A 40,857-nucleotide genomic window follows, 5' to 3' on the forward strand; every position below is an offset into this window, starting at 1 on the left:
GTTGAGGTGTAGACGATAGGTGTAGGCGTAGACGATGGTGTAGGTGTGGACGATGGTATAGATGTAGATGTATGTTTAGGCGTAGATGTAGGCGTAGGTGTTGATGTAGATGACGGTTTTATTGTGTTAGTTGGGGTAGAGGAAGCTGACTGGGTGAAAATCGGTGTAGTTTCCTTAGATTCAGGAGTATGTATGATAACAGGCGCAGTTGCATATGAAGGCGATGGACTCCTTCGTACTGTCGGAATATGTGCTGTAAAGCTTGTAGCTGTCGGTAAAGAATCTGATATATCTACAGGTTTTGTTGGTGTTATTTCCGGTGTAGGAGTATAATTAATCGCAAGGCTTGGCGTAGCTCAGCTATAACCGAAACCGTAGGCACAATGTCAGAGTCTTCCGGTATATTAGAGACAGCGAAATTGACAAGGTCCAATTTGCTAAGGATCTCAGAAACACTTAAATTTCTGGCATCTTCCAAATCAAGATTAATACCTTCTTCCGCAGCTTTCGTATATATGGCATATCTTCCCATTGAGAGACTCTGCTCCAAAGCTCTTTGTCTGTCTTCTTCGGTAGACGGTATAATTTGAAATGTCACTCCGGCGTCTTCCGCAGCATCTTTAAGAGTAGATATTATTTCCTGAATGCCCTTATCTCTTTCGGAGGCATTGTCCTCATTGGAGCTTATTGAAGCAGAGAACAGGACGATATTATTGTCAGAATTTATATATCCCTTTTTCTTTGAAATATCCAGTATTTTCGATAAAGCATCGTATAATAACATATCTTTGGGGTCTGCTTCATCGAGAATTGATTTTGCATCATTATTTAAGGCTTTTGCGTTTATGATTGTTTCTTTTTTGTTAATTACAAGCTCTAAGCTTGGATTTATATCAAGATCTATATAGGCGTATTCCTGTGAAATAGAAGCAAATCTCAGGCTGAAAAAGATGACAAGGAAAACCGCAGCAGCAGCCGCCAATGCAGAAAAAGGCCTGATGATGTTTTTATATTTCGTAATGAAACCGGCTGAATATAAGTCGGTTTCGTCGAAAATAACATGCTGACCGCGTTGCATGCCGGGCTTGAGTTTGAGTTCCATAAAATCAAACCCGTCAGTCAATACGATTGCCCTATCACTTTCAAGCTTTAAAATGACTCCGGTGTAATATAACATATTATTTTGTGCTTCGTTCAATGTTGTCACCTCCTGGCACTGAGATGTCTAGAAAGTCATTGAGTAAGTTGAAATCATTTCCGAAGATCAAAGCAGCAGCTATAATGAATGTACGATTTCTCTCAATTGTCTTTTTATTTATTTTAAGTAATTTCAACAATTCTGTTTTCGGTATGTTTCGAGTTCTTTCAAATTTGCTGAAAAGCTCTTTGTTGTCGGCAATTGCTTTGGCAATCCTTATACATAGGTATTTTGAGTCCTTGTGCTTTGGCGCGGATTTAGCCAGATGCTCAAGGCTGATTCCAAAATCCCGAAGCTTTTGTTCGTATAGTTCGATTTCTCTTCTTATTTCGTATGTACTTTGTAAGTCAATTTCGCTTTTCAAGTGTATTTGCTCAAAATAATTATTGTTTTTATCTTCAAAATACGTAAAAGGATACACATGGCAATGCTTTTTATTGTGACGAGCATAATCGGTAAGCCTTCTTTTTATTACCAATGTTGCGAATTTAAAGAAAAATATGTTTTTTTCTTCATCGAAGCTGTCAATGGCTTCATTAAAAGCAGAAAGCCCAACACTAAACTCATCACTGTTTTCAATGTCAATATATTTGCCGGTCAAATTAGAGACAGTTCTAATGACATAAGGTGTGTAACTACGGATGAACTCTTCTCTTAATAATTTGTCTCCAGTCTTTATTCTATTTATAGTAAGGACAATATCGTCCTCAAAAGTTTTATCTTTGTTAGTGTCTTTTTTTCCCTTAGGGGAAAAGAAATCAATCAAGTAATTCACCCCTTGACCACAACATGTGGTTTAAGAATCATCTATAGTGACAGCTGCAAAGAATTGAACTGTGTAATTAAATTATATAGATGATTATAACATACTAAACTGCTATAAAAAAGGGGCTTAAAAAACATAATGTTTTTTATCTGTTTTATCTAATAAGTTATTTCGTAAGAGGAACAAATTTTAGGGGGATATCAATAAAAAATCTTAAATTTAATAAAAAATAATGAAATTTATAGAATATTACCCTACTAAATACGGATGTAAATTCGCAATAATTTTAGGGAAGTAGATTAAGTATATATAAAAACTTAAAAATTTATTTTATATCCTTTAAATATGTCAACATAATAGGATAAATATGATATAATTGATGTAAAGAACTAACAATATAGCAATAGTGTTGATAATGATTTTTTATTTTAAATAAAATTATATTAAATTTAAAAGGAGGAAATAATGTGAAAAATGTTAAAAAAAGAGTAGGCATAGTTTTACTGATTCTCGCAGTATTAGGGGTTTTTGTATTGTCTGTGCCTATGGACAAAGCATCAGCTGCAGGTGTACCTTTTAACACAAAGTACGCGTATGGTGTTACTTCCATTGCCGACAATCAGGCAGAAGCAAATGCTATGCTCAGAGCGGAATGGGAAGACTGGAAAAGCAAGAGGGTTACTTCCAACGGTGCCGGAGGATATAAAAGGATACAGCGTGATGCTTCCACAAATTATGATACGGTATCCGAAGGACTGGGATATGGATTGCTTTTAGCAGTTTGCTTTGATGACCGTGCTGTGTTTGACGATTTATACCGCTATGTAAAATCTCATTTTAACGGAAACGGACTTATGCACTGGCATATTGATGCCAACAACAATGTTACAACTCATGACGGCGGTAATGGTGCAGCAACCGATGCCGACGAGGATATTGCGCTGGCACTTATATTTGCCGATAAATTGTGGGGTTCTTCCGGTTCAATAAACTATGGACAGGAAGCAAGAACTTTGATAAACAATCTTTACAACCACTGTGTAGAGCATGGTTCCAATGTATTAAAGCCAGGTGACATGTGGGGAGGTTCATCAGTAACAAACCCATCATATTTTGCACCTGCATGGTATAAAGTATATGCTCAGTATACCGGTGACACTAGATGGAATCAGGTGGCGGACAAGTGCTACCAAATTGTTGAGGAAATTAAGAAATACAACAACGGAACCGGTCTTGTTCCTGACTGGTGTACTGCAAGCGGAACTCAGGCCAGCGGTCAGGGCTACGACTACAAATATGATGCTACACGTTATGGTTGGAGAACTGCTATAGACTATTCATGGTTTGGCGATGCTAGAGCAAAAGCAAACTGTGATGCATTGACTAAATTCTTCGCCAGAGATGGTGCAAAAGGAATTGGTGACGGATATACAATTCAAGGTTCGAAGTTTAGCAACAACCATAACGCATCCTTTGTTGGACCTGTCGCAGCAGCAAGCATGACAGGATATGATATGAACTTTGCTAAGGAGCTTTATAAAGAGACTGTTGCTGTAAAGGATGATGAATATTACGGATATTATGGAAATAGTTTAAGATTGCTTACTTTATTGTACATAACAGGAAACTTCCCGAATCCTTTGGAAGGTTTTAATCCTATTACACCATCGCCAACACCGACGCAACAAAGCAACAGAATACTCCTACTCCTACACCGACTCAAAAGCAGATTCTTTATGGAGATGTAAATGGCGATTTAAATGTTAATTCTACCGACTTGTCTTTGTTGAAGAGATATCTGTTGAAACAGGTTGATTATATAGATAAAGATTCTGCAGATGTTAATCTGGATGGTGTGGTTAACTCGACAGACTGGTCGATATTGAAGAGATATATAATAAGGTCAATATCCCACCTACCTTATTTTTAGTATGATGGGTTTTTAATATGATTCGCAAAAATGAGTTACTGCAAAACTGATTGCATTGGTGGGCAGTAACTCATTTTGTTTAACCTCTTTTGGTGAAACGAAATAGGCAAAAGCGAAGAGGGCTCGATGTCCCGAGCTTTTGCCTACAGGCCTTTTAAGAATTTGATATTGCAAGATGATTTTGTGGCATTTTGCATTTTGAGGAGGTTCTTTATGAGAAAAACATTGGCTCTGTTGACCCTGTCCATAATTGCATTATTTTCCTTGTATCCGGGGGTATCGTATGCAGAAGATGTTTCCCTTCCGTCAAAGAGAATTGTAGGCTATTTTGCAGAATGGAATATATATATTGAGAATAATTATTATGAAGTTTCAGATATCCCATGGGATAAGATAACACATATAAATTATGCTTTTGCAAAAATTGAAAACGGAAGGATAGCAATTATTGACAAATGGGCTGCGATTCAAAAGCCTTTTGGCGACGATACTTGGGATACGCCGTTGAAAGGTCATTTCGGACAGTTGATAAAGTTCAAAAAACAGTATCCTCATGTAAAAACTCTGATTTCAGTAGGAGGGTGGACTGAATCGAAATATTTTTCGGATGTTGCGCTGACGGAAGAGTCCAGAAATATATTTGCAGACAGCTGTGTTGAATTTATTCGCACCTATCAGTTTGACGGAGTGGATATTGATTGGGAGTATCCCGTTAGCGGTGGAATGCCTGAAAATATAAGGAGACCTGAGGACAAGCAGAATTTTACTCTTTTATTGAAATGCCTTAGGGAGAAGCTTGATGCCGCAGGGGCTGAAGATGGAAAGCACTACCTTCTTACAATAGCTGCACCAGCTGGAAGCTACAATATTAAGAATACTGACCCTGAGTCATATCACCAATATTTAGATTTTATCAATATTATGACCTATGATTACAGCGGTTCGTGGGAAAATGTAGCAAATCATTTGGCACCGTTGTATATGAATCCAAACGACCCGTCCTATTCTGAGAGAAAAGAAAAATTCAATGCAGATTGGACAATAAAGGAGTACTTGAGGCTTGGTGTTCCTGCAGATAAAATAAATATGGGTGTACCGTATTATGCAGCAGGCTGGCAAGAAATTAACGGAGGCATAAACGGACTTTTTGGAACTTCGTCGAAACCGCTCAGCAGTACGCAGTTTCACATCATTAATAGCTTGATTGAATCACCGGACTCGGGTTTTATAAGGTACTGGGATGAATATGCAATGGCTCCGTATCTGTGGAATCCTGCGACTGCAACATTCTACACCTATGATGACGAGATCTCCCTTAAGACCAAATGCGATTATGTGATCGATAACAATCTTGGAGGCATCATGATTTGGGAGTTGAGTGGGGACTACCCTGCGGAAGGAGGTAATACATTGACATCTGTCATATATAAAAGTTTTGTTGAAACTCAAAATGAAATGTACGGTGACCTTAATGGCGACGGAAAAGTGAATTCAACCGACCTTGCAATTCTAAGAAGATACATGCTTAAGGAAATAAGTGATTTTCCATCTCCTCAAGGAAAAAAACTGGCTGATTTGAACGGGGATATGAATATTAATTCTACCGATTATTCGATTCTTAAAAGATACATACTGAAAGCTATTGACACTATACCTATAAAGTGACAGTATATTGTGCTGAAATGGGAATATCCAATACATACGGTTTTTAATGAGCTCTATGCAGTAAATGCCCGGTTTATTTGAGATTTGATGCCTTCCTTGGACTTGAGTATTTGCTGATAAGATAGTATAATAGTTGTATTGTTTTTCCATATTTTTTTAAGGAGGTTGGAGTTGTATATAGGGGAGTGCGGTGTTGAACAGCGTATCCCTATAGTTACATAACTTAGCTATGAAATGGTATTATAAGTCAAGAGTAAAAAGACAGGTTATAAAAACTTTAATATTTCTGCCCATTATTATGGTATTGGCTTCTTTGATGCTTTATATGTTTTTGGCAAATAACAGGGTGAGACCGGGAGACGCTGACAGTTTTCCTTCGGAAAGTCCTTCCGTTGTTATAAGGACTTCTCCGGACATACCTGATGCTACTGCATCTGCGGCACTTATGACTGCAGATGGAATTTTGCCGGAACATACAAATACACCAATCCCTACAGTTAGCGTTATGCCAACACCTGAACCTACTCTTGAACAGACATCCGAACCGACTGCTACGCCAACGTCCACGCCGACATCTGCACTAACATCAAAGCCTACAGTGAATCCAAAGCCTAAGCCGACTGCTACGCCGACACGAAAACCGACACCTACACCAACACCTACACCAACACCTACACAAAAGGCACCTAATAAAAGCAGCAATATAACTGTCCAGTACAAAAACGGAGATGCTACATCTTCGGTAAGTGTCATTTGTCCAATATTTAAAATAACGAATAACGGAAACACGAGTGTCAAACTTTCTGATATTGTTATCAGATACTATTACACAAAAGAGGGAAATGAGAGCGAGACTTTTTGGTGTAATGATTTTACAAGAGACAGTTCCCAGGTATACGGCAGTTTTGTAAAGCTAAACAACCCGACTGACAAAGCTGATCACTACCTTAAGATTGGTTTTTATGATAAAGCAGGTTCCCTTAATCCGGGAGAAAGCGTGGAATTGGAAGTGGGCTTTGCGAAAAACGGATGGTCAAAATACAATCAGTTTAATGACTATTCTTATAACAAGGCGAATAACAGGTTTATTAACTGGGATTGCATTACTGTTTATGTAGCCGGAAAACTGGTATATGGGAAGGAACCTTAAAAGAACTTATACTTTAAGTGTGGGGAGCTTTATTCCCACACTTAAAAGTAAGAAAACAGAAGATTTTTTAAAATAATGATTTAAAAAAGTTGCTTATGCTTCTAAAAATTATGCCAAAAAATCCAAGACGTTCCGCACCTTCTGCGGTAGACATGGTTGATGTTGCAATTGTTTTACCGTCAAGCTGGACTTCAAGAGTGCCTGCCTGAATATCGGCAGATACCGGTGCGCTTAGAAACTCCGTATTTTTTGATGTTACAATCTGAAGGTCATTTTCCCGGCCAACAGGTATGACTACAGAGATATCGCTGTCCACTTTCAATGGAATAGAGGGCGTTTTACTGTTTTTGACATCAATAACGTCAACTATTTCACCTGCATTTTTCACTGTTACTTGTTTAAAGTTCTTAAATCCGTAGTTTAGTAGCTCTTGAATTGCTTTTGAGCGTTCTTTTTCACTGTTGGTTTTCAGCACAACACCTATCATTCTCTGTCCGTTTTGCTGAGCTGTTCCAACTATGCAGTATCCCGCCTCATCCGTCCAGCCGGTCTTTAAACCGTCAGCACCGGGGAAAACTCCAAGAAGAGGATTGCGGTTAAACTGTCGTATATTGTTGTAGGTATACTCTCTTGTAGATTCCAGTTCAAGAATCTTGGGATGGTTTTGAATTAGGTAACGTGCCAATGTGGAAATATCTCTTGCACTCATAACATGGCCTTCTGCCGGCAAACCGTTGGAATTTAAAAAGTTTGAGTTTGTAAGTCCCAGCTCTTTTGCACGGTTGTTCATAACTTGAACAAAGGCTTCTTCACTTCCGTATAGATGTTCTGCAAGGGCAACACATCCGTCGTTGGCTGAGACAACAGATATACCGGTCATTATCTCGCTGAATTTAACCTTGCCTCCCACAAGCAGAAACATTTTGGAACCTTCCATTCTCCAAGCTTTTTCTGAGATTATTACTTCATCATCCCATTGTACCAGTTCTTTTTCCAATGCCTCGAAGCCCAGGAGCAAGGTCATGATTTTGGTTATGCTGGCAGGCGGCATTGGTACGTCTGCATTTTTTCATACAGTACTTGACCCGTAGCGGCTTCGATTAAGATTGCCGATTCGGCAGTAGATTCAAATTGTGCAAAAGAGGTTACCTGAAACACCATTACAATAAACGTGATTGCAGCTAGAGCCGCAAGAGAACGAAAACCTTTAAAATTATACATTTGCATGACACTCCCGTATAATGGAATATAAATACATATGAGAATAACGCTATATAGTATTATGTTAACATTAATTTGCTATGCCAGACAAATGTAAAATCTAACTATGCAGGAGTATTTTATCGGGAAAGAGAAGCTCGTCTATGCAGCTTTAAACTTGTTTCTTATTAGATTTTCAAATATTTTTACCAGCTTCGGATCAAATTGCTTTCCGCATCCTGAGATGATTTCATTGAGTGCATCCTCAGGGCTAAGGGTCTTTCTATAGACTCTCCTCACTATCATTGCAGAGTAGGAATCTGCCAATTGCAGAATTCTAGCTTCCAAAGGTATGCTTTCTCCCGACAATTTATTGGGGTATCCTGTGCCATCCCAGTTTTCATGGTGATATGCTATACAATTAACAATCTCAACGGGAAGAGATAAATTATTAATTATATTAAGCCCATAGCTCACATGTTCTTTGATAAGCACATATTCCTCCGGAGTCAAAGTAGTGTTCTTTCTTATTATATCGCTGGATATGAGAATTTTACCTATATCGTGAAGCCATCCGGCAGCATAAATAAGTTCAACCTGATTGTCCGGAAGGCCGACTTCTTTTGCAAGAGCAGCAGCATAGTGAGCAGTATACCTTGAATGAACATAGGTATACATATCTTTTTCTGCCAGGACATTTAAAAGCTCAAATCCTTCCTTGGGAAGCTGAGGTTTTTGATTTTTTGTAAATATGTCCAGTCTGTGGTTCTTGCACTTGTTGAAATACATGTCTATATCGGCTTTATTCAGAAGTTTTTCTATATTAGTATCTTTGTCATAAGGAGAAGAATTGGCCTGACCTACTGAAAAAGACAGACGTATGGGATCCAATTCCTCATCAATTACGAACTGCTTTTCCCTTATTGCTTTTGAAAGATGTTCTGCTAAATTTTTTACTCTTTCGTTTTTTCCGTCATTTCTTACCACAATAATAAATTCATCGCCGCCAAGTCTTCCGATTATTCTTTCAAGACCTTCGGTTTCTGCTTTGAGAAACTCCGAAACTTTTATGAGCACTTTATTTCCTGCCACATGTCCGAAAGTGTCATTAATTTGCTTGAAGCGATCCATATCGGTAATCAGGATTGAAATACCGCCGCTTTGAATCATTTTCTCTGCAGTTTCAATTGTATGTGCAAAAGTTGCAACGCCTGTAAGGGAATCTGTAATACTCATCTTTTTGTACTTGTTGCGCTCGATAATTACCTTTCCGAATAACTGATAAATAAGGACAAGGGTAATTGTAAAGCAGATTTGGCCATTGGCTGTGCCGATTATTTTGCCAATAGGGTATAATCCTGCTCTAGATTCGGGTAACAGCATAAAGATCCTTAATGCAGGATACAGTCCGGCAATGAGAGGAAACAAAATATTATCCAGAAGAAGTACATAGCAGGCGGTAAGAATACTCCACTTGTTGATAACAATATAGTATGTATAGGGTAATGAATGCAAATCCACAAGAAAAATAAATGACAAATATGACACTATTGCAAGGGCATGCTTTACGGCATTGTGCTTAATGTAAAATTTTGCAATAAACATTATCGCTGCAAATACACACATATACAAGAAAGTTGGGAAAAAATGGCCTGTTTCGATAGACATATATATTACCAATATAATAACCAAAAATACAAATGATACATTTGAAATGTATTTGCAAAAAAAGTCTATAATCCTATTCCTTTTTTCATTATACTGCATTTTGTAAAACTCCCCGTTAAGCAATTTAAGTTAAATAAAATTAAAAATATAAAATTTATAGGTAATTATAAGCTTTTATAACCTTTTCTAATTATAAGTTTATACAAAAAAATGCAAACTATCAATATGTAAAATTTGCTTTCAGTATTAATAAGCATCTAAAGGCAACAGAATAATTGAATATTAAATAAAAGCTCGGGACATCGAGTCTTTTCGATTTGGCCTCTTTCATTTCATTCCAAGAGGCCAAATCAAAAAACAGCCTCTTATGTTTTGAGGCTGTTTTTGCTAAATAAATCTACATTATAATATTTTACTTTATAATATTTCCGTAAATATCATATTTAACAGGGAATTCGGTAATGGAGCGAAGGACATATCTTTTCAGCAATGACATGTCACTGGAATTGATTGCACCGTCACCGTTCATGTCTGCTGCCGGTATGCGGATCCTATCGTCTTCCTGGTATGGAAGAGTGTTGATGCTGCGCAGGATATATCTTCTCATATACGAAAGGTCTATTGAGTTTACTGAGCCGTCAGCATTTAAATCTCCAACATCACACCATATTAAAGGCGTTGTGGAGGGAGTTGGCAGTGGTGAAGTTGGAGTCGGAGTCGGTATTATGATATTACCTGAGAATTTTTCCATAGCTGCAAGAGCACCCACAAAAGCTGCGTTATAATCAAGAGCTACTTCTGTATGCTGATACAGATTAACATCATCGGTAAAGCCGTCGGACAAATTTGGACCGCCGACCAAAGCACCTAAAAGAAGATTCTTGGCGGGTTTTGCATTGTCGCCGTTTGCGTAAGTATAGCCGTTGGCTGCCCTGTGGTGAGGGCATTTTGGATATTTGGAGCCGTAACCTATAACATAGGACATGTTAAGGGGATTGCTGCCAAGCATGTAATCTATTTGAGATTTTGCAAAGGATTTTAATGATTCATTTCCGGTAAGTTCATAGTATCTCATGGCAATAAAAGCTTCAGCTGCTGCATATCTTAATGCGCCCCAGCTGTCAAGATACTTAAGGCCTCCGGGAGTTGTGGTAAGGGTATTCATCCAGTAATCGAGATTGAAGTTCATTGCATCGATGTATTTTTGTTCACCTGTAAGCTCTGCAAGTTTGCAGAAAACACCCATGTACATATCATCCCAGCACATTGTCCACTTGTTGCTGAAAGGACTTTCTCCCCAGAGGGTTTTATTTGAAAGATAGCTGTCAATTTCTTTCAGATAATTTGGATCCTTTTCCACTTCATAGAGCCATGCGGCAGCAAAAGACAAATCGTCCCAATAGGAATGGGAAATGTAAAAAGCATTTTCAGCATAGTGTCCCAGATTGGTTTTTCCCATGTTGTAAAGCTCTTTTGCAGCCTTTAAGCACTTATTGGCATAGTTTGAATCTATATCTTTGTAATTCAAATACATTATAGTAAGAGCAGCGGATGTCAAGCCGCATACATCCGAAGCCGGATTTGAAGCATTGGCAACATAGGGTACAGGTCTTCGACCCGGCTGAACTTCCGGTGCGCCCCAGTATGTATGGTCTTCCTGACCGTCACCGACCTGATAGTAGAAGGTGTTGGCGTCGGGATGACACTTTAAAAGATAATCGGTAAAGTACTTGAGAGTACTAAGCATTTTTTGGGTGTTTCCTGTTGCATCAAATACATTTTTGTATTCATAAAAGGACCAACCCAGTATTGCAGCTGTATAGGCTTGGGGTAAACCGAATTTGACATGGTCACCGGCATCATGATATCCACCGGTCAAGTCCAAACCTATCTCGCTTCCGTCAGTTGTGTGACATGCTCCTCTCCAACTAAAAACATTGTCAACTGCTGCATCGGGTCCGCACTTGTTGGCATCGAAAAAGTGTATTGAATATCGCAATGCAGTAGTATAATCGTGACTTGCGGCTGCCGATGAGATTGATATTGAAAATAAGGATGTGATTAAAAATGTGAAAACAATTAGTAATACTGCTGTTTTTCTCATAGTTTTTCTCCTTTCATAAAATATTTATTGTTAAAAAATAAAAAATCAATTCCCATTAAAATCATAATATGATGCCAATTTGTCGACGTATGTGAGTAGGATATTGTTGGTGCAAAATATTACAGATATAATAGGCATTGATTTGTATTTATAATTATTGGAAGCGATTTGATTTCTAAAATTAATTATATCACAATTTTTTTGCATCTAAAGTTTTTTGGATAAATTATCAAGGGTAGAAACATAAAATTTTTTTTGAGGCAAAATATGAAAATGACTACTTGAATTAATATGGTAAAGCAGATATAATATTTTGGTAAACACGCGTTCACGGGGTTAGATTTAGAAAGCTTCCTACGGCGCTGTTTATGTGTAATGATGATATGGCATTGGCGGCCATGGAGTTTTTCTCTTGACGGTATTAGAATCCCTTAGGACATTAAAAAGCAGAGTCAAAAAATTCCATTATGAAAGTATATCTGAACAGTTAATAATAAGAGATATATGTGGCTGTACATGATGGTGCTTTTTGGCACAGTAAATAAAACACAAATAAACGAAAATTTTAAGGAGGACTAAAGATGAAATTCGGTTTTTTGATGATGTAAACAAAGAGTACGTTATTAACGTACCTACTACACCGTATCCATGGATAAACTACCTAGGTACTGAGAATTTCTTCTCACTAATTTCCAATACTGCAGGAGGTTATTGCTTTTACAGGGATGCAAGACTTAGACGTATAACAAGATACAGATACAACAATGTCCCAATTGATGTGGGCGGACGTTATTTCTACATATATGACAACGGGGATTTCTGGGCACCGGGTTGGTCACCGGTAAAGAGGGAACTGGAAAGCTATGAATGCAGACATGGATTGGGATATACAAAAATCACAGGAAAGAGAAACGGAATAAAGGCAGAAGTTACTTTCTTTGTTCCACTGAGCTACAACGGTGAAGTTCAGAAGGTTGTATTGAAAAATGAAGGACAGGACAAAAAGAAAATAACTCTCTTCTCCTTTGTTGAGTTCTGTTTGTGGAATGCATATGATGATATGACCAACTTCCAGAGAAACTTCAGCACCGGAGAAGTTGAGATAGAAGGTTCGGTTATCTATCACAAGACCGAGTACAAAGAGCGTAGAAACCATTATGCATTCTATTCTGTAAATGCAAAAATCAGCGGTTTCGATAGCGACAGAGACAGCTTTATAGGACTCTACAACGGATTTGATGCTCCTCAGGCTGTTGTAAACGGCAAGTCTAACAATTCTGTTGCTGACGGATGGGCACCGGTTGCATCCCACAGTATAGAAATTGAATTGAATCCTGGAGAGCAGAAAGAATTTGTATTTATTTTAGGTTATGTAGAGAACAAAGATGAAGAAAAATGGGAGTCAAAAGGTGTTATCAACAAGAAAAAAGCTTATGCAATGATTGAGCAGTTTGACACTGTTTCAAAAGTTGACAGTGCTTTTGAAGAACTCAAGAGCTATTGGAATTCTCTTCTTTCAAAATACTCTCTTGAAAGCCATGATGAGAAACTTAACCGCATGGTTAATATATGGAATCAGTACCAGTGTATGGTTACATTTAATATGTCAAGAAGTGCTTCATACTTTGAATCCGGTATTGGAAGAGGTATGGGCTTTAGAGATTCAAACCAAGACTTGCTCGGATTTGTACACCAGATACCCGAAAGAGCAAGGGAAAGACTTCTTGACTTGGCAGCAACCCAGCTTGAAGACGGTGGTGCATACCATCAGTATCAGCCTCTTACAAAGAAAGGTAACAATGAAATCGGAGGAAACTTCAATGATGACCCATTGTGGCTGATTCTTGCAACAGCTGCTTATATTAAGGAAACAGGAGATTATTCAATACTGAAGGAGCAAGTACCGTTCAACAATGACCCGGCCAAAGCCGACACCATGTTTGAACACTTGACTCGTTCCTTCTATCATGTAGTAAACAACCTTGGACCTCATGGGTTGCCGCTCATAGGTAGAGCAGACTGGAATGACTGCCTCAACTTAAACTGCTTCTCAACTGTTCCGGATGAGTCGTTCCAGACTACAACAAGCAAAGACGGCAAGGTTGCAGAGTCGGTTATGATAGCCGGTATGTTTGTATTCATAGGAAAGGACTATGTAAAGCTTTGTGAGTATATGGGTCTTGAAGAAGAAGCCAAAAAAGCTCAACAGCACATTGACACAATGAAGGAAACCATCATCAAACACGGTTATGACGGTGAGTGGTTCTTAAGAGCTTACGATGACTTTGGAAGAAAAATCGGAAGCAATGAAAACGAAGAAGGTAAGATTTTCATAGAGTCTCAGGGCTTCTGCGTAATGGCAGAAATCGGTCTTGAAGACGGCAAAGCATTAAAGGCTATGGATTCAGTTAAAAAATATCTTGACACTCCATACGGTCTTGTGCTTCAAAATCCTGCATTTACAAAATACTATATTGAGTATGGTGAAATTTCGACTTATCCTGCAGGATATAAAGAAAATGCAGGTATATTCTGCCACAACAATGCGTGGATAATCTGTGCCGAAACAGTTCTCGGAAGAGGAGACATGGCTTTTGAATACTATTCAAAAATAGCTCCTGCTTACACTGAGGAAATAAGCGATATACACAAGCTTGAGCCATATGTATATGCACAGATGATTGCCGGTAAAGATGCAAAGCGTCATGGAGAAGCAAAGAACTCGTGGCTCACCGGTACAGCAGCATGGAACTTTGTGGCAATTTCACAGTGGATACTGGGTGTAAAACCTGACTATGACGGATTGAGAATTGATCCATGTATTCCTAATGCGTGGGACGGATACAAGGTTACAAGATATTTCAGAGGTTCAACTTATGAAATTACAGTAAAAAATCCGAACCATGTATCAAAGGGTGTAACTAAAATTACTGTTGACGGAAATGAAATCAACGGATCTGTTCTTCCGGTATTCAATGACGGAAAGACTCACAAAGTTGAAGTTATTATGGGATAATAGATATGATATAATAATAAAGAAGTTGTCCGAAATCTTCGGGCAACTTCTTTTATAAATCTTATTGATTTTTATAATCCAGATAAATTTTAATGAAAATCTATATCTTTGGCATATTTTTACCATAGAATATTTCATACATTTCTTTTTTGAGTTTTTGCTTTATTTTCCTTTTCTCACTGGGCAAAAGCTCTTTTTTGGTTATGCCGAAAAGGTAGTTGTCAAGGTCAAAATCCTTAATAAGCATTTTGGTATGAAAAATGTGATCCTGATAAACATTTACATCAATCATATGATACAATTCCTTTGTATCGTTGGATATATAATTTTGTATTGAATTGATTTTATGGTCGATAAAGTGTTTTCGACCTTCAATATCCCTGGTAAAACCTCTAACCCTGTAATCAATGGTAATAATGTCGGAATCAAAACTGTGTATTAAATAGTTCAGCGCCTTCAGAGGCGAAATCTTACCGCAAGTAGAAACATCGATATCTGCCCTGAAAGTACTTATACCGTCATCGGGATGACTTTCAGGATAAGTATGGACTGTTATGTGACTTTTGTCTAAATGTGCAAGAACAGTCTCCGGCAGAGGTCCGGGACTTTCGGTATGTGAAGAGTCGTCCTCCAGCGAAGAGTTAATTTTTCCTTCCGAAATGAGCATGGTAACACTTGCTCCCTGAGTTCGTAATCCTGACTGGAGATGTTTAATATATTGGCTCCAATTATGGAAGAAACATTAGTTAGTATCTTGGTAAGTCTTTCGGCGTTATACTGCTCGTCTATATACTCTATATAGCCCATGCGGTGCGCTTCCGTTTTTGCGTAGCAGATATCATATATGTTAAAACTCAGGGTTTTTGTTAAGTTGTTGAATCCGTATAATTTAAGCTTCTTTAATGATTTGATTTCCATTTTCGTCTCCTTTTTTTAGCCTTTTATTTAATATGATACTATTATAATTACATAATTATATTTTGTAAATAGTGGGTGGTATTCTTCCTTTATTTTGCATTCTTTACGTATAAGTATGAAAATGATATACTACATGGTAACAAATTTTTTCTACACACTAAAAACCTTCTTTGACCTGAAGAGTTATAACGATTGTTGCGTAGGGAGAGATGAAAAATGCTAAAGATATGTATTTTAGATGCAAAAACTTTAGGGGAAGATATAGGACTGTCGGTATTTGATAGATTCGGTTCGGTTGAGATTTATGCAGAATCAAAGCCCGTTGAGGTTATTGAAAGAATTAAGGATGCTGATGTTGTTATTACAAATAAGGTTGTGCTCAAGGAAGAAACCCTTAAGCATGCCGAAAAACTTAAGCTGATTTGCGTAGCTGCAACAGGAACCAATAACATTGATCTTGATTGTGCAGCAAAGATGCAAATTGCTGTAACCAATGTTGCCGGGTATTCAACTATGAGTGTTGTTCAGCATACTTTTGCAATGCTGTTTTATCTGATGGAGAACCTTCCTTATTACGATAAATATGTGAAGACGGGGGAATATGCAAAAAGTGGTATTTTTACCCATCATGGGACCCCCTTTCATGAGCTGTCCGGCAAAACGTGGGGCATCATAGGACTGGGGGCAATTGGAAGAGCTGTAGCCAATGCAGCGGAGGCTTTCGGATGCAAAGTTGTTTACTACTCGACCTCAGGGAAAAACAATAATACGCAATATGAAAGGGTTGAACTGGATAGTTTGTTAAGAGAATCCGACATTGTATCCATTCATGCACCGCTAAACAGTAGCACAAAGGGGTTAATTGACTATAAGCGTTTGGCTGCAATGAAGAAAAGTGCCATAATATTAAACCTTGGGCGTGGAGGCATTATCAAGGAGGAAGATTTGGCAAGGGTACTGGATGAAGGTTTGATAAGGGGAGCAGCCCTTGATGTTTTGGAAAGCGAGCCTGTAAATTGTGACAATCCTCTGCTTGGTATAAAGAACAGCGAGAGATTATTTATAACTCCTCATATTGCATGGGCAAGTATTGAAGCAAGAAAAAGACTTGTTGATGAAATAGCATTAAATATCGATGCTTTTTTAAACGGAAAAGAGCGAAACAGAATATGTTGAGAGTGTTTGGTTTTGGAAAATTCTGATTTTACGAAAAGGAGCAGCTTCGGGGGTGAAGCTGCTTCTTTGGGATTTTTGGCACTATTCTTCTCTGTAGCCATAGCCATTTCCATTAAAGAACAAAAGCAAAAATACGAGTATGAAGAACAATATTTCACTATTGTCCCCGAAAAATCCAAAGCCTTTTCCTTCTGACATGATAAAAATCCTCCTTTCAGTTGCTTTGCCGATTATAAATTTGGGATTTTGTGACAAATTTACAATCTTTGTGAACCAAAATAAAGATGTAACGATAAAGTGCTTGGAGGTAGTTTTTATACTCCTCGTTTATGGGTCAATATATAATATTCATGCCTTTATCAATTTGTTACTGCTTGAAATTTAATGTGATGATTTTACTTAAGTCCATGTTTTTTATTAAAAAAAGCCGGCAGTATGGTATAATATTTCAAGTGTTTCTATTAACGGATTTTATTTAAATTGAGGCAAAATATATATAATTGAATTAGCAAACGGAGGTTTTTATATGATGCTACTGGCAGATGATTGGAAGGATTATGAACTTATAGATACAGGTGACGGAGAAAAACTTGAAAGATGGGGAAAGTATATACTAAGAAGACCCGATCCGCAGATTATATGGCCTATCAGCGATGAAAAGGGCCTTTGGAACAAAGCGGATGCCCATTATCACAGGAGTCAAAGCGGAGGCGGCAGATGGGAATTTAAAAAGAAGCTTCCGGAAAGGTGGAAAATATCCTATCATGATTTGTCGTTTTATATTGAGCCTACAGGCTTTAAACATACGGGCCTTTTTCCGGAACAGGCGGTCAACTGGAAGTGGATGATTGATAAGATACGTTCTGCATCTGGAAATATTAATGTGTTGAATCTTTTTGCCTATACTGGGGGCGCTACGGTTGCCTGTGCCTATGCCAATGCTTCGGTATGTCACGTTGATGCCGCAAAAGGTATGGTGCAGTGGGCAAAGGAAAACTTGGCCCTATCCGGACTTGCGGACAGGAGCGTAAGATTTATTACCGATGATGTAATAAAATTTGTGCAAAGGGAAAAACGGCGTGGGCGTCAGTACGATGCAATAATCATGGATCCTCCTTCCTATGGAAGAGGGCCAAGGGGAGAAATATGGAAGATAGAGGATGCACTTTACGGGTTTGTTGAGGAATGTCTAGGTGTCTTGTCTCCAAAACCTCTGTTTTTCCTCATAAATTCATATACCACAGGTTTTTCGCCTACGGTTATATGCAATATACTTAAGATGACAGTGGGGAAAAAATTCGGAGGAGTAGTTAGTTGCGGTGAAGTCGGAATACCGGTTTCTTCCTCCGGTATTGTTCTTCCTTGTGGTATTTACGGGCGTTGGGAGGCAGGGAAGAAATGAATTGCTGCGGGGATAAAGGCATAGATATAATTTTTGAGGATAATCATCTGCTGGTGGTTATAAAGCCGGTTAATATTCCGACCCAGAAAGATGAGTCCAACGACAATGACATGCTTACCCTTTTAAAAGAAGACATAAAGAAAAGATACAACAAGCCCGGCAATGTTTACCTTGGGCTTGTGCACAGGCTTGATCGTCCGGTGGGGGGAGTGATGGTTTTTGCCAAGACTTCAAAGGCAGCGTCAAGACTTTCGGATCAGGTGCGAACAAGGCAATTTAAAAAAGCATACCTGGCAGTAGTTCACGGTATTCCGGTAAAGTCTGAAGGAAGGCTCGAGGATTATTTGTTAAAGGACAGCAGAAGCAATATGGTAAGCGTAGTCAAGGAAGGCACACCGGGCAGCAAGCTGGCAGTTTTGGATTACAGGACTTTGGGAGTTTATAATGATTTCAGTCTGATAAAGGTCAATTTGCATACAGGACGCCCCCATCAGATCAGGGTCCAATTGGTCAATATCGGGCATCCTTTGTACGGCGACCAGAAGTATGGGCATAGGGTAAATAAACCCGGCCAGCAGATAGCTTTGTGGTCAAATGAGATTGCCCTTGTACACCCGGTTTTAAAAGAGGAAAAGGTTTTCTCATGTAAGCCTCCTGCAATTGAACCGTGGAGTTGGTTTGTTGAGGCGTTATAACCAGATATTCACACTATTATTTGCTTTGATTTTAAATATTTATTTGAAAACAGAGGGATAATAAAATAAAAAAAGGAGGACATTTATGAAACAATTAGCTGCCAGTGAAGTTATATTTATAAGCAAACTCCTTCAGCTTGAAGCATCGGAACTCTCTGTTTTGAAGGGAACTTTGCCGTTTGCTTCGGACAAGGATTTGAAGGAAATGATAAAGACATCCATAACAGATTCCGAGACAAGGATTAAGGGGTTGCGGCAGTTCATTAACGACAATAACGTTACGGTTGCCGGAGGTGTTCAGTAATTATGGCGTCTATACTTGAAAATATATTCGGCGGAAATGCAAACAAGCCTACGGATGAGACAATTGCGTACAGTCTCTTGGCCGGTGCGGCAGCGGCTGCTACAGCTTACCTTACTGCGACCCTTGATACCGTCACACCGGAGCTTAGGAGGCTTTTGAATGACTACACAAACCAGGTAATATTGCAGCATGGAGCATTAAGCAAGCTTGCGGTGGAAAAAAGATGGTTTTCACCTTATGAAAGTCCAATAAAGCAGTTGGAAACTTCGATTTCCAATGCTCAATCCGTAATAGAAAACAGTGCCCAATAGTTAGCGGTAATTGGGAAATAAAATACGTACGATATATGAGGCAATATGAGTAAGATATTTTTGCTTATATTGCCTTTGTTATTTTTCCTTTGGCTTTTTTACCAAATTTGCACCAGTTTTTTTGAACTAATTGACTATTATGTGTATCGTTTATCATATCGATGGATAAATATTATAATATATTTAAATAAAAAAAGAATTTTTTATGCATTACAAATTAAACTAAACTACTATTACGGGAGGAAGCTATGAAAAAAACAAAAATTCTTTTTGCGTCTTCGGAAGTAGATCCTTTTGCAAAAACAGGAGGTCTTGCGGATGTGGCGGCTTCTTTGCCGAAGGCTCTAGGCAATCTTGGGCATGACGTGAGGGTGGTAATGCCTAAATATAAGGACATACCTTTTCAGTATGTAGAGAAAATGCAAAAGATCGGAGAAATAGGTGTTTATGTATCTTGGAGACGGCAATACTGCGGTATTTTAAAGTTGGAAACGGATAATGTTACATATTATTTTATTGATAATGAATATTATTTCGGAAGAGACGGTTATTACGGGTACTATGATGAAGCCGAACGTTTTGCATTCTTTTGCAAAGCACTTCTTGAGATACTGCCTGTAGTCGGTTTCAAACCAGATATTATTCATTGCAACGACTGGCAAACCGGTGTGGTAAGTCTTTTCCTTAACGCATGGTATAAGAATTCGGATTTTTATAAGGATATAAAAACGGTATTTACAATTCACAACCTGAAATATCAGGGAGTATTTCCAAAGGAAGTTTTGAGTGAAGTTTTAGGAATCTCCTGGGAATATTTCCATGCTGACGGAATAGAGTTTTTCGATAAGGTAAATTATCTTAAAGCAGGACTTGTCTACTCGGATATAATAACAACGGTGAGTAAAACTTATGCGGAGGAAATAAAGACTGACTTTTTCGGTGAAAATTTAAACAATGTGTTGCAAAAAAGATCCAATGACCTTTATGGCATATTAAACGGTATAGACATGGAGAGAAACAATCCGGAGGTTGATGACAGGCTCTTTGCAAACTACTCAATTGACAATCTTGAAGGAAAACTGACAAACAAGCAAATGCTTCAAAAAAGCCTGGGCCTTCAGGAAAGAATTGATATTCCCCTGATAGGAGTTATATCAAGGTTGGTTGACCAAAAGGGATTTGATCTGATTGACTATGTAATGGATGAAATTTTAAGGCTGGATATTCAATTTGTTCTGCTTGGAGCAGGAGAATATCGATATGAGCAGATGTTTAAATATTATCAGGAAAAGTACCCGGGTAAAATCTCAGTAAACCTGAAATATGACGCAGTTTTGGCCCAAAGGATATATGCAGGTGCGGATATGTTTTTGATGCCGTCCCTTTTTGAGCCTTGCGGATTAAGCCAGATGTTCAGCCTAAGATACGGTACGATACCTATAGTGAGAGAAACGGGAGGACTTAAAGATACCATAATCCCATACAATGATATTACTCATGAGGGAAATGGATTTACTTTTTCAAGATATAATGCCCATGATATGCTTTATGCCATAAAAGAAGCCGTCCATTTCTACTATCACAGGGCAACATGGACGTATTTGATGAAAAAAGGCATGTCCACCGATTTCAGTTGGGAAAAGTCTGCTAAAGAATACCTCGATGTATATAAAAAATTAGTTGCGAAATAGGGATATACACAGTAATAAATGCTCGGATATTAAATAAAACAGGGCTATTGGAGTTTTCCGATAGCCCTTAAATTTATGTGGAAACCTAAAAGTCTGAATATTATCGGCTACTCGAGGATAGCTTCGATTTTTTCGAGTACTTCATCAGAAAGCGTTATTCCTGATGCTTTAACGTTTTCTTCAACCTGTTCCGGTTTGCTGGCTCCAATTAAGGCACTTGAAACATTAGGCTGTCTCAAAACCCATGCAATAGCCAACTGAGAAAGTGTGATACCGATTTCATCTGCCAACGTCTTAAGTTTTTCCACTCTCAACAGTTTATCTTCCTTGAGGAACTGGCCGATATACATGTTGGAGTTGGGGTCGGCTGCACGGCTGTCCGCAGGAATGTTGCCGCCAAGCTTGTACTTGCCGGTAAGTACTCCTTGGGCAAGAGGTGAGAAAACAACCTGGGAGATTCCGTTCTTTTCTCCGAAAGGAATAATCTCTTCTTCTATATATCTGTGAAACATATTGTATTGTGGCTGGTTTACAACTATCCTGTCTAGAAGATAACGGTCGGCAATGTGAAGAGCTTGGGCCATCTGTGTTGCTGTCCACTCGCTTACTCCGACATAAAGTATTTTGCCCTGACGCAAAAGATCATCTATAGTTCTTAGAGTTTCCTCAAGGGGCGTTTTGGGGTCATACCGGTGACAATAGAAAATATCTATGTAGTCAACGTTCAATCTTTTCAGACTGGCATGAACCTGCTCAAAAACATGCTTCCTTGAAAGTCCTTTATCGTTAGGACCCGTACCCATTGGCCAGAATGCCTTGGTTGCCAGTACATAGGATTCGCGAGGATATTTTTTTAAAGCTTCTCCCACAATGACTTCTGCTTTGCCGTTGGCATAGACATTTGCAGTGTCAAAGTAATTGACTCCGAGAGAATAGCTATGTCAATGACTTTGGATGCCGTTTCTTTATCTGTGGAATTACCGTATGTCAACCAGCTTCCTAAGCTGATTTCACTGATATTTAGTCCTGTGCGTCCCATTTTTCTGTATTTCATCTCTTGTGCCCTCCCATCGATTTCATATTATTAATAGTATACCATTCTATTTGTATATTTAACACGCTATATATTTTTTAAAGGTGATTTAATTGCTGTCTGTTTGGTTACAAAGGGTGATGCTGTTGATAAAATTGTAATGTTGATTGTAATAGGTTTGTTGCAAAGCATACCGGCAAAGTATATACTTAAGATAAATGAAAGTTGGATTACGGAGGGATCGTATGGCTACTATTAATGTCAATGAATTAATGCTTGCCTTTGATTCATTGTGTGTATATAGAAATCTTATTAATGACAGAGTGATAAAGAAATTATACGAACTTGGAGTACTGGTTTACAGGAAAGAGCCCGGGGCTGATGAATTTATAAGAAAGTATAATGAATTTTTCTTTGAGTTGGCAAACTCAAGCTCAATACAATCCTTGAAGGAGCATGTAATAAAGCTGATACTTTTTGATGAGAACCCTTTTTCAAGGCAGTCGGAGAAGTTACCATTTGATAGTATTAATGAAATACTCATTGATGCGGCTTCAAAAGACTTGGACAGGCTCTATTACATATCATGTATTACATCCGATGTGCTTAAAGAATATGCTTTGGAGAATATCTGCACATGCGAGGTTGAGAAAAGGTTTGTAAACAGTCTCCCGGCATGGGATTTTGAAAATATACGAGGGTATGAGCAAAAGAAATTGTCTCATAATTGTGAAAAAATTACTGATATTTTTACCTCAAGGAGTAATTGGGGAGAATGTGTCAAGTATCTTTCGGATTTTTATTATACCAACGGTTGCGGGATTTTTGCCCGCTATAACGCTTTTGTATGGGAGCCGGCAGAAGGAGAACCAAGCCTTAGAGGTATTGAATCTCCCGATCCGATTTGCTTATCCGATTTTATCGGATATGAGCAGGAACGCCTCGAAGTAATAGAAAACACAGAAAAGTTTGTCAGGGGATTGCCTGCAAACAATGTTCTGCTCTATGGAGACAGAGGAACAGGAAAATCTTCGACTGTAAAAGCTATTGCAAATGAATATAAGGATCAGGGGCTTAGAATTATTGAAATACCAAGAAAGTATCTTGTGGATTTTCCTGCTGTATTAAGAATGATTAAAGGAAGAAATTGTAAATTCATTGTTTTTATTGATGATTTGGCTTTTGAAGATAGTGAGGAGAGTTATACAGTTTTAAAGTCAGTACTTGAAGGAGGAGTAGAAAACAGACCGGATAATGTGCTGATATATGCCACTTCCAACAGGCGTCATCTTATAAAAGAGAAATTCAGTGACCGGGCCGGGTTGAGAACCGTTGACCATGATGATGAGGTTAGAGCTAAGGACACTCAGCAGGAAAAGCTTTCTCTATCGGAAAGATTCGGAATTACTGTTATTTTTTCATCACCGGATAAAAAACGGTTTTTACAGATTGTCGAAGGTCTTGTGGCTAAAAGAGGCATTAATATCGATAAAGATAGGCTTCAAAGAGAAGCGATGAGATGGGAACTTATGTACAACGGGCGTTCGGCAAGGACTGCAAGGCAGTTTGTTGACTGGCTGGAAGGCAGCGAAAATTTAAGAAAGTAATTTATATTAGTTTGTTTAATTCAAGCTATCACCAATTTAGGCAAAAATTCATCGATTATATTGATGTTGGTAAATTCTACCTATATTATATTAATAAGATTTGATATCAGGGTTACATAGAATAGTTATGGATAGTATTTGATAATTATAAAAGGTGATAAAAAGTGAAGAAGGTAACAGTATCAATACTTGTATTTGTTTTTTTAATTGCATCGGCAAGTTGTATTTTTGCTTTTTATGATGTGCCCGTCAAATACAATGATAATCCGGATTTATCCGGAAAAGTTGTTGGCTCATTGAAGAATGATTTTTTGTGCAGATTTCGTGCTGAAGCAGCAGAGGAAAAATTCGAAAAAATGTTTCCCGGTAAAAATGCACCGGCGTATAATGTGACTAGTTCGCAAATTAAAGTGAACAGGGTATTGTATGGCGATATTGATACAGATTCAATTGAGCTTCACCAGTTTGGTTCGGCCGGAAATGATGATGGTGAAACGAAAGTTAGAAAAGGCCGGAAAATGATATTTATTTTACGTAAACACCCGGACAAAGAAAACGTATATTCGTCTGTGGATTTTGAGGATGGTTTGTTTGAAGTCGATAATGACAACAAGCTTTTATCCCTTTCGGATAATATGCTAACAGCAAAATATGACGGGCTGGATGCTAAAATACTTGAAAAAGATATTAATAAAGTGCTGAAAAAGAGAAAAAAATAATTGATTTTTTAAGTTAAAAACTAACTCATTATTATATGCAATGAATATCATGGCAAGGCCGGACTTCCGTGATATTCATTGTTTTTTTAGGGAAATTTGAGCAAAGCGATATATTCAAATATTGTACAATATTGTCCAAAAGTACCTTGATAATAGCGTGATTTTAATTTAAAATAAATAGGAGACTTTGATAAATTAGTAACAATGATTTAAAAAACACTTAAATATTTCAAATAGAAGGAGAAGATAAGTTATGAGCAAAATTAAAATGAAAGTTCCTCTGGTCGAGATGGACGGAGACGAAATGACCCGAATTATATGGAAAATGATAAAAGAACATCTTTTGGAGCCATACATAGAGCTCAATACAGAGTACTACGATTTGGGACTTGAATACAGGGACAAGACTGAGGATCAGGTTACAATTGATGCTGCCAAAGCTATTCAGAAATACGGCGTGGGCGTTAAATGTGCTACTATTACTCCCAATGCTCAGAGGGTTGAGGAATACAACTTAAAAAAGATGTGGAAGAGTCCGAACGGTACAATCAGGGCAATTCTTGACGGTACTGTTTTCCGTTCGCCGATAGTTGTAGACAGCATAAAGCCTTTTGTCAAGGGATGGAAGAAGCCCATTTCCATCGCAAGACATGCTTACGGTGACGTATATAAGAATGTGGAATATTATGTGCCGGCAGCAGGAAAGGCTGAACTTGTATTTACATCTGAAAACGGAGAGGTTTCAAAGCAGACCATTCATGAGTTTGACGGCCCCGGTGTGATAATGGGTATGCACAACACCGACAAATCCATTAGGAGCTTTGCAAGAGCTTGCTTTAATTATGCCCTTGACATGAACCAGGATCTCTGGTTTTCAACCAAGGACACTATTTCCAAGACATATGACCACAGATTTAAAGATATATTCCAGGAAATCTATGATACCGAATACAAGGAAAAATTTGAGGCTAAAAATTTAGAGTATTTCTACACATTGATAGACGATGTGGTTGCTCGTATTATAAGGTCGGAAGGCGGCATGGTTTGGGCTTGCAAGAACTATGACGGTGATGTAATGTCCGATATGGTGGCTTCTGCCTTCGGAAGTCTTGCAATGATGACATCCGTATTGGTTTCACCTGACGGAAAGTATGAGTTTGAAGCAGCTCATGGAACCGTTACAAGACACTATTACAAGCATCTTAAGGGAGAAGAGACATCCACCAACTCAATGGCAACCATATTTGCATGGACAGGCGCATTAAAGAAACGTGGAGAACTGGATGGTATAAAAGAGCTTGTTGATTTTGCAACTAAGCTGGAAAAAGCATCCATTCAAACGATAGAAAACGGTGTAATGACAAAGGATCTTGCTTCCCTGTCTGAAGTTGCAGATAAGAAAATAGTTAATACTGAGGATTTCTTAAAAGAAATAAGGAAGACTTTTGAAGGTATGGCATAATAATATTGTATATTATTTGGTTTGTTAACCCGGTACGGTATAATTAAAGCCATACCGGGTTATTTTATTGCACCATATATAATAATGGATATACTTTTGTATATGTGGGGTACCGGTTTATGAGAAACATAAAAATGACAGTACAATATGATGGAAGCAGATATTTGGGATGGCAAAGACTTGGAGACTCCGACAAAACTATTCAGGGAAAAATAGAGATGGTTCTAAGTGCAATGACAGGGGAGAATATAGAAGTCATTGGTTCGGGAAGAACCGATGCAGGAGTGCATGCCATAAAGCAGGTGGCCAATTTCCGCACCCAAAGCAGAATGCCTTTGGAAGCCATGCTCGATTACTGTTACAGATATCTTCCCGAAGACATTCTGATTCCGGATATGCAGGAAGTGGACGAAAGATTTCACTCGAGATATAATGCAAAGGCGAAAAAGTATCTTTATAGGATATGGAATGACAAGTTTCACAATCCGTTTTACAGGAAATACACCTGTCATATACCCGATTGTTTGGATATTGATTTGATGAGAGCTGCTGCCCGATATCTTGTGGGAGAGCACGATTATACAAGCTTTACGTCTTTAAAAAGCAAAAAGAAGTCCAAGGTTAAAAAGGTTTATTCGATAGACATAGAGATGAAGGACAAGATGATTGATATATTGTTTTATGGAAATGGATTCCTGTATAATATGGTTAGAATTATGACGGGAACACTAATAGAAGTTGGTCTTGGAAAAATAAGCCTGATTCCGTGGAAAGTATACTAAGGGGCAAAGATAGAAGTCTTGCCGGATATACAGCACCATCAAACGGGCTTTTCCTATATGATGTCGAATATTGAGAATTTTGTAATAGAACAACTTTTGTTTTATCTTGAAGGGGGATAATAATGCAAGATCCTGTGTACACAATTCTAATTGTGGATGACAACGAGAATAATTTGTTTTCTTTGAGGGCTCTTATCGAAGAACACATAAATGCAAATGTAATAGAAGCAGATTCGGGAGAAGAGGCATTAAAAATTCTATTTAAGGAGAGAGTAGATCTCATTATACTTGATATTCAAATGGAGGGGATGGATGGCTTTGAGCTGGCTTCGATAATAAAGAAAAGAAGAATGACAAGTAGTATACCCATAGTCTTTTTAACAGCCTCCTATATTGGTGATGAGTTTCAAAGAAGGGGTTTCGAAATTGGTGCTGTCGATTATCTCACAAAACCTATTGACGAATATCAGCTTATTAACAGAATTAATGTCTACCTGAAACTGATAGAAAAAGAGAGAACAATGAATGTGATTCTTGAAAAAGGGTAAGGGAGCAGACAGAGGAGCTTAGAGCTGCAAAGGAGGCAGCGGAAGCGGCAAACGAAGCAAAAAGTATTTTTCTTGCTAATATATCCCATGAGCTTAGGACTCCTCTTAACATACTATACAGCACAACTCAAATAATTAATTCATATTTGAATGATGACCAAGCGCTCGACAGAGAAAAAATTCGCAGTAAGATTGCCATGCAGCAGCAAAATTGCTATCGATTGCTAAGACTTGTCAACAATCTGATTGACATTACCAAAATAGATTCGGGATATTTTGAACTGCAATTGTCCCGTTATAATATAGTTGAGATAGTTGAAAACATTACTCTATTGGTTGTAGAATATGCAAGAAACAAAGGTGTATCTCTGATATTTGACACCGATGTGGAAGAAAAGTTTGCTTTCTGCGATCAGAGCGCAATGGAGCGAATAATATTAAATCTTTTGTCTAATGCGATAAAGTTTACACCTCGGGGGGGAACTATAAAGGTTGAGGTGAAGGACTGCGGCAAGACTGCTCAAATAAGCGTAAAAGATACCGGTATAGGCATCACAGAGGACAAGCTTGAAGTGATTTTTGAAAGGTTCAAGCAGGTGGATAATCTTTTGACCAGAAAAAATGAAGGAAGCGGTATAGGTTTGAGTCTTGTTAAGTCCTTGGTAGAATTGCATGGCGGAAGCATTAAGGTAAAGAGCGAGTACAATAAGGGAAGCGAGTTTATTGTTGAGATTCCTGCGGGCTTAAAGGATTCGGACGCTCAACAGGCAGATGTTCCGGATAGAAAAGAAGAATGTGAAAAGATGCATCATAATGTACATATAGAATTTTCCGACATTTACTATTAAGGCTTATATCGACAAGCACTGAACGAATTTTGGGGGAGGTATTGCTAATGAAACTGCTGAGGAATATGAGAATTCAGCACAGAATGTGGGGATTGTTTGCAGTTTGGCTGATACTGTTTATTGTTTTTGCAGTGGTTGCTTTTAGGAATGTAAGTGAAATTGGACAAGTCTCCGAAGATATCTATACCCAATCTTTGAGAACATCAAATGCCGCTAGAGAAGCAAAGGTCGCAATAATGAAAATACACAGGGGAATAAGAGAGCTTTTGCTGCTTAATAATGTTGAGAATGTTTATTATGAATCGGATAAAATCAAGGAATTGGATAATCAGGTTTTGGAAAACTTTGAGATAATAGAGTCCAATTCCGGCAATAACGGAGAAATAAAGCAGCTGATAAGCGAAGCAGCGGAAATATTTGACGAGTGGAGAAAGAGTCGAGCAGATATTGTGGTCTTGATACAAGAGAATAAGCACCTTGATGAGATAACTGAACTCACTGCTAAAAACAATGAATTTGTCGAGGAATTGGAAAAACGTTTGGATAATCTGGACAAGATTGAAGAGAATGAGGCCCTGAGCCTTATTAACCGATCTGCAAAAATACAGGCATACCATAAAAACAGTATATTCTATTGGACCGGGATAATAGTGTTTATTTCGGTTGTTCTTTTTACCATTGTAATAAGGAGCATAATATGGCCTATTTCATATTTGCAGCATGTAATGCAAACCAGTGCAAACACCAGGGAGCTTATTGAAGCAGACCTTACCGGAAAAAATGAACTGGTTAATATGGCCAATTACTACAATAAGCTTGTAAGAAATCTAAAAGAGCAATTCTGGATAAAGGACAGCTGTAGTTCGCTTAATGAGAAACTTGCCGGAAAATTCGATCTTACTGAGATTACAGATAAAGCAGTAACTTTTCTGGCAAGCATTATGGATGCCGGAAACGGGGTGCTTTATCTTTATAATGATGAGGATAAGAAGCTGTATTTGAATTCATCCTATGCTTTTACCGAAAGAGATCGGTTGTCAAATCAGTATGAACTGGGAGAAGGAATCATAGGTCAGGTGGCCCTTGAGAGAAAACCGATTCTTTTGAAAAATGTAAAAAGGCATGAAGCACTGATTACTACAGGCACTGTGAGTGAGGCACCTCTTAATATTTATGCCATGCCGCTGTTATATCAGGGGCACCTTTACGGAGTTTTGGAACTGTCTTCTTTTGAGCCTTTTGTAGAGCTAAAACAGGAATTGATGAATGAGGCTGCCAGGATTATATCTACATATCTATATACTGCAGTACAGAATAACAGGATTGTAAACCTTTTAAAAATTACCGAGGCTGCAAAACAGGAGGCGGGAAGGAAAGCGAGTGAGCTGGAAGAAGCGAACAGAGTTTTGGAAGAACAGCAAATCCTTCTTCAAAAACAAACTGAAGAACTTCAACAAACCAATATCCAGCTTGAAGACCAGCAGCAGAAGCTTCAGCAGCAAAGTGAGGAATTGCAGCAGACAAATTCCCAGCTTGAAGAACAGCAGCAACTTCTCGAGGAGCAGGCTAGGCTGCTGAATGTCAAGAACGAGGATCTTGAAAAGACAACCCGGGAGCTTAGATTAAGAACTGAAGAATTGGAAAAGGTCAATAAGTACAGAACTGAATTTTTGACTAATATGTCCCATGAACTCAGGACGCCGCTGAACTCAATTATTCTCCTTTCCAAAATGCTTGGAAGAAAGAAAATAAGTGAGATTAACGAAAAGGATATGGAAAAGGTGGAAGTAATAAATAAAGCGGGCCAGGAGCTTTTGAGACTGATTAATGATGTTCTGGATTTGTCAAAAGTTGAATCGGGTAAAATGAATTTGAATATTTTTACTTTCCATTCCAGTGAATTAATGGAGGACTTAAGACAGATGTTTGAAGGTTCGGCAAAAGAAAAAAATATTTCTTTTGTTGTGGAGGATTCAATAAATTCAATGTTGGTTGGAGACAGGGATAAAATTTCCCAGATATTAAGAAACTTTCTCTCCAACTCCTTTAAATTTACCGCAGAGGGTTCTATAATTTTAAAAGCGGCAGTGGATAAGGATGGAGAAGGTGGTGCCGTATTCTCGGTAACCGATACCGGAATTGGTATTTCCGAAGAACACCTTTCTGTAATATTCCAGGAGTTTAAGCAGGTGGACGGAACGATATCAAGAAAGTATGGAGGAACAGGACTTGGATTGTCCATATCAAAGAAGCTGGCATCCCTTATGAATGGCGAAATAGAAGTCAGCAGCAAGGTTGGAGAGGGAAGCACATTCTCTCTTAAACTGCCTGGTCTTATCAAAAAAATCAATGTAAGGTATGCTGCGGGATTAAAACAAGACATGGATAAAAAGGCTTTAAACACACCGAAAAACGGCAAGACTATACTGGTTATTGAAGATAATGCGGATTTTGCAAAGTACATAAGAGAGATAAATGACAGCATGGGATTTGACACTATTATGGCAGGAAACGGAAAGGAAGGCTTGGAGATAGCGAAAAATACAAATGTGGATGGAATTCTGCTGGATATTATCCTTCCCGACATGTGTGGAGTCGAAGTGCTCAGAGAGATTAAGAGCACAGTAGAGCTAAGAAAAATTCCTGTACATGTAATTTCTGCCCTTGAAGAAGATGATGTTTTGAAAATTATGGCGTTCTTATTAAATTATTCTGCCAAAAATCCCAGACAAATTCTGGTTGTAGGGGGAGATACAGTTTGGCAGAATACCATAAAGAAACTCTTTGAAGATAAGAGTATAGCAGTAAAAGTGGTATCTACAGAGAACCAGGCAAAATTTGAGCTTAAAAAGAATGTATACGATGCTGTGATTTTGAATGTGGAATTAAAAGATAGGGACGGGATAAATATCTGCAAGTATATAGACGAGCAAAATATGGATATTCCGCTGATTGTTTATACTCAAAAGGACTTTTCGCGAGAACAACAGGAAGAAATAAGAAAGTATGCAGACAGAATAATTATCAAGACAGCAAATTCAGAGAAAAGGCTTCAAGATGAGCTGACTAATTTTCTTATGAGGATTAAGGAAAATGTGGACAGCAATTGCTATCTGTTTTCGAAAATGAAGAGGGAGTATGCACTAAGTCTAAAGGAAAAAACCATTATGATTGTTGACGATGACCACAGAAATGTTTTTGTCTTGGCATCGGCTCTTGAAGATTATGGAGCCACTATCATTGCTGCAGAAAACGGAAAGGTAGCCCTTGAATTGCTGGGGTCTCATAAAGTGGATTTAATACTGATGGATATTATGATGCCGGTGATGGACGGCTATGAGACTATCAGAGCTATAAGGAAAGACGAAAAACTTAAAGATATTCCCATTATCGCAGTTACAGCGAAATCTCTTAAGGCTGACAGGGAAAAGTGTATTGAAGCCGGAGCGGATGACTATATTTCAAAGCCGGTGGATTATGACGTGCTGATACGTCTTATAAAAGCTTGGATAGCTAAAGAGAATTAGGCAATCATTCTATCTTCTTAATTTAATTTCTATTTGGGTTGGGGTGCAGTTGTTTGTATATTCATAGAGCTAGAAACGGACACATAATGCATATTTCAGTTATGGGCGAATTGGATTCGAAAGCTGAAACGGACAGACTGTTGGAGTGTATTAATGAAAACCGGGGTTATGAGATTCATATTACTTTTTTAGATGCGAATATTGTCACACGGGAAATTGTTGAAAAAATTATAAAGTTGCAGGAACGCAATAAATGCAAGGTATTTGTGCTTAAAGCATACCTGTATTCATATTTTCTGTCTCTGGGGATAAAGTGTTTTTTTGTAAAGAAAAAGTCCATATTAAATAAAGATTGGGAGAGCAATGAAAAAATAAGCTGTGAGACTTTTGAACCGGAAAAAGTGGAAGAGTTCCTTCGGGATATTTACGATAAGTATGGCTTTGACTTTACAGAGTATCGGAAGGATAGTATAATAAGACGAATAAAAATATCAATGCTAAGATATTGTATAACTTGTTTTGAGGAATTCAGAGAGCTGGCTCTTTCCGATCAGGATGTATTTGAACAGCTTTTTTGGATTTCTCCATAAATACTACGAATTTTTTCAGGGATCCTGAAGTTTTTACATTCCTAAAGGACAGGGTATTGCTTTGCTTAGATTCCTATTCCCATATTAAGATATGGAGTGTAGGTTGCTCCAACGGAAAAGAGCCTTATTCCCTGGCAATAATTTTAAAAGAATTAGGTATGCTTCACAAGGTGCAGATCTATGCCACTGATATAAATCCTTATGTAATTGAGGAGCAAAGAACGGCCTGTATTCTATTGGTACAATAGATGCCGATATTGCCAATTACAAAAATGCAGGAGGTTCGAAAAACTTTACCGACTATTTTGACATTGCCAAAAACTATATAAAGGTTAAGGACGAGTTTAAAGAGAATATTTTGTTTTTTCAGCACAGTGTAATTGAAAAAGGTATACTGAATGAATTCCAGTTGATTCTTTGCCGGAACGTAATGATTTATTTTGACATTCCTTTGCAGAGAAAAGTGCTTCGGCATTTTTACAACTCTCTGGATGCCGGGGGATTTTTGGTAACGGGTAAGAGTGAAGGTTTGCTTTTAAATGACGGATATGAGTATTTTGTTGATTATAATGAGAGATATAGTATTTATAGAAGAAAGAATTAATTAAATTGTGAAAGCTCATATAATGGAAAAGGTTGAGTTTAATGTGTGAATGTAAAAAGGAAATAAAGATATCGGTAAGGAATCTGGTTGAGTTTGTGCTAAGGAACGGTGATATTGACAGTTCCTTTACCGGAAGCAGCAGAGCCGCTGAAGGCACAAGACTTCATAAAAAAATACAGAAGGCCCAGGGTAATGAATATAGTTCGGAAGTGTTTTTAAAGACTACTGTTGAGTTTGACGATTTTTTTCTCACGGTTGAAGGCCGGGCAGATGGTGTAATAAATGAGGATGGCTGTTTTACAATTGACGAGATAAAAACAACAACAGCGCCTTTAGAATTAATTGATGAGTTCTACAATTCCCTGCACTGGGCGCAGGCCAAATGCTATGCATATATCCTTGCAGCAAACGAAAACTTGGACAAGATAAAAGTAAGGCTTACCTATTGCCATTTGGAAACAGAAGAAACAAAATATCTTGTTAATGAGTTCGATATGGCACAGCTTAGCCGGTTTTTTAATGAATTGGTTGAGGAATATTATGTATGGGCAAGGTTGGCGTTTGATTGGCAGGTAAAGAGGGATTGCTCGATTAAGGCTCTTGAATTTCCTTTTGAAAAATATAGAAAGGGTCAAAGAAAACTTGCGGTAGCTGTTTACAAGACCATTACAGAGGGTAAAAAACTTTATGTAAAGGCACCTACGGGTATCGGAAAGACAATTTCAACTTTGTTTCCGGCGGTTAAGGCCATGGGGGAGGGACATACGTCAAAAATCTTTTACCTTACGGCAAAGACCGTTACAGGGGGTGTTGCCAAAGAGGCTTTTGCCAAAATGCGAGAAAAGGGACTTTTATTTAAAACAGTGTCCCTTACTGCAAAGGAAAAAATATGCTTCATGGAGAAAGCTGTTTGCAAACCGGAGAAATGCGAGTATGCCAAGGGGCATTTTGACAGAGTAAATGAGGCGATAATGGATATACTGACCAATGAAAATGAAATCAAAAGGGAGGTCATAGAGCAGTATGCAATGACCCACAAAGTTTGCCCTTTTGAGTTTGCATTGGATCTTACCCTTTGGCCGATGCAATAATTTGCGACTACAATTATGTGTTTGACCCGAAGGTATACTTAAAAAGGTTTTTCTCCGATACGGGCGGTGACTACGTTTTTCTGGTGGATGAGGCACACAACCTTGTGGACAGGGCAAGAGAAATGTTTTCGGCACAGCTTTCAAAAAAGAGCTTTCTTATGCTAAAGAAAGCAATGAAAGACGAAAGTCCCAAAATATCCAAGACGCTGCAAAAACTTAACTCGTTTATGCTGAACATGAAAAAGCTTTGCGGTGATAACGATTATTTTGTGAGTAAAGAAGAGCAAAGTGATATATACCTGATTTTAAGAAAACTCATTGGCGAATGTGAAGAATACTTGGTGGATAGTGCTAAAAAGGGAGCTGAAAATGAAGATCTCCTTCAGCTTTATTATGATGCCCTTATGTATATTAAGATATCCGAGTTTTATGACGACAGGTACGTTACCTTTGTGGAGAAATCCGATAATGATGTTAAAATAAAGCTTTTTTGCATTGACCCTTCCCATCTATTAAGTGAAGCATTAAAAAGAGGTAAGGCTGCGGTTTTCTTTTCAGCACTCTGCTGCCTTTGGACTATTTCAAGGAAGTTTTGGGAGGCGGGCCGGATGACTATACTATGTATTTGGATTCACCTTTTGATGTGAATAACAGATGTCTCATGATAGCCGACAGGATATCCACCCGTTATCAGGACAGAGATAAAAGCTGCAATGAGGTGGTCGAGTGCATAAAATCCACTGTCCAAGCCAAAAAGGGAAATTACATTGCTTTTTTCCGTCTTATCAATATATGAACATGGTTTATGAGTTGATTGAAAAGGAATGCAGTGATATTAAGCTTTATACCCAGTCGGCTTCCATGACGGAAAAGGAAAGGGAGGATTTTCTCGAGCTTTTTAAAGTTGATCCTCAGGAAACTGTGCTGGGTTTTTGCGTATTGGGTGGGGTTTTTTCCGAAGGAATTGACCTAAGAGACGACAGGCTGATAGGTGCAATTATAGTAGGCGTAGGTCTTCCTCAAATATGCAATGAAAGGGATATCATAAGGGAGTATTTCCGGAATAAAAACCGGCTTGGCTTTGAATACTCTTATATGTATCCCGGAATGAACAAGGTTATGCAAGCAGCGGGAAGGGTTATAAGATCGGAAAATGACAAGGGAGTCATACTTTTAATTGATAACAGGTTTACAAGCCCCGGTTATCTTGCACTTTTTCCGAGGGATTGGTTTCCCTATATCAGAGTTGGCGGGAATAATATATCGGAGAATATAAAGAAGTTTTGGAACGGACATGGGGCTTGAAATAGAAGATTTTATTGTTATAATCAAAATAAATAAGTTGGTATAATGATTTTCGGAGGAGATTTGATATGGAAGAAGTAAAAATTGGGTTTCTTGGTTTCGGAAATGTTGGAACCGGTGCTTATAAAATTATTCGCGATAATGGAAATGATATTTTTCTAAGTGAAGGAGTACGGCTGAAAGTTGCAAAAATCCTTGTAAGGGATATTAATAAGAAAAGAGATGTGGAAGTTGAGGATTCAATTCTGACGGATAAATTTGAGGAAATCGTCAATGATCCTGAAATCTCCATTGTTGCCGAGTTCATGGGGGGTGTGGAGCCTGCAAAGGATTATGTTATGTCCTGCCTTATAAATAAGAAGACTGTCGTTACTGCAAACAAAGAGCTTATTGCAAAGCATGGTTTGGAGCTTCAAGCGGTTGCAAAAGAAAATGGAGTGGGTCTTTATTATGAAGCAAGCGTAGCAGGAGGTATTCCGGTTATCAAGATCCTTGCAGAGTCGCTTCAGGCAAACAAGATTGGCGAAATTATGGGTATAATTAACGGTACCACAAACTATATACTTACAAAGATGTCCGAAGAGGGCAGAGATTTCAGTGATGTACTTGCAGAGGCACAAAGATTGGGATATGCAGAACCGGATCCGACTGCAGACATAGAAGGTTATGATGCGATGTACAAAATTTCCATATTGTCTTCCATGGCATTTCATAAGAAGGTGGATGTTGACAAGATTTACAGGGAAGGTATTACTAAAATTACCATAGAAGATATCGAATACGGCAGGGAGCTGGGATTTGCAATCCGTCTTCTTGCTATTGCCAAAAAGCGCAACAATACCATTGAAGTAAGAGTGCATCCCACATTTATTCCCGTTGATCATCCTTTGGCTGCTGTGAGGCATTCCTTTAATGCGGTGTTCCTTAAAGGGGATGCAGTAGGAAATATAATGCTGTACGGAAGAGGAGCCGGAGACCTTCCTACCGGAAGTGCAATTGTATCGGATATAATTACTGCATGTCATCAGAAGGATAAGCACAGGTATATCAGTTTTTACAATAATGAAGAAGGCTCTGCGAGAAGATAAAATTCAGCGATGATTGGGAAAGTGAATTCTTTGTCAGACTTACGGTAAAGGACAAGCCCGGTGTTCTTGCCAAAATTGCCGGATGCTTTGGCAAATATGGAGTAAGCATAGCATCTGTAATCCAGAAAGATAAGGGAAAAGATGCGGTTCCGCTGATATTTGTAACTCACTTAGCCGGGGAGCTTTCTATGAGAAAGGCTATATCCGATATTGCAGAGGTAGAGGATGTGTTAATGGTTGAGAATATCATACCGGTAGAGAGTGAATAAAGTCTAGAATAGAGAAAGTATCCCTTGGGGCGAGGGATACTTCTAGAAGTGGTAAAATGAACTGTAGGTTTTGAATCTACAGTTGTTAGCATATGAAAATTTTAATGACATCACTAAGTTATATCTTAGGTGCCCTTTTCATTAATACTAATTCGAAAATTTTTCTATTTTTATTGTCGTAAAAAAAAAATTAAAAATTTCTGCTTTTTTTATAAAACTTGTACTTTTTATTGCTATCAATCTAATTATTTAACTTTTGACGGAACTGGTTGCTGTCAATAATCGGTTCATGGCAGACAAAGTTTTCGCAGACATAAGCCGTTGGTTTGCCTTCAATTGCAGTGTAATTATCTATAAACGGCACCAGTTCTTTTAAATCCTTATGCTGTTCCGAGTATAAAATAGATGTTGTAAAAGGCCTAAAATCTTCGATGATAATGCTTAGCATGTTTTGGGTGTCTTTGAGATTGTCTCCGACCAGAACAACTTCTTTTGTTTTGGATTGTGAAAAAAGCATTGCTGTCAGGAAAAAAGCATATCCTCTCGGCATGCTGCCAACTTTGCTTCCGAAAAGGGTAAACATCTGATTCGCTTTTTCTTCGAGGTCTTGTTGTCCTGTCAAACGGGCAAGTCTTAGAAAGTTTAAAACTGCGACCGAATTACCGGACGGAGTGGCTCCGTCATATATTTCCTTCGGTCTGGCAATAAGCTGCTCACTGTCATTGCCGTATAAGAAAAGCCCGCCCTTTTCATTATCCCAGAAGTACTTAATGAGGTCATTATTAAGCTTAATGGCTTTTTTGAGATACTGTGGCCTGTAAGTTGTCTCGTAAAGCTCAACAAGACCCCATATTAAGAATGCATAGTCGTCAACATATGCAGGCAGCGCAGCTTCCCCGTCTCTGTAGCGTGCCAGAAGCCTTCCGTCGGGCCTTGTAAGCTTAGAAAATATGAATTCGACAGCTTTCTCAGCGGTAAGGGTATATTTTTCAATACCCAGAACTCTTCCTCCAATTGCCAGGGCAGCTATCATAAGACCGTTCCAGCAGTCAAGATTTTATCATCTTTGTGAGGATGCACTCTTTTTTCTCTGTGGTCAAAGAGCTTTTTTCTGCACAATTCGACAAAATCTTTGTCTTCGCCGTGTATTGTGCTGTTTATTAGGTTTGGGATGTTGAGACCTTCAAAATTTCCTTCCTCTGTAATGTTGAAATATTTGCAGAACTTTTCTCCGTCAGTATCTCCCAGTACTTCTTTTATCTCATCTGCAGACCAGATGTAGAATTTTCCTTCTTCACCCTCCGAATCTGCGTCTTCGGCGCTATAGAATCCACCTTCCGGTGAGGTCATATCCCTTAGCACATAAGCAAAAATTTCTTTTGCAATATCGGAGTATTTTTTGCTTTTTGTTGCCTGATAGGTTTCAAGATACGCTATTGCCAGCAATGCATTATCGTACAGCATTTTTTCAAAATGCGGTACCAACCATTCTCTATCTGTGGAATAACGGCTGAAGCCAAAACCTATATGGTCATATATTCCGCCTTTGTACATGGAGTCAAGGGTTTTTTCCACCATCGTAAGGGCGTATTCCTCTTTAGTCTTGTGCCAGTATCTAAGGAGAAAATATAGGTTGTGGGGTGTAGGGAACTTGGGTGTACCTCCAAATCCGCCGTAAATGTTGTCAAAGTCATATTTGAATTGTGAAAAAGCATCTTCAAATATGTCTTCTGTAATTTCATCAATGGAGTTGAAGTAATCTTCATTGTCCGTTGATTCGCTGATTACACTGACTACCTGGGAACTGTATTTGTTGAGGGAATCTTTTTCATTTACCCAGGAGTCGTGCACGCTCTTGAGGATGGATATAAGCCCGGGCATTCCCATGCGGTCTTTCTTTGGGAAGTATGTTCCGGCAAAGAAAGGCTTTTTGTCGGGAGTCATAATGATTGTCAGAGGCCAGCCACCATGTCCCGTCAGTGCCTGACAAGCGGTCATGTATATGTTGTCTATATCCGGGCGTTCTTCTCTGTCCACTTTTATGGAAACAAAGTTTTTGTTTAGAATTTCGGAAACCTCTTCATCTTCAAAAGATTCCCTCTCCATTACGTGGCACCAATGACAAGTCGATTAATTACAGCAATCTACGAATAGCCAATAGACAGGAAGATAGGCTTATCTTCTGACTTAGCCTTTTCAAAGGCTTCATCACTCCATGGAACCAGTTTACAGGGTTATAGGCATGTTGTAACAAGTATGGGGATTTCTCATGGATTAGTCTATTGGCTTGTTCATTAGTTGGCATATGGCATCACCTTCCTTTCGTGATTAAATTTTAATTTAATTAATGATAGTATGTGCAATATTAAAAAAATAAAGATTGTTGAGTATGCTTCTTTGTATCTTCTTCAAAATAAAGATATGAAAAAAGAGAAGGCAGAATAGAATAATACAAAGATAAGTGCAAGAAGAGAGCGGAAGTGGGTTGTTGGGTCTCGTTTTATTTTTAGCATATAATTTTCTAATTGAAACTTTTGATTTGGGTTTTATATAATAAATTTGATGTTCTTTGGTATTTTATTCTATAAAAGGTGGGTTACAAGTGAAAAAAGTATTCAAACAGATTATTTTATGTATATTTCCTCTATTTATAGTGGGAATGCATTATTTTACAGAAAACAATTTTTTTGAAGAGAATAGGCCTCTTTATATAGTTGGATTTGGATTGTTAATATATACATTTTTTAACTATTATTATAGTGAAAATAGCAAAAGGGAACATTTTATTCGTAAAGTGTACTTCATTTATACATATTTTTTTATAATATTTATTTACCCAAAAGTCTTATATAATAATGATTCATATAATTTATGGGCTAATAATGGGGGAATTTTAAATTTTAATACCACAGCATCAGTATGTATTATAATTGCGATAATTTCTTTCTTAATATACCTTTTTATAATATCAGATTTTCATATTTCAGAGGTTTCTCTTGGTAATGCCTTTGGTAATGCTAAAGTATCAATGTTAAAAGAAAAGTATACTGAAGAAATTAATAATCAATTTGAAAATACTAATCAATTAATAGAAAAAATTAGAATTGAAGGAAAACTTCTTGAAGGGATGAGAGAATACTGTGAAAAAGTAGTATACAAATTTGAACAAGATAAAATATTTAGTATTTTTTCAGAGTATCAGATTTTATTAACTGAATACTTTAAAGAACAAGAAGAAAATATTAAAGTTACCGTTCTGAGAGAATTAAATGAAGCAGAACTAAAAGAGGAATTTCATTTAAAAAGTGGAGAAATTAATATTTTGAAATATAAGTTAGAAAATGATGAAATATGCTCAATAGAATCAAATAATAGTTATTACTTATTTATACCTTTTTATTACGTATTTGAAGAATTTTTTAATGACGAAAAACCAGTTTATATAGTCCTTGAATCCCAAATACCTATTATATGTGAAGTGGAAAGCATCATTATCAATAATCTTTTGTTAAAGTTCTGTGACGATGCTATGTATTTGATAGTATAGTAAACTTATGGTATAATTATATTATCAAGGAGTGATGGCTATGGATAATATAAGTTTTGAAGAAGTTAAGAGAACAATAAATGGCTGCAAGAGTAAGGTTCCTTCTAAACCGAGGCCCAAGAAAGTTTCGAGCGATTTAAAAAAATCTGATAGAATATATAAATCACAACAGCAAGCGAGAAAGACTTTAGAAATGACCTATTAAATTGATATATCATGAATTAAATAAATCACGGAAAATGGGCAGAATAAAATATATCTGCTCATTTTTTGTGTACAGAGAGCAGCATCCTGAATATATATAATTGGTGCTTTATTTAAAGGAGTTTGACACTTGGCATGAAAGAAATAACTATTGAAGAACTTCAAAGAGCGGTTATTCTGGCTAAAGAAAAAAGAATTATGAAGCCAAGACCTATTAAAATCCCAAAAAAACTTAAGTATGACCGGATTACTATAACTAAAAGAAGGCTTTGGAAAGAGTTTGGGCTTTGGATTGATTAACTATAAAATGCAAGTCGTTTTTCGAAGGCTTCGTTATATAATGCTCCCCATTGTCAAGACAATTTTTTTAGCTTTTCTAAGTTAGATCCTCCCTTCCTTAAATTTAAATATTTTATATTATTTTACAAAGGTTAGTATG

The 40,857-nt window shown here is 37.8% G+C and carries 32 protein-coding genes and 6 pseudogenes; 27 read left to right on the forward strand and 11 right to left on the reverse strand.

What is annotated here, in order from left to right:
- The first annotated feature begins 45 nt into the window (after positions 1-45).
- Positions 46-333, forward strand: coding sequence for a hypothetical protein (locus JCM21531_RS21690; RefSeq protein WP_243467514.1), 288 nt, complete (start codon positions 46-48; stop codon positions 331-333).
- On the opposite strand, the gene JCM21531_RS09990 is transcribed toward JCM21531_RS21690, so the two are convergent.
- Both JCM21531_RS09990 and sigI read right to left on the reverse strand, forming a co-directional pair.
- Complete coding sequence (locus tag JCM21531_RS09990) at positions 311-1,198, reverse strand: anti-sigma factor domain-containing protein (RefSeq protein WP_243467515.1); 888 nt, start codon at positions 1,196-1,198, stop codon at positions 311-313. The genes JCM21531_RS21690 and JCM21531_RS09990 overlap by 23 nt on opposite strands.
- Positions 1,179-1,964 (reverse strand): RNA polymerase sigma-I factor, encoded by a 786-nt coding sequence (sigI, locus tag JCM21531_RS09995; protein ID WP_038289456.1) that lies wholly within the window; start codon positions 1,962-1,964, stop codon positions 1,179-1,181. The genes JCM21531_RS09990 and sigI overlap by 20 nt, the downstream gene beginning before the upstream one ends.
- Before the next feature lie 467 nt (positions 1,965-2,431).
- Between sigI and JCM21531_RS10000 the strand changes: the two are divergent.
- From JCM21531_RS10000 to JCM21531_RS10010, 3 genes and pseudogenes are all read left to right on the forward strand, one after another.
- Positions 2,432-3,894: pseudogene (locus JCM21531_RS10000) on the forward strand (glycosyl hydrolase family 8).
- Between the two features lie 213 nt (positions 3,895-4,107).
- Positions 4,108-5,559: a glycosyl hydrolase family 18 protein gene (locus JCM21531_RS10005; protein ID WP_038289491.1), complete on the forward strand. Its 1,452-nt coding sequence runs from the start codon at positions 4,108-4,110 to the stop codon at positions 5,557-5,559.
- Between the two features lie 229 nt (positions 5,560-5,788).
- Entirely contained in the window at positions 5,789-6,709 is a 921-nt protein-coding gene (locus JCM21531_RS10010) for a cellulose binding domain-containing protein (protein WP_038289458.1), read from the forward strand.
- Positions 6,710-6,776: 67 nt separating this feature from the next.
- Here JCM21531_RS10010 and JCM21531_RS10015 read toward each other — a convergent pair whose 3' ends face one another.
- From JCM21531_RS10015 to JCM21531_RS10025, 4 genes are all read right to left on the reverse strand, one after another.
- Positions 6,777-7,733 carry a D-alanyl-D-alanine carboxypeptidase family protein gene (locus JCM21531_RS10015; RefSeq protein WP_243467516.1) on the reverse strand — a complete coding sequence of 319 codons (957 nt, stop codon included), beginning with the start codon at positions 7,731-7,733 and terminating at the stop codon, positions 6,777-6,779.
- Positions 7,734-7,741: 8 nt separating this feature from the next.
- Positions 7,742-7,930 carry a hypothetical protein gene (locus JCM21531_RS21695; RefSeq protein WP_243467517.1) on the reverse strand — a complete coding sequence of 63 codons (189 nt, stop codon included), beginning with the start codon at positions 7,928-7,930 and terminating at the stop codon, positions 7,742-7,744.
- A 141-nt stretch (positions 7,931-8,071) separates the two neighbouring features.
- The gene (locus JCM21531_RS10020) at positions 8,072-9,514 is read right to left on the reverse strand and encodes a bifunctional diguanylate cyclase/phosphohydrolase (RefSeq protein ID WP_243467518.1); all 1,443 of its coding nucleotides are present in this window, start codon (positions 9,512-9,514) and stop codon (positions 8,072-8,074) included.
- 475 nt (positions 9,515-9,989) lie between these two features.
- Positions 9,990-11,681, reverse strand: coding sequence for a glycoside hydrolase family 9 protein (locus JCM21531_RS10025; RefSeq protein ID WP_038289463.1), 1,692 nt, complete (start codon positions 11,679-11,681; stop codon positions 9,990-9,992).
- Positions 11,682-12,267: 586 nt separating this feature from the next.
- Between JCM21531_RS10025 and JCM21531_RS10030 the strand changes: the two genes are divergently transcribed.
- A complete protein-coding gene (locus tag JCM21531_RS10030; protein WP_038289465.1) occupies positions 12,268-14,697 on the forward strand; it encodes a glycoside hydrolase family 94 protein in 2,430 nt (809 codons plus the stop codon).
- Between the two features lie 100 nt (positions 14,698-14,797).
- Here the strand turns inward: JCM21531_RS10030 and speD are convergent.
- A pseudogene (gene speD / locus JCM21531_RS10035) lies at positions 14,798-15,615 on the reverse strand (adenosylmethionine decarboxylase).
- Between the two features lie 216 nt (positions 15,616-15,831).
- On the opposite strand from speD, the gene JCM21531_RS10040 reads away from it, so the two are divergent.
- From JCM21531_RS10040 to glgA, 6 genes are all read left to right on the forward strand, one after another.
- Positions 15,832-16,791: a D-2-hydroxyacid dehydrogenase gene (locus JCM21531_RS10040; protein ID WP_038289467.1), complete on the forward strand. Its 960-nt coding sequence runs from the start codon at positions 15,832-15,834 to the stop codon at positions 16,789-16,791.
- 529 nt (positions 16,792-17,320) lie between these two features.
- Positions 17,321-18,193 carry a class I SAM-dependent methyltransferase gene (locus JCM21531_RS10045; RefSeq protein WP_038289494.1) on the forward strand — a complete coding sequence of 291 codons (873 nt, stop codon included), beginning with the start codon at positions 17,321-17,323 and terminating at the stop codon, positions 18,191-18,193.
- Positions 18,190-18,888 carry an RluA family pseudouridine synthase gene (locus tag JCM21531_RS10050; RefSeq protein WP_038289468.1) on the forward strand — a complete coding sequence of 233 codons (699 nt, stop codon included), beginning with the start codon at positions 18,190-18,192 and terminating at the stop codon, positions 18,886-18,888. Before JCM21531_RS10045 ends, JCM21531_RS10050 begins: the two co-directional genes overlap by 4 nt.
- Before the next feature lie 85 nt (positions 18,889-18,973).
- On the forward strand, positions 18,974-19,192 hold the full coding sequence (locus tag JCM21531_RS10055; protein ID WP_038289470.1) for a hypothetical protein: 219 nt from the start codon (positions 18,974-18,976) through the stop codon (positions 19,190-19,192).
- 2 nt (positions 19,193-19,194) lie between these two features.
- Positions 19,195-19,503, forward strand: coding sequence for a spore coat protein (locus JCM21531_RS10060; protein WP_038289472.1), 309 nt, complete (start codon positions 19,195-19,197; stop codon positions 19,501-19,503).
- Between the two features lie 248 nt (positions 19,504-19,751).
- Positions 19,752-21,194, forward strand: coding sequence for a glycogen synthase GlgA (gene glgA / locus JCM21531_RS10065; protein ID WP_038289475.1), 1,443 nt, complete (start codon positions 19,752-19,754; stop codon positions 21,192-21,194).
- Between the two features lie 107 nt (positions 21,195-21,301).
- On the opposite strand, the pseudogene JCM21531_RS10070 reads toward glgA, so the two are convergent.
- Positions 21,302-22,248, reverse strand: a pseudogene (locus tag JCM21531_RS10070) (aldo/keto reductase family protein).
- A gap of 103 nt (positions 22,249-22,351) precedes the next feature.
- Here JCM21531_RS10070 and JCM21531_RS23760 point away from each other — a divergent pair.
- From JCM21531_RS23760 to JCM21531_RS10115, 13 genes and pseudogenes are all read left to right on the forward strand, one after another.
- Positions 22,352-22,486, forward strand: coding sequence for a hypothetical protein (locus JCM21531_RS23760; RefSeq protein ID WP_279379031.1), 135 nt, complete (start codon positions 22,352-22,354; stop codon positions 22,484-22,486).
- Complete coding sequence (locus tag JCM21531_RS10075; RefSeq protein ID WP_038289479.1) at positions 22,473-23,834, forward strand: ATP-binding protein; 1,362 nt, start codon at positions 22,473-22,475, stop codon at positions 23,832-23,834. Before JCM21531_RS23760 ends, JCM21531_RS10075 begins: the two co-directional genes overlap by 14 nt.
- Positions 23,835-23,998: 164 nt before the next feature.
- The gene (locus JCM21531_RS10080; protein ID WP_038289482.1) at positions 23,999-24,553 is read left to right on the forward strand and encodes a hypothetical protein; all 555 of its coding nucleotides are present in this window, start codon (positions 23,999-24,001) and stop codon (positions 24,551-24,553) included.
- Between the two features lie 253 nt (positions 24,554-24,806).
- Positions 24,807-26,015, forward strand: a complete 1,209-nt coding sequence (locus JCM21531_RS10085; protein ID WP_038289485.1) for an NADP-dependent isocitrate dehydrogenase — start codon at positions 24,807-24,809, stop codon at positions 26,013-26,015.
- A gap of 119 nt (positions 26,016-26,134) precedes the next feature.
- Positions 26,135-26,871, forward strand: a pseudogene (gene truA, locus JCM21531_RS10090) (tRNA pseudouridine(38-40) synthase TruA).
- Positions 26,872-26,919: 48 nt separating this feature from the next.
- A complete protein-coding gene (locus JCM21531_RS21705) occupies positions 26,920-27,345 on the forward strand; it encodes a response regulator (RefSeq protein ID WP_243467520.1) in 426 nt (141 codons plus the stop codon).
- Positions 27,346-27,455: 110 nt separating this feature from the next.
- Complete coding sequence (locus JCM21531_RS21710) at positions 27,456-28,193, forward strand: sensor histidine kinase (RefSeq protein WP_243467525.1); 738 nt, start codon at positions 27,456-27,458, stop codon at positions 28,191-28,193.
- Between the two features lie 47 nt (positions 28,194-28,240).
- Complete coding sequence (locus JCM21531_RS10100) at positions 28,241-31,720, forward strand: response regulator (RefSeq protein ID WP_038289488.1); 3,480 nt, start codon at positions 28,241-28,243, stop codon at positions 31,718-31,720.
- Positions 31,721-31,773: 53 nt separating this feature from the next.
- A complete protein-coding gene (locus JCM21531_RS21715; RefSeq protein WP_243467521.1) occupies positions 31,774-32,310 on the forward strand; it encodes a protein-glutamate O-methyltransferase CheR in 537 nt (178 codons plus the stop codon).
- Positions 32,295-32,558 carry a CheR family methyltransferase gene (locus JCM21531_RS23765; protein ID WP_279379032.1) on the forward strand — a complete coding sequence of 88 codons (264 nt, stop codon included), beginning with the start codon at positions 32,295-32,297 and terminating at the stop codon, positions 32,556-32,558. The genes JCM21531_RS21715 and JCM21531_RS23765 overlap by 16 nt, the downstream gene beginning before the upstream one ends.
- A gap of 107 nt (positions 32,559-32,665) precedes the next feature.
- Positions 32,666-32,914, forward strand: a complete 249-nt coding sequence (locus tag JCM21531_RS23770; RefSeq protein WP_279379033.1) for a CheR family methyltransferase — start codon at positions 32,666-32,668, stop codon at positions 32,912-32,914.
- 41 nt (positions 32,915-32,955) lie between these two features.
- Positions 32,956-35,310, forward strand: a pseudogene (locus JCM21531_RS10110) (ATP-dependent DNA helicase).
- Positions 35,311-35,378: 68 nt separating this feature from the next.
- Positions 35,379-36,667, forward strand: a pseudogene (locus tag JCM21531_RS10115) (homoserine dehydrogenase).
- Between the two features lie 241 nt (positions 36,668-36,908).
- Here JCM21531_RS10115 and JCM21531_RS24455 read toward each other — a convergent pair.
- Genes JCM21531_RS24455 through JCM21531_RS24465 form a run of 3 tightly spaced genes read right to left on the reverse strand, consistent with a single transcriptional unit; the run spans position 36,909 to position 38,972 of the window.
- Positions 36,909-37,700: a YyaL domain-containing protein gene (locus JCM21531_RS24455; protein ID WP_243467522.1), complete on the reverse strand. Its 792-nt coding sequence runs from the start codon at positions 37,698-37,700 to the stop codon at positions 36,909-36,911.
- Complete coding sequence (locus JCM21531_RS24460) at positions 37,697-38,773, reverse strand: thioredoxin domain-containing protein (protein WP_369347616.1); 1,077 nt, start codon at positions 38,771-38,773, stop codon at positions 37,697-37,699. Before JCM21531_RS24460 ends, JCM21531_RS24455 begins: the two co-directional genes overlap by 4 nt.
- A gap of 28 nt (positions 38,774-38,801) precedes the next feature.
- Positions 38,802-38,972, reverse strand: a complete 171-nt coding sequence (locus JCM21531_RS24465; protein ID WP_369347617.1) for a DUF255 domain-containing protein — start codon at positions 38,970-38,972, stop codon at positions 38,802-38,804.
- A gap of 297 nt (positions 38,973-39,269) precedes the next feature.
- Between JCM21531_RS24465 and JCM21531_RS21735 the strand changes: the two genes are divergently transcribed.
- The 3 genes from JCM21531_RS21735 to JCM21531_RS18930 all read left to right on the forward strand — a co-directional run bounded on the left by JCM21531_RS21735 (position 39,270) and on the right by JCM21531_RS18930 (position 40,718).
- A complete protein-coding gene (locus JCM21531_RS21735) occupies positions 39,270-40,214 on the forward strand; it encodes a hypothetical protein (protein ID WP_243467523.1) in 945 nt (314 codons plus the stop codon).
- A 40-nt stretch (positions 40,215-40,254) separates the two neighbouring features.
- Positions 40,255-40,419, forward strand: coding sequence for a hypothetical protein (locus JCM21531_RS18925; protein WP_157833665.1), 165 nt, complete (start codon positions 40,255-40,257; stop codon positions 40,417-40,419).
- Between the two features lie 134 nt (positions 40,420-40,553).
- Positions 40,554-40,718 carry a hypothetical protein gene (locus tag JCM21531_RS18930; protein ID WP_157833666.1) on the forward strand — a complete coding sequence of 55 codons (165 nt, stop codon included), beginning with the start codon at positions 40,554-40,556 and terminating at the stop codon, positions 40,716-40,718.
- Positions 40,719-40,857: the final 139 nt, after the last annotated feature.

The organism is Acetivibrio straminisolvens JCM 21531, from assembly GCF_000521465.1.
GTDB lineage: Bacteria > Bacillota > Clostridia > Acetivibrionales > Acetivibrionaceae > Hungateiclostridium > Hungateiclostridium straminisolvens.

What these genes read in the sequence shown, in the direction of transcription:
- JCM21531_RS21695 (WP_243467517.1), bottom strand. Translation starts at nt 7,930, where the DNA reads ATGTATAATTTTAAAGGTTTTCGTTCTCTTGCGGCTCTAGCTGCAATC.
- JCM21531_RS10050 (WP_038289468.1), top strand. Translation starts at nt 18,190, where the DNA reads ATGAATTGCTGCGGGGATAAAGGCATAGATATAATTTTTGAGGATAAT.
- JCM21531_RS10085 (WP_038289485.1), top strand. Translation starts at nt 24,807, where the DNA reads ATGAGCAAAATTAAAATGAAAGTTCCTCTGGTCGAGATGGACGGAGAC.
- JCM21531_RS10075 (WP_038289479.1), top strand. Translation starts at nt 22,473, where the DNA reads ATGGCTACTATTAATGTCAATGAATTAATGCTTGCCTTTGATTCATTG.
- JCM21531_RS10005 (WP_038289491.1), top strand. Translation starts at nt 4,108, where the DNA reads ATGAGAAAAACATTGGCTCTGTTGACCCTGTCCATAATTGCATTATTT.
- JCM21531_RS18930 (WP_157833666.1), top strand. Translation starts at nt 40,554, where the DNA reads ATGAAAGAAATAACTATTGAAGAACTTCAAAGAGCGGTTATTCTGGCT.
- glgA (WP_038289475.1), top strand. Translation starts at nt 19,752, where the DNA reads ATGAAAAAAACAAAAATTCTTTTTGCGTCTTCGGAAGTAGATCCTTTT.
- JCM21531_RS10100 (WP_038289488.1), top strand. Translation starts at nt 28,241, where the DNA reads ATGAAACTGCTGAGGAATATGAGAATTCAGCACAGAATGTGGGGATTG.
- JCM21531_RS10055 (WP_038289470.1), top strand. Translation starts at nt 18,974, where the DNA reads ATGAAACAATTAGCTGCCAGTGAAGTTATATTTATAAGCAAACTCCTT.
- JCM21531_RS24465 (WP_369347617.1), bottom strand. Translation starts at nt 38,972, where the DNA reads ATGCCAACTAATGAACAAGCCAATAGACTAATCCATGAGAAATCCCCA.
- JCM21531_RS24460 (WP_369347616.1), bottom strand. Translation starts at nt 38,773, where the DNA reads ATGGAGAGGGAATCTTTTGAAGATGAAGAGGTTTCCGAAATTCTAAAC.
- JCM21531_RS18925 (WP_157833665.1), top strand. Translation starts at nt 40,255, where the DNA reads ATGGATAATATAAGTTTTGAAGAAGTTAAGAGAACAATAAATGGCTGC.
- JCM21531_RS10015 (WP_243467516.1), bottom strand. Translation starts at nt 7,733, where the DNA reads ATGACCTTGCTCCTGGGCTTCGAGGCATTGGAAAAAGAACTGGTACAA.
- JCM21531_RS10060 (WP_038289472.1), top strand. Translation starts at nt 19,195, where the DNA reads ATGGCGTCTATACTTGAAAATATATTCGGCGGAAATGCAAACAAGCCT.
- JCM21531_RS10040 (WP_038289467.1), top strand. Translation starts at nt 15,832, where the DNA reads ATGCTAAAGATATGTATTTTAGATGCAAAAACTTTAGGGGAAGATATA.
- JCM21531_RS10020 (WP_243467518.1), bottom strand. Translation starts at nt 9,514, where the DNA reads ATGTTTATTGCAAAATTTTACATTAAGCACAATGCCGTAAAGCATGCC.
- JCM21531_RS10025 (WP_038289463.1), bottom strand. Translation starts at nt 11,681, where the DNA reads ATGAGAAAAACAGCAGTATTACTAATTGTTTTCACATTTTTAATCACA.
- JCM21531_RS10045 (WP_038289494.1), top strand. Translation starts at nt 17,321, where the DNA reads ATGCTACTGGCAGATGATTGGAAGGATTATGAACTTATAGATACAGGT.
- JCM21531_RS21705 (WP_243467520.1), top strand. Translation starts at nt 26,920, where the DNA reads ATGCAAGATCCTGTGTACACAATTCTAATTGTGGATGACAACGAGAAT.
- JCM21531_RS10010 (WP_038289458.1), top strand. Translation starts at nt 5,789, where the DNA reads ATGAAATGGTATTATAAGTCAAGAGTAAAAAGACAGGTTATAAAAACT.
- JCM21531_RS24455 (WP_243467522.1), bottom strand. Translation starts at nt 37,700, where the DNA reads ATGATAGCTGCCCTGGCAATTGGAGGAAGAGTTCTGGGTATTGAAAAA.